At 48.6% G+C, this 57,671-nt stretch carries 48 protein-coding genes, 1 pseudogene and 1 riboswitch (1 of these 50 running past the window's edge); of the genes and pseudogenes, 35 read left to right on the forward strand and 14 right to left on the reverse strand.

The genetic code is table 11. From position 1 onward, the window contains the following. Both DESLBE_RS00005 and DESLBE_RS00010 read left to right on the forward strand, forming a co-directional pair. Positions 1 to 490: pseudogene (locus DESLBE_RS00005) on the forward strand (acetyl-CoA C-acyltransferase); the annotation flags it as partial. A 60-nt stretch (positions 491 to 550) separates the two neighbouring features. Further along, positions 551 to 2,059: a carboxylesterase/lipase family protein gene (locus tag DESLBE_RS00010; protein ID WP_144674757.1), complete on the forward strand. Its 1,509-nt coding sequence runs from the start codon at positions 551 to 553 to the stop codon at positions 2,057 to 2,059. 217 nt (positions 2,060 to 2,276) lie between these two features. Here DESLBE_RS00010 and DESLBE_RS00015 read toward each other — a convergent pair whose 3' ends face one another. Next, complete coding sequence (locus tag DESLBE_RS00015; RefSeq protein WP_005808714.1) at positions 2,277 to 3,524, reverse strand: IS110-like element ISDha12 family transposase; 1,248 nt, start codon at positions 3,522 to 3,524, stop codon at positions 2,277 to 2,279. Between the two features lie 639 nt (positions 3,525 to 4,163). On the opposite strand from DESLBE_RS00015, the gene DESLBE_RS00025 reads away from it, so the two are divergent. After that, positions 4,164 to 5,651 carry a flotillin family protein gene (locus DESLBE_RS00025; RefSeq protein ID WP_011460095.1) on the forward strand — a complete coding sequence of 496 codons (1,488 nt, stop codon included), beginning with the start codon at positions 4,164 to 4,166 and terminating at the stop codon, positions 5,649 to 5,651. Between the two features lie 73 nt (positions 5,652 to 5,724). On the opposite strand, the gene abc-f is transcribed toward DESLBE_RS00025, so the two are convergent. Then, positions 5,725 to 7,635 (reverse strand): ribosomal protection-like ABC-F family protein, encoded by a 1,911-nt coding sequence (abc-f, locus tag DESLBE_RS00030; protein ID WP_144674758.1) that lies wholly within the window; start codon positions 7,633 to 7,635, stop codon positions 5,725 to 5,727. A gap of 635 nt (positions 7,636 to 8,270) precedes the next feature. Between abc-f and DESLBE_RS00035 the strand changes: the two genes are divergently transcribed. The 16 genes from DESLBE_RS00035 (at position 8,271) to DESLBE_RS00110 (ending at position 26,420) form a co-directional block, all read left to right on the forward strand. Continuing rightward, positions 8,271 to 10,271 carry a methyl-accepting chemotaxis protein gene (locus DESLBE_RS00035; RefSeq protein WP_243131194.1) on the forward strand — a complete coding sequence of 667 codons (2,001 nt, stop codon included), beginning with the start codon at positions 8,271 to 8,273 and terminating at the stop codon, positions 10,269 to 10,271. A 123-nt stretch (positions 10,272 to 10,394) separates the two neighbouring features. Then, a complete protein-coding gene (locus DESLBE_RS00040) occupies positions 10,395 to 12,221 on the forward strand; it encodes an ASKHA domain-containing protein (RefSeq protein WP_144674759.1) in 1,827 nt (608 codons plus the stop codon). 315 nt (positions 12,222 to 12,536) lie between these two features. After that, positions 12,537 to 14,207, forward strand: a complete 1,671-nt coding sequence (locus tag DESLBE_RS00045; protein WP_243131195.1) for an AAA family ATPase — start codon at positions 12,537 to 12,539, stop codon at positions 14,205 to 14,207. A 364-nt stretch (positions 14,208 to 14,571) separates the two neighbouring features. Beyond that, the gene (locus DESLBE_RS00050) at positions 14,572 to 15,753 is read left to right on the forward strand and encodes an MBL fold metallo-hydrolase (RefSeq protein WP_144674761.1); all 1,182 of its coding nucleotides are present in this window, start codon (positions 14,572 to 14,574) and stop codon (positions 15,751 to 15,753) included. Positions 15,754 to 15,765: 12 nt separating this feature from the next. Beyond that, complete coding sequence (locus tag DESLBE_RS00055; protein WP_144674762.1) at positions 15,766 to 18,555, forward strand: hypothetical protein; 2,790 nt, start codon at positions 15,766 to 15,768, stop codon at positions 18,553 to 18,555. A gap of 13 nt (positions 18,556 to 18,568) precedes the next feature. Next, positions 18,569 to 18,970 carry a hypothetical protein gene (locus DESLBE_RS00060; protein WP_015944522.1) on the forward strand — a complete coding sequence of 134 codons (402 nt, stop codon included), beginning with the start codon at positions 18,569 to 18,571 and terminating at the stop codon, positions 18,968 to 18,970. Beyond that, positions 18,967 to 19,383, forward strand: a complete 417-nt coding sequence (locus DESLBE_RS00065; RefSeq protein WP_015944521.1) for a hypothetical protein — start codon at positions 18,967 to 18,969, stop codon at positions 19,381 to 19,383. Before DESLBE_RS00060 ends, DESLBE_RS00065 begins: the two co-directional genes overlap by 4 nt. Further along, entirely contained in the window at positions 19,383 to 20,444 is a 1,062-nt protein-coding gene (locus DESLBE_RS00070) for a radical SAM protein (RefSeq protein ID WP_015944520.1), read from the forward strand. The genes DESLBE_RS00065 and DESLBE_RS00070 overlap by 1 nt, the downstream gene beginning before the upstream one ends. After that, entirely contained in the window at positions 20,441 to 21,364 is a 924-nt protein-coding gene (locus tag DESLBE_RS00075; RefSeq protein WP_144674763.1) for a hypothetical protein, read from the forward strand. Before DESLBE_RS00070 ends, DESLBE_RS00075 begins: the two co-directional genes overlap by 4 nt. Before the next feature lie 310 nt (positions 21,365 to 21,674). Next, positions 21,675 to 21,866 carry a hypothetical protein gene (locus DESLBE_RS00080; RefSeq protein ID WP_144674764.1) on the forward strand — a complete coding sequence of 64 codons (192 nt, stop codon included), beginning with the start codon at positions 21,675 to 21,677 and terminating at the stop codon, positions 21,864 to 21,866. A 332-nt stretch (positions 21,867 to 22,198) separates the two neighbouring features. After that, positions 22,199 to 22,447 (forward strand): type II toxin-antitoxin system prevent-host-death family antitoxin, encoded by a 249-nt coding sequence (locus tag DESLBE_RS00085; RefSeq protein ID WP_005812819.1) that lies wholly within the window; start codon positions 22,199 to 22,201, stop codon positions 22,445 to 22,447. A 2-nt stretch (positions 22,448 to 22,449) separates the two neighbouring features. Continuing rightward, the gene (locus DESLBE_RS00090; RefSeq protein WP_015944517.1) at positions 22,450 to 22,773 is read left to right on the forward strand and encodes a type II toxin-antitoxin system RelE/ParE family toxin; all 324 of its coding nucleotides are present in this window, start codon (positions 22,450 to 22,452) and stop codon (positions 22,771 to 22,773) included. A gap of 160 nt (positions 22,774 to 22,933) precedes the next feature. Continuing rightward, on the forward strand, positions 22,934 to 23,347 hold the full coding sequence (locus DESLBE_RS00095) for an immunoglobulin-like domain-containing protein (RefSeq protein ID WP_243131196.1): 414 nt from the start codon (positions 22,934 to 22,936) through the stop codon (positions 23,345 to 23,347). A 193-nt stretch (positions 23,348 to 23,540) separates the two neighbouring features. After that, the gene (istA, locus tag DESLBE_RS00100) at positions 23,541 to 25,070 is read left to right on the forward strand and encodes an IS21 family transposase (RefSeq protein ID WP_207706455.1); all 1,530 of its coding nucleotides are present in this window, start codon (positions 23,541 to 23,543) and stop codon (positions 25,068 to 25,070) included. 14 nt (positions 25,071 to 25,084) lie between these two features. Continuing rightward, the gene (istB, locus tag DESLBE_RS00105) at positions 25,085 to 25,837 is read left to right on the forward strand and encodes an IS21-like element helper ATPase IstB (RefSeq protein WP_144674766.1); all 753 of its coding nucleotides are present in this window, start codon (positions 25,085 to 25,087) and stop codon (positions 25,835 to 25,837) included. 160 nt (positions 25,838 to 25,997) lie between these two features. Beyond that, positions 25,998 to 26,420: an immunoglobulin-like domain-containing protein gene (locus DESLBE_RS00110; protein ID WP_243131197.1), complete on the forward strand. Its 423-nt coding sequence runs from the start codon at positions 25,998 to 26,000 to the stop codon at positions 26,418 to 26,420. A gap of 324 nt (positions 26,421 to 26,744) precedes the next feature. Here DESLBE_RS00110 and DESLBE_RS00115 read toward each other — a convergent pair whose 3' ends face one another. The 7 genes from DESLBE_RS00115 to DESLBE_RS00145 all read right to left on the reverse strand — a co-directional run bounded on the left by DESLBE_RS00115 (position 26,745) and on the right by DESLBE_RS00145 (position 36,151). Beyond that, positions 26,745 to 28,865, reverse strand: coding sequence for a cell wall-binding repeat-containing protein (locus tag DESLBE_RS00115; RefSeq protein WP_172625334.1), 2,121 nt, complete (start codon positions 28,863 to 28,865; stop codon positions 26,745 to 26,747). A 248-nt stretch (positions 28,866 to 29,113) separates the two neighbouring features. After that, complete coding sequence (locus tag DESLBE_RS00120) at positions 29,114 to 30,697, reverse strand: ABC transporter (protein WP_144674768.1); 1,584 nt, start codon at positions 30,695 to 30,697, stop codon at positions 29,114 to 29,116. Between the two features lie 2 nt (positions 30,698 to 30,699). After that, the gene (locus tag DESLBE_RS00125) at positions 30,700 to 31,443 is read right to left on the reverse strand and encodes an ABC transporter ATP-binding protein (protein WP_172625335.1); all 744 of its coding nucleotides are present in this window, start codon (positions 31,441 to 31,443) and stop codon (positions 30,700 to 30,702) included. Positions 31,444 to 31,454: 11 nt separating this feature from the next. After that, on the reverse strand, positions 31,455 to 32,081 hold the full coding sequence (locus DESLBE_RS00130) for a TetR/AcrR family transcriptional regulator (protein ID WP_144674770.1): 627 nt from the start codon (positions 32,079 to 32,081) through the stop codon (positions 31,455 to 31,457). Positions 32,082 to 32,189: 108 nt separating this feature from the next. After that, positions 32,190 to 34,703, reverse strand: a complete 2,514-nt coding sequence (locus DESLBE_RS00135; RefSeq protein WP_144674771.1) for a phosphoenolpyruvate synthase — start codon at positions 34,701 to 34,703, stop codon at positions 32,190 to 32,192. Beyond that, positions 34,700 to 35,299 (reverse strand): TetR/AcrR family transcriptional regulator, encoded by a 600-nt coding sequence (locus DESLBE_RS00140; RefSeq protein ID WP_018306846.1) that lies wholly within the window; start codon positions 35,297 to 35,299, stop codon positions 34,700 to 34,702. Before DESLBE_RS00140 ends, DESLBE_RS00135 begins: the two co-directional genes overlap by 4 nt. A 162-nt stretch (positions 35,300 to 35,461) precedes the next feature. Then, entirely contained in the window at positions 35,462 to 36,151 is a 690-nt protein-coding gene (locus DESLBE_RS00145; RefSeq protein ID WP_011460083.1) for a TerC family protein, read from the reverse strand. 388 nt (positions 36,152 to 36,539) lie between these two features. Between DESLBE_RS00145 and DESLBE_RS00150 the strand changes: the two genes are divergently transcribed. From DESLBE_RS00150 to DESLBE_RS00165, 4 genes are all read left to right on the forward strand, one after another. Further along, complete coding sequence (locus DESLBE_RS00150) at positions 36,540 to 37,682, forward strand: glycerate kinase (RefSeq protein WP_144674772.1); 1,143 nt, start codon at positions 36,540 to 36,542, stop codon at positions 37,680 to 37,682. Positions 37,683 to 37,901: 219 nt separating this feature from the next. Next, positions 37,902 to 39,341: a GGDEF domain-containing protein gene (locus tag DESLBE_RS00155; RefSeq protein ID WP_011460081.1), complete on the forward strand. Its 1,440-nt coding sequence runs from the start codon at positions 37,902 to 37,904 to the stop codon at positions 39,339 to 39,341. A gap of 114 nt (positions 39,342 to 39,455) precedes the next feature. Further along, positions 39,456 to 39,977 carry a signal peptidase I gene (gene lepB / locus DESLBE_RS00160; protein ID WP_011460080.1) on the forward strand — a complete coding sequence of 174 codons (522 nt, stop codon included), beginning with the start codon at positions 39,456 to 39,458 and terminating at the stop codon, positions 39,975 to 39,977. Between the two features lie 61 nt (positions 39,978 to 40,038). Further along, positions 40,039 to 41,199: a PLP-dependent aminotransferase family protein gene (locus DESLBE_RS00165; protein WP_011460079.1), complete on the forward strand. Its 1,161-nt coding sequence runs from the start codon at positions 40,039 to 40,041 to the stop codon at positions 41,197 to 41,199. A gap of 143 nt (positions 41,200 to 41,342) precedes the next feature. Here the strand turns inward: DESLBE_RS00165 and cobS are convergent, their stop codons facing one another. The 3 genes from cobS to cobT are packed head-to-tail and all read right to left on the reverse strand — an operon-like array spanning position 41,343 to position 43,873. Further along, positions 41,343 to 42,107, reverse strand: a complete 765-nt coding sequence (cobS, locus tag DESLBE_RS00170) for an adenosylcobinamide-GDP ribazoletransferase (RefSeq protein ID WP_172625336.1) — start codon at positions 42,105 to 42,107, stop codon at positions 41,343 to 41,345. Further along, a complete protein-coding gene (gene cobU, locus DESLBE_RS00175; protein WP_144674773.1) occupies positions 42,100 to 42,714 on the reverse strand; it encodes a bifunctional adenosylcobinamide kinase/adenosylcobinamide-phosphate guanylyltransferase in 615 nt (204 codons plus the stop codon). Before cobU ends, cobS begins: the two co-directional genes overlap by 8 nt. Before the next feature lie 19 nt (positions 42,715 to 42,733). Continuing rightward, positions 42,734 to 43,873: a nicotinate-nucleotide--dimethylbenzimidazole phosphoribosyltransferase gene (gene cobT / locus DESLBE_RS00180; protein WP_144674774.1), complete on the reverse strand. Its 1,140-nt coding sequence runs from the start codon at positions 43,871 to 43,873 to the stop codon at positions 42,734 to 42,736. Positions 43,874 to 43,969: 96 nt separating this feature from the next. Next, positions 43,970 to 44,143, reverse strand: a riboswitch (cobalamin riboswitch). A gap of 121 nt (positions 44,144 to 44,264) precedes the next feature. On the opposite strand from cobT, the gene DESLBE_RS00185 reads away from it, so the two are divergent. From DESLBE_RS00185 to DESLBE_RS00240, 12 genes are all read left to right on the forward strand, one after another. After that, a complete protein-coding gene (locus DESLBE_RS00185; protein ID WP_015944508.1) occupies positions 44,265 to 45,644 on the forward strand; it encodes an ATP-binding protein in 1,380 nt (459 codons plus the stop codon). Between the two features lie 131 nt (positions 45,645 to 45,775). Beyond that, positions 45,776 to 46,882 carry an endospore germination permease gene (locus tag DESLBE_RS00190; protein ID WP_011460074.1) on the forward strand — a complete coding sequence of 369 codons (1,107 nt, stop codon included), beginning with the start codon at positions 45,776 to 45,778 and terminating at the stop codon, positions 46,880 to 46,882. Continuing rightward, positions 46,872 to 48,371 (forward strand): spore germination protein, encoded by a 1,500-nt coding sequence (locus tag DESLBE_RS00195; protein ID WP_011460073.1) that lies wholly within the window; start codon positions 46,872 to 46,874, stop codon positions 48,369 to 48,371. The genes DESLBE_RS00190 and DESLBE_RS00195 overlap by 11 nt, the downstream gene beginning before the upstream one ends. Positions 48,372 to 48,377: 6 nt before the next feature. After that, positions 48,378 to 49,556 (forward strand): Ger(x)C family spore germination protein, encoded by a 1,179-nt coding sequence (locus DESLBE_RS00200; RefSeq protein ID WP_015944507.1) that lies wholly within the window; start codon positions 48,378 to 48,380, stop codon positions 49,554 to 49,556. 88 nt (positions 49,557 to 49,644) lie between these two features. Continuing rightward, positions 49,645 to 50,754 (forward strand): ParM/StbA family protein, encoded by a 1,110-nt coding sequence (locus DESLBE_RS00205; RefSeq protein WP_144674775.1) that lies wholly within the window; start codon positions 49,645 to 49,647, stop codon positions 50,752 to 50,754. Continuing rightward, positions 50,751 to 51,254: a hypothetical protein gene (locus DESLBE_RS00210; protein ID WP_144674776.1), complete on the forward strand. Its 504-nt coding sequence runs from the start codon at positions 50,751 to 50,753 to the stop codon at positions 51,252 to 51,254. The genes DESLBE_RS00205 and DESLBE_RS00210 overlap by 4 nt, the downstream gene beginning before the upstream one ends. A 139-nt stretch (positions 51,255 to 51,393) precedes the next feature. Then, positions 51,394 to 51,765: a hypothetical protein gene (locus DESLBE_RS00215; protein ID WP_144674777.1), complete on the forward strand. Its 372-nt coding sequence runs from the start codon at positions 51,394 to 51,396 to the stop codon at positions 51,763 to 51,765. Positions 51,766 to 51,847: 82 nt separating this feature from the next. Then, positions 51,848 to 53,161, forward strand: coding sequence for a hemolysin family protein (locus tag DESLBE_RS00220; protein WP_015944504.1), 1,314 nt, complete (start codon positions 51,848 to 51,850; stop codon positions 53,159 to 53,161). Between the two features lie 47 nt (positions 53,162 to 53,208). After that, positions 53,209 to 54,066, forward strand: coding sequence for a zinc metalloprotease HtpX (locus DESLBE_RS00225; RefSeq protein ID WP_011460068.1), 858 nt, complete (start codon positions 53,209 to 53,211; stop codon positions 54,064 to 54,066). Between the two features lie 208 nt (positions 54,067 to 54,274). Further along, a complete protein-coding gene (locus DESLBE_RS00230; protein ID WP_144674778.1) occupies positions 54,275 to 54,646 on the forward strand; it encodes a response regulator in 372 nt (123 codons plus the stop codon). Continuing rightward, positions 54,639 to 55,283 carry a chemotaxis protein CheC gene (locus tag DESLBE_RS00235; RefSeq protein ID WP_144678587.1) on the forward strand — a complete coding sequence of 215 codons (645 nt, stop codon included), beginning with the start codon at positions 54,639 to 54,641 and terminating at the stop codon, positions 55,281 to 55,283. The genes DESLBE_RS00230 and DESLBE_RS00235 overlap by 8 nt, the downstream gene beginning before the upstream one ends. Next, positions 55,276 to 56,196: a sensor domain-containing diguanylate cyclase gene (locus DESLBE_RS00240; RefSeq protein ID WP_144674779.1), complete on the forward strand. Its 921-nt coding sequence runs from the start codon at positions 55,276 to 55,278 to the stop codon at positions 56,194 to 56,196. Before DESLBE_RS00235 ends, DESLBE_RS00240 begins: the two co-directional genes overlap by 8 nt. A gap of 267 nt (positions 56,197 to 56,463) precedes the next feature. On the opposite strand, the gene DESLBE_RS00245 is transcribed toward DESLBE_RS00240, so the two are convergent. Both DESLBE_RS00245 and DESLBE_RS00250 read right to left on the reverse strand, forming a co-directional pair. Next, positions 56,464 to 57,621 (reverse strand): UxaA family hydrolase, encoded by a 1,158-nt coding sequence (locus DESLBE_RS00245; protein ID WP_018211354.1) that lies wholly within the window; start codon positions 57,619 to 57,621, stop codon positions 56,464 to 56,466. After that, positions 57,618 to 57,671 carry the final stretch of a UxaA family hydrolase gene (locus DESLBE_RS00250; RefSeq protein WP_005812779.1) on the reverse strand. It continues 261 nt past the right edge of the window, so only the last 54 of its 315 coding nucleotides appear in the window; the start codon falls outside the window, past its right edge; the stop codon is at positions 57,618 to 57,620. The genes DESLBE_RS00245 and DESLBE_RS00250 overlap by 4 nt, the downstream gene beginning before the upstream one ends.

Consider the following 57,671-nt stretch of genomic DNA (forward strand, 5'->3'; position numbering starts at 1 on the left):
CAAGTTAAAACCGGCCTTTAAAAAAGACGGCACGGTAACCGCCGGCAATGCTTCCGGTATCAATGATGCCGCCGCGGCCTGTGTGCTGATGAGTAAAGAAAAAGCCGCTGCCCTGGGGATTCCTTATCTGGCGGCCATTAAAGGCTACGGCATGGCAGGGGTGGACCCGGCGATTATGGGAGTCGGGCCGGTCAATGCCGTGAAAAAGGCTTTGCAGAAAGCAGGCATTGCCCTGGATGAGCTTGATCTGATCGAAGCCAATGAAGCCTTTGCCGCACAGGCTTTAGCTGTCACCAAAGAATTGGGCTTCCCCGGGGAGAAAGTGAACGTCAATGGCGGGGCCATTGCTCTGGGGCATCCCATCGGCGCCAGCGGCACCCGTATTCTCGTCACCTTAGTGCATGAAATGAAAAAACGCCGGAATAAGCTGGGTCTGGCCACCCTTTGCATCGGCGGCGGGCAGGGCATCGCCCTTGTTGTCGAAGGCTGATGCCGGGGAAGGTCCCCCTCATGCCATGTCTCCGGCACGGAGAAAGGGAGGATGCTTAATATGTCAGCGACCCTAGTAGAAACCCGCTTTGGTCTGGTGGAAGGGATTAGGGAAGGCGGGGTCAGCATTTGGAAAGGGATACCTTATGCGGCCCCGCCCCTTCACTCTCTCCGCTTCCGTCCGCCCCGGGAACCAGGGGCCTGGGCAGGGGTGAGGGAAGCCAAAGAATTTGGTCCGGCGGCACTCCAGGGGGAGAGCCCCTCCATGAAGTTTTTGGGTGACTCGCCGCTGCATAAGAGCGAGGATTGCTTATATCTCAACATCTGGTCCCCAGGCGCCGATCGGAAAAAACGGCCTGTACTGGTTTGGATACATGGGGGTTCCTTTATGTATGGCTCCGGTTCAAGCCATTTGTATGACGGGAAATCCTTTGCCGAACAAGGGGATGTGGTGGTCGTCACATTTAACTATCGCCTGGGTGTGTTTGGCTTTCTCCATTTAAGCGATATGGGAGGTGAAGCTTACCGGGGTTCAGGAAATTGCGGGCTTCTGGATCAAGTGGCCGCCCTAACATGGGTCAGGGAAAATATCGAAGCCTTCGGCGGTGATCCCCATAATGTGACGATTTTTGGTGAATCGGCAGGAGCTGTCAGTGTGGGTAATCTGTTGGCCATGCCCCTGGCCCGGGGGCTTTTTCACAAAGCCATCCTGCAGAGCGGGACGGCCCGCTGTAAAGTAACCCTGGAAGCAGCGGTGAAAATGACGGAACAGCTCCTTGCTCAGCTCCAGATTGATCGGCAAAATTTATCCGAATTGGCAGACCTTCCTGCAGAAAAGATTATCGAGGCCAGCGGGATTTTGCCGCGCCGGGCCTTTGGTCCGGTCGGCGACGGCATTGTTATCGCCGAACATCCGGAAAAAGTGCTGTATGCAGGGTTGGCCAAGGATATTCCGGTATTGGTGGGTACCAACGCCCATGAAAACAAGCTGTTTACATATTTCGATCCGGCGTGGAAAGACATGGATGAAAATGAAATCAAGGTTTTTTTGGAACGGACATTTGGCTCAAGCTGGGCGGCTGGTTCTCACAGTGCTGCCCAAGAGAACGCTTTGAACCAAGCCCTGAGCCAGGCCTTGAATCAGGCAGGCTATGAAGATGCGATGACTCATTATGTCTTTACCTATCCGGCTATTTATTTCAGTGAAGGCCAGGCAAAGCATGGTGCGCCTGTCTGGATGTATCGGTTTGACTATGCAAGCGAGGCCTTAGGAGGAGAGGCCAAGGCTTTTCATGGCCTGGAGATTCCTTTTGTCTGGAATACCTTGCTTGCTCAGGAAACGGAAGAGCTGACAGGAAAAGAGCCCTGCCGCTTCCAACTGGCCGGACTGATGCATCGAGCCTGGATTGCTTTCGCCCGCCATGGCGATCCGAACAACCCGGGATTGCCTGATTGGCCCCCCTACGATGAGGAAAACCGGGCCACCATGCTTTTCAATACTCATAATGAGGTCGTCAATGACCCTGACGGCCGCAAACGCTTGAGCTGGGAACAAGTCTTTAAAATTTAAACGAAGGAGGAATGCCTGCTGCAACCATGAATTGGGAACAAGTCTTTGCCAATATATCTTTGCAAATATAAAGTCCTTCGGTAATATGTCAAGACTCTAAGCGAGTCAAATTTTCAGTTAGCTAATAATCAGTGGGCAAAAAAGGCAACAAGAAACCATCTCATTCCCAAACTATCGTGGGAAAAAGTTACAAAAATGGAGTATCGGTTAGCGCAATTCATGCTTGGTTAGCATTCCCCCTATTGCCATGTGGCCTATAGATTTGGTTGCTGCGTAGCAGAGCATCAACCATACGGACGAGTTTGCGTGCAGTAAGCACGAGAGCACGGCGATGATGATGAGTCTTACTTTCCGAAAATTTACGTTGGTAGAAGACCTTGTACTCTGGTTCCTTTTGGCGTACTAAGTTAGCAGCCTGGATGATATAACTGCGCAAGTAGGTGTTGCCAGTTCGAGTTAAGGGTGTGTCATCGGCTGTAAAATCACCTGACTGGTGGGTACGCCAGGTTAACCCAATAAACTTTGCTAAGGCTCCTTCATTCGGAAAACGACGGATGTCTCCGATCTCAGCAATAATACCCGCTGAAAGCACAGGGCCAATACCGGGAATGGTAATGAGCGTATTCGGGAAATGCCTGATTTCTGCTTCGATTGCCTTATCGATTTTCTTTACCTGCTTCTCCAAGGTGTGGATGGTTTCAATGCTCGTGGCCAGGATAAGGTTAATGGGTTGCAATAGGCTTCCACGCAGTCGATGGGCCTTGCGGGCAGCTTCCTTCAACTCTCTGGCTTTGGTTTCCGGATCCTCGAAATGACGTTTTCCTTTCTCCATGAGGAAATCAATCAGTTCATCAAGCGGTCGAGCCGCAACCTCTTCTGGAGAAAAAAACTCAAGTGTCAAGGATTCAGAAGTAGCGCCGAAAGTGTTACTAAAAACCGCACCTTGGGCAAGCGTGCTAAACTTCAAGAACAAGTTCGTGAGAAAATAATTCTTCTCTCTGGAAATCATCTCAATCAAATGACACCGAAAGCGAGTGAGGCGCTGTAAGGGTAAGTAGCGGAAATCGACCTGAGAGCCCTCTGGGAGCCGACCGAAGCGTAGACGTTCGGCAATGACCCAGGCATCAATCCAATCGTTTTTCGGAAGGTCCACATAAGCCTTCTTGAAATTAGCAACGACCTTGGGGTTAAAGGAATAAATTTGGGGCTGCAAAGGGGCTAAAGAATGGTCTTCCGCTAAGAACATTTGTAACGGCCAACTGTATACGGAAGTGGCCTCTAAACCAATAACCAGCCGGTCCACATTCACTTGAGCACAGGCGTCAAAGAGATATCGGGCAACTTGCTCACAACCAGGCTGATCATTCAAAGCCCGTAGCCTTTTAACCGGTTCATTACCACGCTCATCTAAGATTCGCACTTTAAAATCACTGGAACTCACATCAATACCGACAAATAAACTCAATTAAAATCACCTCACTTTCTGAGCCAAACAATTTGTAAGATTAACGTTGGGACCAGGCACCACAACAGGTCAACAACCTCGCCGAATCAGCACTTGTCCTAAAAAGACCTCGGATCCAACCGATCTGCTACTATCGGAGGAGTTCCCTTTAAGCTGTGCAACCTTCGAGTTAAAAGTTCAAATTGTGGGCTGGCAGTCAGACTTAAAAAGAGGTCAGAGCCTCAAGGAGGAAAAGGCTTTGCCAGAACGAACCTCACGGTACCATTTTGCTTGAAATCCCAACAAATTTAAATACTTTTTTGTTGTCAAAGAACGATCTGAGGAATCTCAGGTATTCCTCATCCTGAGCCTGTGGACAGTGCCAGCCTGTGGAAAAGTCCTTTGGGGTCTGTCTTAAAAGAGCTTTCCCAACAGGCTTTGGACAAGTCGAATTTGAAGTATGCCTTGGGGTTGACTTGTCCACACTGCCCACAGGCACGACGGCTGCATGGGGTATGCGTTATCCTGTGTGCATCTTGTTGCTGTTGACCATATCTACTGAATTTCCAGTTTTCTATGGTCATTTAAATACCCCACGTTCCATTAGTTTTTGGGACTCGTGGGGCAGGAACTAAATCAATTATACGAGGAGGAAATATAATGTTGGATTTTTTAGCGATACCGATGATTGTGCTGGCGGTTATTATTGTGCTCGGGTTGGCCTTTTGGGCCAGGTATAAGACGGTAGGTCCGGATCAGGCCATGATCGTCACCGGTTCTTATCTGGGCACGAAAAATGTTTATACCGACGAATCGGGCCGCAAGATTAAAATCGTCCGCGGTGGCGGGGCCTTTATTCTGCCGGTTTTCCAGCAAGCGAAATTTATCTCTCTGCTTTCCCATAAGCTTGACGTTACCACTCCGGAGGTGTACACGGAGCAGGGGGTTCCGGTGATGGCGGATGGGGTGGCTATCATCAAAATCGGCGGTTCGGTGGAAGATGTGGCTACAGCGGCTGAGCAATTTCTCAGCAAGCCTGCTCAGGCTTTAAGTCAGGAAGCCCAGGAAGTTTTGGAAGGACACCTGCGGGCGATTTTGGGGATGATGACTGTTGAAGAAGTCTACCGTAACCGGGATAAGTTCGCTCAGGAGGTTCAGGGGTCGGCAGCCAAGGATTTACGGAAAATGGGTCTGCAAATCGTCTCCTTTACCATCAAAGATATCCGCGACAAAAACGGTTACCTGGAAGCCTTAGGTAAACCGAGGATCGCTATCGTCAAGAGGGATGCCGAAGTTGCGGAAGCGGAAGCAGTGCGTGATGCCCGGATTCAGAAAGCGAAAGCCGCCGAAGAAGGTCAGAAAGCGGAGCTGTTGAGAGATACCAGCATCGCTGAAGCAACGAAAGAAAAGGAACTCAAAGTCGCTTCCTTCAAAAAAGAACAGGATACGGCTATGGCTGAGGCTGACCAAGCCTATCATATTCAGGAAGCCCGTTCCCAACAACAGGTCACAGAAGAGCAGATGAAGGTTACTTTGGTCCAGAAAGAAAAAGAAATCGAAATTCAGGAAAAAGAAATATTGCGCCGCGAGAAGCAATATGATGCTGAAGTGAAGAAAAAGGCCGATGCTGACAGGTATGCAGTGGAACAGGCTGCGGAAGCGGATAAAGCCAAAAGAATGCGGGAAGCTGATGCCCTAAAATATAAGATCGAAGCGGAAGCCAAGGCCAATGCCGAGCAGAAACGCCTGGATGGTCTGGCTATAGCCGAGGCTGAAAGGGCGAAAGGAACGGCTGAAGCAGAAGTGGTCCGCCTGAAGGGATTAGCTGAAGCCGAGGCTAAGGAGAAACTGGCGGAAGCCTTTGAAAAATACGGTCAGGCTGCCGTTCTGGACATTATCGTCAAGATGCTGCCCGAGTTAGCCGGCAAGATCGCCGAGCCCTTGAAAGCCATTGATAAACTGACGGTTGTCGATACCGGAACGGGGCAGGGGGCGGCTAAGTTAAGCAACTATGTCACCACCCTGATGGCCACCGCCCCGGAAATGCTCAACAGCGTGTCGGGCATCGACTTGGACAAACTGGTCAAGCAGCTCACCGGTGAGATTGTGGATGCAGCTGAGCCTGAAGATAAAAATAGGCAGGGATAGTCAGGCCAACCAAAGGTGCGGAAAATTTTCCGCACCTTTATCAATGTGCACATGGCCGCCAGGGTGCCAGGGACTACTCCAGCAGCTCAAAGATCTCCAGCCAGCGCTTTTCCAATCCTTCCTTCTCAGCATAGACCTGTTGCAATTGGGCCAGGTCCACAATCTCCCGGAGTTGAAGATCCAGGGATGATATCTGCTCCTCCAAGTCCTTGAGCTCTGATTCCAGTTTTTCGAGGCGATAGTCCGGAGTTATTTTATCCCTGGTCGGGAGGGAGTCACTCCCGCCTTGTTTGACCGTCGGTTTCTCTCTCTTGAGTTGTACTTCCTCGTTATGAACCCTCTCATTTTGATGGTGGGCGGTTCCCATCTTCTCTTCCGCATAGCTGAAGTTTCCCTCAAAGCAGTGCACCGCTCCGGCTTCAAGCCAATACACCTTGTGAAAGAGCTTATTGAGAAAGTAACGGTCATGAGAGACAGCCAGCAGGGTTCCATCATAGTTTTCCAGGGCATCCTCCAGGACCTGCAGGGAGTCCATGTCCAGATGATTGGTGGGTTCATCAAGGATCAGGAGATTATTGTCCTGATACATAAGCTGGGCTAAGCGGAGCCGCATCCGCTCCCCGCCGCTCAGCTGAGATACCTTCTTATAAACCATAGGCCCGTAAAAGAGGAAGCGGGCGAGAGTATTTCTGGCCTCTCCTTCAGTCATGGGGATGTCTTCACGGAAAAGATCGATCACTGTTTTTTCTTTCGTGTCGGAGAAAACCTGCTGGGATAGATAGCCGATTTTGACATTGCTGCCGATGCGCACTTCTCCTTGGTCCGGGCTCAGTTCCCCTAAGATCAATTTAATTAAAGTGGATTTTCCCGTGCCGTTTTCACCGACGATGGCAGCCCGCTGCCCAAAAGCAAGGTGGAGGTTGACGTTGGTGAAAAGGGGGTGATTGCCGCCAAAGCCCTTGGCGACATCCTGGAGCAGAACCACATCTTTACCGCTGCGCTCGGAAGCCTCCATCTCCAGATTCATTTTCTTGCGGTTGAGCTGAGGGCGGCTGAGTTTTTCCATGCGCTCCAGGGCCCTTTCGATATTCTTGGCCTGCCGGTAGAGTCCTTCGCCGGAGGGATAAGCCCGGCTGGCCCAATCCCGCAAACGCTTGATAGCTTCCTTCATCTTCTTGATCTGCTTTTGCTGTTCTTCGTAATCGTGAAATTCTTTAAGAAGGCGTTCTTCCTTTTCTTTCACATAGCCTGTGTAATTGGTATGGTAGTGGTGCAGCTCACCGTCCGCTAAATCCAGGATCTTTGTTACGACTTCATCCAGAAAAAAGCGATCGTGAGAGATAACCAGGACTGTGCCCTTGTAAGTTTTCAGGAAACTGCCCAGCCACTTGACGGCAAACAGGTCGAGATGATTGGTGGGTTCATCCAATAATAAGAAATCCGGGTTTTTAAGAAGAGTGAGCGCCAGGCCTACTTTCGTTTTTTCCCCTCCGCTGAGAGTAGCAAAGAACCTGGGCAGCAAGTCTCCGATGTTGAGTCCCTGGGCTATTTTTTCAAGGTTAGCCTGGATTTCGTAGCCACCTTGGAGTGTGAACTGATTGAGGAGAAGGCCGTAATGTTCCATAAGTTTGTCCAGTCTGGGGTGTTCTTCTTCCAGAGACATGGCTGTTTCAAGTTCCCTCATCGTCTCTTCCATCTCTAAAAGTTCGCGATAAGCGGTCATCAGAACATCTCTGGCCGTTAATCCATCTTCAAAGTCCGGGATTTGCGTAAGATAGCCGGTTTTTGAACCTTTCTTCCAATGGACCTGCCCGGCATCGGGATCTTCTTGGCCGGCCAGCAGCTTGAATAAGGTGGTTTTGCCGCTGCCATTAGGCCCGACCAAGCCGACCCGCTCATTTTCTTGGATCTCCAGGGATATATTCGAAAAAATGGTATTGCCGCCGTACATTTTAGTCACTTTGTTAACACTGCATGCAATCATAATTTACCTCCGTTGTTCATTCAAGCGTTATTCATTCAAGATCTGTAAACACAAAAAAGCCATGGAAAGACATTACCCCCATAGCTAAAAAAGGATACGGTGGCACAAAAAAGAGGAGCTTTCAACTCCTCAATAACCACCACATAATATATAAATAGAAATGGGTAAGAGATGTTTTCGCCGTTTTAGATTTGCTATTCAATTGCTAAAAAAGGGTATAGTAATCCCCTTAAAAGCAAAAGTGGCAAATTTAGCACGGTTAATATATAAGAATTCCATTAAAAATCCGTGCCTAAAAACAGCTTGCATCCCTACTCACCTCCTCTGTAATCCCTGTGATTTTACTATTCTATTCTATCAGGAATAGCATAATTTTCAAGAGCCAGGAAGAATGATTATTAAAAAATAAAAAACGAAAAAACACTTGTTAAAACAATTATTAACAGGTTATAGTAGATTATCGGATAATATTACCTTTTAGCGATAGTATTAAATAAAAATAGGGAGGGGGGGAAGGGAAAGCAAGATACAATTTAGGGATAGTTACTTTGGCTGTGACGGTAAGAAGTAAGGGAGACCTCTTAAGTAAAAACAAAGAGGTTCCGGTGGAAAGGTTGAGGAGAATGAATTTTGGCTTGAGAAAGAAATTAGTAGTGAGTTTTATAATACTGATTTCTATTCCTGTGGTTGTCTTGGGGTTTATGTCCTATACTATGGCTGCCAATGCCTTGCAAGAAACGATAGAACAGCAGCTAAGCGATACTACCAAACAAACAGCTGAAGCGATTTCAGGGGATATGAAAGCAGCCCGGAATATTTTAAATGTAATGGCCACCAATGAAAATTTAGCAGAAGTTATTCTTGATCAAGACAATGGGGAACTAAGCTCCCGGGTGTTCACCTATCTGAGTACCCTTCAGAAAGAAAACAGTGATCTGTTTGAAAGCCTGATTCTGACAGATGCTCAAGGTCGGGGGGTAATGGATAATAGCAGCATTAATACGACGGCTGATTATGCCCAGCGAGAGTATGTGCAAGAGGCTTTGCTTGGCTCGGTCTCACTTAGTGATGTGATCATCTCTATGGTTACGGGAAATACTGTAGTCGCGGTAGGCCAACCGATTAAAGCGGATAATCAAGTTGTCGGGGTGCTTATTGGCACAATAAATTTCAATCAGATCGTCAAGCATGCGACAAAAATAAAGATCGGTGAAAGCGGTTATGCTTATATGGTGGATCGGGAGGGATTGCTGGTAAGCCATCCTGTTCAGGAAAAGATACTGACCGAAAATCTGTCCGATACAGCCAGCGGAGAGTTAAAACAGCTGGTCGAGCGCATGAAAGCGGGAGAGGCCGGGGAAGGATTCTATAGCTATGAAGGGGTATATAAATATACTTGTTTTGAGCCTGTAGAGAGCTGGGTAGTAGCTGTGACAGCCAATTATGATGAATATATGGCAGCGGCCTTATCGATCAGGAAACAAACCATTATCCTCATCTTCAGTGCTTTAACCATCGCGCTGCTCATTGCCGTGCTCATCTCCAATAATATTGTCAAGCCGATCAAGCAACTGCAAAGTCTTATGGAGAAGGCAGGACAAGGAGATTTGACCGTTCAGTCGGAGATCAATACCAAGGATGAAATCAAGACTCTGGGCGAATCCTTCAACCAAATGATCAATAGCCAGTCAACTATTGTCAAGCATGTGCGAAGAGGTGCCCAAGATCTTGCCGCATCCTCTGAAGAGCTGGCAGCCTCTTCAGAGCAGGTAAGCACCAGTAGTCAGGAAATCTCAGCCAGCATCCAACATGTGGCCAGGGAGGCGGAGGAGCAGAGCCATGCGGTTTTGGATGCTTCGCAAACTCTAGTGGAATTGTCAAGCATGGTTCAGCTGGCTCAAAACCGGGCTTTAAAAATCAATCAAAGTTCGGAAAATACCAAGCAAGCCGCTCAGGAAGGCCGAATTAAGGTTAATAATACAGTGGAAGCTATCGAAATGATCAATATAAAATCACAAGATACCATGACTGTCCTCCAGGAATTAAATCAATTGTCCACAAAAGTGGGTGAAATTATTACTACGATCAACGCCATTGCGACTCAAACCAATTTGTTGGCTTTGAATGCTGCGATTGAAGCTGCCAGAGCCGGTGAACATGGCAGGGGGTTTGCCGTTGTTGCTGATGAAGTGCGCAATTTAGCCGAGCAATCCAATCTTGGCTCCACTGAAATATCCACCCTGGTCACAGAGATGATTAAACAAACCGAGAAGGCGGTCCAATCGATGCAGCAGGAAAAAGAAGCCGTCGAGAAAGGGGTGGAAGTGGTCAGAGAAACGGATCACACCTTTGCGCAAATCATCAAAGTAGTAGAGGAAACGGTTGGCAATATTAAAGAGATCGTTGAGCTTACGAAGGAGGAGGTTGCTACTTCCGATCAAGTCATTAGTTTGATTGATAAGGTAGCGACGATTACCGAGAATACAACTGCAAACAGCCAACAAGTTGCCGCGGCGGCAGAAGAACAAACCGCTTCAACAGAGACGGTTGCGGCAAGTGCTGAAGAAATCAGTGCCTTAGCGGTTTCTCTTGATGACTTGGTACGGCAATTCCGCACCAAAGAAGCGGGGAAATAAACAAGGGGAGCTCTTGTTCTAAGAAGTTTTTTTCCTTATTGTAAGAATAGTGTTACAATAGAGCCAGAAGCTTAATCATCTGCACTGGATGAGGCATGGGCAGCATACAAGGAGGAGAAAACGATGGTCCAAGTTACGTTTTTACCAGGGAAGAGAGCAATTGAAGTATCGGAAGGCAGCACCGTTATGGAGGCAGCCATCGCGGCAGGGGTGCCCTTGGAAAGCACCTGCGGAGGCAGAGGAACATGCGGGAAATGTAAAGTTCAAGTCGATCCCACCCTGGTCGATCCTGCCCTTGATATGGGGAAATTTCTAAGTGACTCGGAACGAAAGGCCGGCTGGGTTTTAGCCTGCCGCTATAAAGTGGCGGAAGATTTAATCGTCAATCTCAGTGAATCCAAAGATGCTCACCAGCGCAAAACCAATTTAAGCCAGTTGGAGGATATCGACCTGGCGCCAAGCGTAAAAAAATATGAGCTTAAATTGGCTAAGCCGACGGTTCATGATCAGACGCCGGATTGGGACCGCCTCATGGCCGCTTTGCCTTCACCCAAGATTCATTTTAACCGTACTCTGGCGGCAGGACTTCCCCAAATCCTTCATCAGTCCAATTTCCATGTGACTGCGGTTGTGGACGGGAATGCCTTATTGGCTGTGGAGCCGGGAGATACCACTCAGAAAAGCCATGGCTTGGCCATCGATATTGGCACGACGACTACGGTGGTTTATCTGGTGGATCTGCTTCAGGGAAAGATTCTGGACAGCGACGCACTGACGAATCCTCAGCGTGTCTTTGGGGCTGATGTGATTTCCCGGATTACCCATGCGGCTAAGGGACCGGAGCAGTTGCAGCAGCTGCAGACGGTGGTGGTGGAAGGTCTGAATACGATCATCTCCAGATTATGCAAGAGAAATGACTTGAAGCAGGAGGACATCTATCAGGCCGTCGTGGTGGGAAACACCACTATGAGCCATTTATTCCTGGGGATCGACCCAACCTATCTGGCGCCGGCGCCTTTTATTCCCGTGTTCCGTCAGTCTGTTCAGGTGAAGGCTGCGGAGTTGGGACTAAATATTCTTAAGACAGGTCATGTGGTGGTGGTTCCCAATGTGGCGGGTTATGTGGGAGCGGACACGGTAGGAGTGATGATCGCCGCTAAAGTGGATCAGCTGCCCGGTTATACTCTGGCTGTGGATATCGGTACCAACGGAGAAATCATCCTAGCCGGCGGGAAGCGGATTCTTACCTGCTCGACAGCCGCAGGTCCGGCCTTTGAAGGAGCAGAGATTAAATACGGCATGAGGGCAGCGGACGGAGCCATCGAGCGGGTCAAAATCACCGATGATGTGGAACTGGCGGTGATCGGCAATGCCAAACCCATTGGTATCTGCGGTTCAGGCTTGATTGATGCTATTGCCCAAATGGCAGAAGCGGGAGTCATCCATGAAAGCGGACGGATTGTCAATACACCGGAGGATCTGGCCAAGCTCCCTCCCAAGCTCCAGGAGCGGATTCGTAATGCCGAAGGCGGATATGAATTCGTGCTGGCTTGGGAAAAAGACACCGGCTTAAAGGAAGATGTGGTTCTGACCCAAAAAGATGTCCGGGAATTGCAGCTGGCCAAGGGGGCTATTCTGGCCGGGATTAAGATTCTCATGAAAGAGATGGGAATCGGACTGGAGCAGCTGGACCGGGTACTGCTGGCCGGGGCCTTCGGCAACTACATCAGCAAGGAAGCGGCACTGCGGATTGGCCTGCTCCCGGATGTGCCCTTGGAGAAGATCAGAGCGATTGGCAACGCAGCCGGTGATGGGGCCAAAATGATCCTGTTATCCAAAGAGGAACGCAAAAGGGCTGCCCTGTTAGCCGAACTTGCCGAGCATTTGGAATTGTCTACCCGGAGTGATTTCCAGGAGGAGTTTATAGAGGCTTTATCATTTGAAAAGTAGCACACAGGGGACTGTCGCAGTGGCAGTCCCCTGTATTTTGGCAGGGGAAAGGAAAGAGGAAATGAAGGAAGGATGTGGAATAGTAAAAAGATTGTGAAATAGGCTCAAAAGGAAAGAAAAGAGGTCGCTGTGATGTGGAACTCGCTTAAAAAGATATTGTTTAGTGAATCAATACTCAATGATTCTGTTTTTGAGTGCAGACTTTGCCAGACCACATTCAATATCAAGGAAAGACCTTCGGAAGAGTATCAGATCTGCCGTGCATGTTTTAAAAAAGCAAATGATCATGTGGAATCAATGATAGAAAGCTTTGAAATGTTAAAAGAAAAAGCAAATAAGGCAGGGCAAGCGGGCAATTCTTATGTGCAAATGCACTATCTAAAGGAAATTCTGGCTAGGCTAACCGAATACAAAGAATCCTATTACAATAAGGGTGTCAACTTTATTGCTGAGGATATCAATCAATTAATAGAAGCGGCTCGTAAAGTACGTGCTGAAGCGGCGAAAGAAGCCAGAGAAAGCAGACGGCGCAGAGTTAAAATGGATGTATCAGAAATGGAAGCCCAGACCGGAGAACAGTGGAAGGAACTTCGTGCCGCTCAGACAAGTGCTCTGAAAAGTATATTAAATTTATGCGATACTATAGATAGCAAAGGATATGGATTAAAGGATGGCAGATCTCTGGCCAACGAAGTACTCCAAACCGCAGTACACTTCTTAGCTTATATAGCGATAGCGGATGGTGACTTAACAGAGCTCGAAAGCCAAGTCATCAAGGATTATCTAAGTGTAGGCAGAGCTTATGCCATAGATACGGAAGCCTCAAAAAAATATATAATAGAGAATCCCCAGTTTGCAGAAGAGATCCCATCTTTTATGGATATCACTAAAAAGTTCGATGAAGCCCTGATTGAAGCAGGTGAGCGCTCAGAAGGAACATATGATACTATGACTGGGATTGTCACGCTTTTTGGATATCTGGGTAGGCATTTCTTGTATGAAAGCTGCAATGACATTGATATTAACAAATCGACGGCGTTATACGAGTATTTATTGCATCTCAATGAGTACTTGGAAGATAACGGATGTGAAACAGAATACCTGGGAGAATTCCAAGAGATAGACTCGGAGGGCGTGGCTGTAACCGGCAGTTCTGAGCGCACAGGTTCTGACAAAAGTCTTGAGCAATTACTCCAGGAATTGAATGAACTGATCGGATTAGCCCGGGTTAAAAAGGATCTGAATAGTCTGGTTAATTTGATTAAAGTGCAGAAAATACGCGAGGAACGGGGCTTTAGTCAACCGGCGATGTCCTTGCATTTAGTGTTTTCGGGAAACCCTGGAACAGGAAAAACAACGGTGGCCAGGCTGCTGGCCGAAATATATAAAGCCTTAGGATTGGTTTCCAAGGGCCAGCTTATTGAAACGGACCGTTCAGGACTTGTTGCCGGGTATGTGGGACAAACCGCGCTAAAAACCCAGGAAGTGATCAGTAAAGCGAAAGGCGGTATATTATTTATTGATGAAGCCTATTCGCTTACAGAAAACCGGGGAGAAGCGGATTTCGGAACGGAAGCCATCGATACCCTTGTCAAAGCCATGGAGGATAACCGGGCCGATTTAGTCATCATAGTGGCAGGGTATCCTGAACCAATGGAGCGTTTTCTGGATTCCAACCCAGGCCTGCGGTCACGGTTTAATAAGTTTATTAGCTTTGATGACTATAGCGCGGAGGAATTGCTATTAATTTTAAAATCCATGTGTAAAAAAACGAATCTGAGTCTGTCAAGCCAGGCAGAAGCATATGCCTATTCATTCTTCCAAAAAAGATGTGATTCAGATACATTTGCCAATGCCAGGGATGTAAGAAACTTTTTTGAAAAAGCGCTTGTTAACCAGGCGGATCGGTTAGCACATATTGAAGATTTGAGTGATGAAATGCTGTTTGCCATAGAATATGATGATATAAAGGATATGACTTGTTGAACACAGGGGACTGTCGCAGTGGCAGTCCCCTGTATTTTGGGCTGGATTTGGCGGGGAGCGCTGGTATGGCGCGGGGCAAATTCGGAATCGATTACGAATTATGAGTGAGGTCTTAACGGTGATGGGGCAGAGCAGCCGGGGTGTTTGCCGAATTTAATCGGTCACAGGCTTGCTAGTGGGTATGAAGGAAGATTAGTCATGCTTCAGATGTTACCAGCTCTATCATGTTAGTCCAAAATATGGCATAATATAAGAAAATTCTTAATTTGTTTGGTATCATATGATGTTATTCAAAAGGTTAAATCGTAGAGGTAAAAATGTTGCATAAATAGCGGCGGTCAGCCGATAGAAGGAAGGAGCTGCTGTGGGCAATTGCATAGTACATTTTCTTCCCGCCAAAGCCGGAGACTGTTTTGTTGTGGAATTCGACAACGGGGAATGTATCCTGGTCGACTGTGGCTATAAGTCCACATACGAATCCGAGCTGAAGCCCTTATTGACTCAATTAAAGCATAAGGGCCGCCGTGTGATACTGATGTTGATTACGCACATAGATCAGGATCATCTAGAAGGAGCGATCGCATTTTTACGTGAGAACGGTCCCGCAAATGCGCCTCATATTATTGAGGTGGAAAATATTTGGTTCAACGGATTTTTTAACACGCTATTTATGCGGGATGAATTCCAGGAGAGAAAACGGGCGGCAATCGGGGAGCTGCAAAAGAAACGGATGAATATGATCTTGGGCCAGTTGTCCATGCAGAGCGATGGCAATGTCGGCCCTATATCAGCAGCACACAGCAGGAGTTTCGAGGAGCTATGCGCTCAGAACGGATATCGGTTAAACGCACAGTTTGCAGACCGAGTCGTTAAAAGAAATGCTGACAACAGGAATCAGCTGGTCGATCATTCCATTCAAATTGGAGAATGCAAACTGATCGTGTTGTCACCAAACGAATCGTCCTTGAACAGGCTTGCCCACAAATTGAATATTGAGATGATCCGGAATTTTGGCATCCACTATGAGCTTTCGGAAGATATGGAATTTGCAGCATTGTTTGAGCGATTAATGGAGTTGCAAATAGAACCGGGCTGTTTGGAGGAATATATTTCGGCTTCAGAGCCGCGGCTTGAGCGCTGGGTTGGTACATCTACACTGGCGCCGATGAACGAGGTAAATAATGCGTCCGTTGTAATCGAAATTGAATATAAGGGTACGAAGCTGTTGTTTACCGGAGACTCGGATAGCGACAGTTGGGCGGAGTTTTTGACGGATGAGTATGATCTGATTAAGATATCTCATCATGGTACGACCAAACCGAATATAAAGTTGCTGGAGAAAGCAAAGGGGAGAACGCTTCTCATATCGACGGACGGCGGAAAGCAAAACCGGCATCCGGAAAATGACCTGTTGGCTAGAGCTATTCTAGCCGGAAATAAAACCATATGTTTTAACTACGACATTAAACAGAAACAAGAGCTGATGGATATGCAGGAAAAATACGGATATTCAGCGATGTTTGGGTACCGGGAAATCAGATTGTAAAGGGAAATAGGTATGGAGAAATATATAGTCAAGGTACGTTCTTATCTTAGAGAAGAGTGTATTGAATACGGAACCGGGATCATGATCGGGAGAAATCTCGTGCTGACTCCCAGGCATGTGACCTGTGGAGAGCGCCATACGGTGTGGGTCGGTGGCAAAGAAGAAGAGTCCTGCGTCGTAAATGAGAATAATGTGGCAGTAGTGCTGGAGATCGGCAATTCCGATGATAGCTACTGTATAGCTGATATTTTTTCCGATGATGAGGTCTTGGATGAAGAATCCAGATGGTCGGTCAGTGGGTTTATTACATCCCAGCAATGTGAGCATCATGTGCGGGGGACCGGGATCATCATTTCACCGGTAAAGGATGAGGAATGGGATTATCATCTGGCAGCAATTACGGCTGGAATAGCGGACAATTATCAGGGATTGTCCGGCTCTCCCGTATTCTGCGATCACAGAATCGTCGGCATCCTGCAAATGCAGGCGTATAATAGCAGCGGCGCATTGGGCGTACGCATGTCATCGGTGGAGATGTTTCAGGACTTGCTGGCGAAGGAAAACTTCAAGCCTAATGCATATCACATGCTGCTGAAAGAGGCCTGTGTTCAATATACGAGAAGCCAGATTGATAAAAACGTAAAAAGCAAAAAGTATATTGCAGACATATTTGTGGAAGAAGGCGACTATAAAGAAAACCTCCGATATTTTGCAGACCCTATGTTGTTTTTGAAGAAGGCGATCCGTGATGCGAAGATGCTTGATTTTAAAAATGTTAATTTTTATCTTGGAAAGCAAGGTAAACAGGAAATTGATTTTTCCGATCTGACTGAAAACTTTTCAGTGACGGAATTGGAACCATTACATAGTTGCCTGGGGGACCGGGTTTCAGATGGGATTTCCTTGTTGGCGGAATTAGATAAATATTTCTACTCTGATACTTCCAGTCTGGAGGAGAGTTATGATCTCAGACAGAACAGTCTCAATAATTCCGTTAAATACTACTTATCTGACATAAAAGACAATATCGACTTTATAGAAAAGAAATATATTCTGCTAACCAAAGACGCCGGTCAGGGCAAAACCAACTTCGTATGTGACTTCACAGCGAATTTTCTGATGAGAAAAGGCTATTGTGCGTTATATTTTAATGCCTATGATTTCAGGGAAAATCCAATGGCGCTTCTCAAGCAAAAGCTGTCGCTGGACGGGGTGTATTCGTTCTCTTATGGGAATAAAATTCTCCGCCGGGAATGGAATCGTACCAAGAAGCCCCTCGTCGTCATCATCGATGGTTTAAACGAGAATTCGCTGGTGAAGAACTTTGGCCAGTGCATACGGGATTTTCTTGAGGAATGTCAGGCCTACCCATATATCAAAGTGATCATGACCACCCGGAACGAGTTCCTGAAGGAGCGGTTTGAGGTGATCGAGGAAGGAACGTATTCAAGGGCATATAAACATATCGATATGTGGCAGAGGAGCGACGACTTCAAGGGGCGGATCTTCCGAGGGTACCTGAACTTTTTCGGGATCACGATCAGAGAGAATACATTAACAAATCGATTCTATGATGCCTTAACGAGTGATGTGCTGCTGCTGCGATTTTTCTGCGAAGCAAATGAGGGCAAGAAGCAAATCTACGTCTATGATGTTTACAAATATGATGTATTCCGGCAGTATTTGAATCTAAAATCACAGGAATATCAAAAGGATCAGCCGGTCTTAAATCCTCAGGATTCTTTGTATACCTTGCTTGATAAAATTTCGGAATATATGATTCGTAAAAAAACGTTCTTTAATGTCCCCTCCGGAATTTTCAACAAATCTGAGCAAGAGCTGCTCTATCAAATGCTGGATAACGAGGTGATATTCAAGGACGAGCAGATATTGAAAACAGGTATGTTGATGAAAAATACTATAGTGATCAGTTTTACATTTGATGAATTCCGGGACTTCTGTATTACAAACTATATTTTGACCCATCTTGCGGAGCAGGATGCCTTTCTATCGTTCTGGGATCAGATGAATGAAGAAAATCTGACAATCAGGGAAGGCGTTCAAAAATACATTTTCTATTTGGCGCGAACTGAATCGCAGGAGGATTTATTGCCGATCATCGAAGCTCTTCCTGAATACGAAAATCTCTACTGGCTCTATATATGGGGGCTGGAGGATCGTCATTTTACCGCTCATGATAAGGAAGCCTGGAGGATGCAACTTGTGGCGAATGGGCCTCATGCGGAAAAAGTTGTTCATGATCTGCTTGGCAAATATGATTGTGAGTTTTTTGGTAAGATTAATATCCGTTTGCTGTTCGAGGCGCTGGATGTGCTTGCCGAAAAAATAGACTTGTATGATGCTTTTATTAAAAGGATGTTTGGTGTCTACCGTGAGAAGAAAGGTGCTTATAACAATCCTCGGCCAGAGTCTGTATGGCCTTTTAACAGGATGATCCAGCGCATTGCGGAAGACGTAAATGATGATGCTTGGAATGTGCGCCATTCTGAGTGGTATCGACTGAGCATTTATTTACTTGAACTGGAGAACCGGGGCGCGTTGGATTTATGGTGCAAGCTCTATGAAGTGTCACCGGAAGTGGCTGTGCGCATTCTGGAAGAAATGAACCGACACCAAAGCAGCTTGATTTTAGGCAATGTTAAGGAGATTCTGCAACATCTTGAAAAATTCAGGAAAGGTGAGCCATGGGATCAGAGAATAGAACGGCTGGCTCAGGAAAACAGCTTTTGCCGGGATATACCTGGTGGTAGGGAGCTGTTTTCAAAATTGCTGTTCGATTAATCCGGAGGATAACATGCGGATACTTAAATTAGCAGGTGAATATTATTGCATAGCTGACGATAGCTTCGCTTATGCTGAACTTGAAAAAAGGATATCCTCTGCATTACACCTGCAAAAGGGTTCCTTTGCCGAATTCTATACCAAGAGGATCTTTCAGTCTTTTTTTCAATATGCCAGAGACTTGAAAAAGGAATATCTGACCTACTATGGACAGGAATATGATAGCTTTGCCGATTACTTATACAAAAAAGAACTATTGGATTGGGCCCATATGGAGTTTATAGATTTGAACGAACAGCAAACCTTGTTTAAGCTGAACATAGATCTGTCCAACTATAATACCCGCTCTTTGATCGAATATGAAGATAAGGGTATCGATATCCTGAATCAGGCATTGGAGGAAATTGAATTATGAAGATCAGGCAGGGCTTTGTAACGAACAGTTCCTCTACCTCTTTTATTATTTCCATGAAGGATGACTTAGATAAAGAGGGTTTCATCAAAGGCATCGGGGTCGAAGGACCGTCTCCGATGAGTCGGATTTTTGAAGAACTTTACGAAGCGGTAGAGGAGAACAAACAGGATATTATGAAATACATGAAAGAGTCCCGAACAGCATATGGCAGCGTAGCGGAATTTCTGCAAGAAGAATCTTACGATGAAGAGACAATCCGAATCGTCGAAAAGCTGCTGGCCGAAAACAGAAAGGTGTATTATGGAAAACTTCACTCCGATGGATATTCGGCTGCGGAAGTCTATTTTTGTATGGAAAGCTTTCTGATTTGTGAAGATGACTTGTATTTTAACGGCAAGATCGGTGGCTGGTGATGGGAAGCTGCTTGATTCGGAATTGCAGGGAAAGCGGGTATATTCTGGGCTTTGATCGGGATGAGGGCACGTTTATCCGCTATGGCAAAAACGGCAGCGACCCATTTTCTAATGCAATAGGGCCTGAGCTGCTGGATATCGCAATTACAAATTATTGCGAACGGGAATGTGATTTCTGCTATCGCGCTTCAAACAGACAAGGGAGTTTTATCCATCTGGAAGATTACGAATTTATTATGGAGCAGGCGGAAAAGGCGGGCGTTTTACAGGTTGCCTTAGGCGGGGGAAACCCGAACCAGCATCCTCAATTTGTGCAGATTTTGCAGAAAACCCGCAGTCATAAGATTGTTCCATCCTATACAACAAACGGACAAGGCATGACAGACGAGATCTATGGGGCGACGAAACAATTCTGCGGCGCAATGGCTGTCAGCTGGTATGAACCCTATGCTGATGCACAGGAAGTGATTAAACGGGCCGGCGCATACGGAATTAAGGTAAACATCCATTTTATGCTAAATAAACTAAGCCTCCCCCAGGCGATGGAATTGCTGGAAAAACACGCCGATTTGCTGGAAAGCGTCAATGCCATCGTTTTTCTGAATTATAAACCTGTCCATTCTTCTGACGCCTTGTGCCTGAGGGATGGATACGAAATAAAAGACTTCTTTGAAATGGTGAAGAAGGTCAAGAATTGTAAAATCGGCTTTGACAGCTGTATGATTTCGTTTTTGCCGCTGATGGGAGACGGTCTGCTGAAGGAGACTGTGGATTTTTGTGAGGCGGCAAGGTTTTCTGCTTATATCTCAGAAAATCTGCTCCTGTATCCGTGCTCATTCATGAATGATATCTCCGGGAAGGGAATTGATTTAAGAAGGCATTCGCTGCAGGATGGATGGAGATTCGGGGAAGAATTTATTAAAATGCGGGAGAGATTGAGCAGGCCCGGAGCACAGAGGCATGCCATTTTGGCGTGCCAAACCTGCGAAAACTATGGGATGTGCCATGGTGGCTGCCCGTTTTTTAATATTAATAGGTGCAGGGGGGAGTTAACGCCATGACAGGGGAAGAACTAATGTCGGTATCGGAAACAACTGCAAGGCGAAGGAACTTATTAGTTTCCATTGTACGTGGAATTCTTAAAGAGAAGTATGAAGTGACACGTGAGTTTACAGTGGCGGAGATTGAGACTGTCTTTCATTTTCGGAAAAGGGATATTGCCTATAATTTAGACTTTTTCTTTGAACAAAGAAGTGGAAAGTTTATCCTCAAGACAGAAAAGCTGGATGAAGCTCAAAAAATAATTCGGAATCATCACCAGGCACTCGGACAATTGGAAACTGCCAAGGTCTTATTTATAAAGTCTTTTGGAAGATTTTACGACGACTATGAAACTAGCGAAGGCTTTTCGTTTGATCATGAAAGGCTGCGCCGCATTTTTTCTGACTTACATCCGGTGATTCCGATTCTTCATTGGGGTATGTTGCCAATTCTGTCAAAATGGCTGATGATCAATAGCGGTAGGCTCCCGGAGAATGACATAATCGATTTCTACGATCATTACGATATGCTTACGGCCTTGTTGAAGGAGATAAGAGGGCGGGGAGAGACGATGGAAACCAAGGGAGACGATACGCTAAACAAAGAAATGACCTTCTCCGTATATACGAGAAGGTGGGGGCATCCGAATGTTTATCGAATCGAACGGACGGTCGACGGATGGGAGGTTCGCCATATCGCTATCAATGGTAAGTGCGCTAAGGACGGCGAAGGGGCTCTTATGAGAAATTTACATCATGATAGTATATTTTTTCCGGAAGAGGGAGTGAAATACGCACTCAGCAATCTGTGGGACGATGCGGAAGACGGGGAGATCGGGCTAGAGGAATTGCAGATAAGGCTCCAACAGGTCGCGGACTGGATCAGCAGTGTGGAAAAGGCGGTTGGAGAAAATCAGCCGGATTGGGTCCAATATTGCTGAACAAGAAAACCCTATGATTCACTGGAACAGATGAATGAATAACAGGTCACTGCGCTAGGAGGAGCTGCGTACCGGCTTGCAAAATTGAAGAAGGATTTCAGTTGCTTACAAATTATAAGCAACTGAGATTGAAAGCCACAGATAGAAAATTGGCCTGTGTGTAGGCGGCCGTTTCAGACCCTGCTGCCAAGAGGACACCAGTAATAAACAAAGTTAGTTTAAACTGAGGTGGTACATATGTATAAAAATATATTGACTCCAAAATTCTTCAAAGACAATCCGGTAAGATTATGCAAAGACGCTGTTGGAAATGTTTGATGAAATAAGGTCCCCATACGCATCATCGCTTGTTTGTATTGCACTTGGGTTTATTGCTGATGAAGATGCGATTCCGGTATTGATGAAAAAATATAACGAATTTAAAAGCCTTTATCCCCAAGAAAATTACGAACAAGGCCCTCTTTTAGGTTTAATCAAGCTGAATGAAAGGTTTTATACTTAAGCAATGGAATATGAAGAGCTTTACTATTGGCGTGAGGCTTTGTCATTTGAAAAGTAATACACAGGGGACTGCCACAGTGACAGTCTCCTGTGTATATTGGGCTGGGATTTTGTGGGGTATTTGTTGGTATGGTGCGGGGCAAATTCGGAATCGATTACGAATTATGAGCCGGGCCTTAACGGGGATGGGGGCAGAGAAGAATGATTATTTGTTCCAATTGAACATACATAAAAGCGGGATGAATTGAGAATTTGCTGCTAAATATAACATTGAATTTTACGAAGTATTTGCATATAATAATTACAACACAAAAAACTGTGGAGGTGTAAAGAATGCCCAATATTAAACCGGTTTCAGACTTGAGAAATTATAACGAAGTTCTTCGTTCCTGCCAGGTTGGGGAGCCTGTTTTTTTGACTAAAAACGGCAGAGGCCGTTACGTGCTTATGGATATACAGGAATATGAAAGGCAACAGGCTGTAGTTAAACTTTTATCAAAGCTTGCTGAAGCGGAGGATATCATTGAAACTGGAAAGGAATGGAGGACCCTTGATGACCTCAAGAAAGCATTGGAGGTCTGAGGGTGAAATACAAAATTAGAATCAATCCTATGGCCATTGCTGATGTGCAGGAAATAAAAACCTACATCGCCGAGGATAATCCAGAAGCAGCTATACAGATGGGAGCTGTCATTTATTCCAAAATAGAGAATTTGGCTGATTTTCCCGAAATGGGAGTCTCGCTTGGTGCAAAGATTAATTTAAAAACGGATTATCGTTTTCTTGTTTGTGGAGCTTATCTGGTATTTTACAAGATCGAGGGAGAATTCGTTTCAGTTTATCGTATATTGAATGGGGCCAGGGATTACCTGACAGTTCTTTTTTCAGAGGAGCCGTCCGAGAACTAAAATCAAGGATTGTTTAGCCGTCACAGGAGTGGCGGCTTATTCGATATAGAGTGTTAGTGACGGTTATTTAGCAATGGAATATGAAGATTTGATTCAGAGAGGGATGGTGGAGCAAGATCAGACCACTAACCAGCGTCTAACAAGTTGAGGTGATTTTAATATGAAAAAGCATTCTTGTTTGTTATTATGCACAGTGGCCATAGGCTTAATCTTTTTGTCAGGATGCGCAAGTGCCGACGGCAGCTCAACTGCAGGGACCAATACCATAATCAAAGCTGATTCAGGTCAATCTCCTGAAACAACGGACTGGGAGTCTACCACCTATGAAATCGTCAACAGCTTTGAGGGTGTAACCATGGGAGTTAAGGAAGGGACTGTGTCTTTAACCGGCTTGACTTTAAACTTTACCAATAGTTCAGACAAGCAGTGTATCTACGGTGATTATTTCCTGCTGGAGAAGAAAGTCGAGGGAAAATGGTATCAGGTTCCGACCATTATTGATAATTACGCATTTAATGATATTGGTTATGATTTGGCTGCAGATGGGAATGGGGAATGGAGAGTTGATTGGTGAGTATTCTTCTAACATTCGGCCAAAGATTCTCACGACATTCGGCCACTTAATCCGGTGACATTCGGTCGGAAGTTCCGATGAGATTCGGCCAGTCAACGCGCGGCATTCGGGCAGACCAGACACCTCAGAATAAACCCGGTACAATGAGAAAAAAGGCATTGTGCGGGGGAAACAAATGAGGTGTGAAGAACCAGTGAAAATCATCGAAATCATACGGCTGTGGGAGCAAGGCTATTCTCAAAGGGAAATTGCAGCCAGCGTGAAATGCGCAAAATCTACTGTAGGCGAAGTCCAACGGCGATGCAGGGAGCACTCGTTGACCTACTCTCAAGCATCAAACATGACCGACGACACCATCAAAGCAACACTCTATCCGGACAGCTTTGCCAAACGATACGTCAAGGATGAACCGAATTGGGAATCCATACACGCCCGGCTTGTCGCCCATAAACGGCAAAATCTTCAGTTTCTTTGGGAAGATTACCGGGCTGGCAACCCCGATGGACTGGGTTACAGCCAGTTTTGCAAGCGCTATACCCTATGGCGAAATGAAACGGGAAAAGACGTGATCATGGTTCAAACCCACGAGCCGGGCAAAGAACTCTTCGTCGATTGGATGGGAGACACATTAAGTTGTGTCGTCGATCCTGAGACAGGTGAGATGCTCACCGCCCACTTTTTTGTGGCCACCCTGGGCGACAGTGGTTATCCCTATGTGGAGGCCTTTGCGGATGAAAAACTGGAGAATTGGCTGAGCGCCCATGTCCACACCCTGGAATGGCTTCAAGGCGTACCCCGGGTTATTGTCCCGGATAACTGCAAGACAGCGGTGAGTAAGCCGGGATATTATGATCCTCAGCTTAACCCCGCTTACTGGGATCTGGCTCGTCATTACGATGTGGCCGTGATTCCGGCAAGAATCCGGTCTCCACGGGACAAAGGCCAAGTGGAAAGCAGTGTGGGATGGCTGGAAACCTGGCTGTTAGAATGGTTAAGGCCACAGAGGTTCTTTACCTTTGAGGAATTGAACCGTGCCATTGTAAAGCGCTTAAAAGAGCTGGTCAAGCGGCCGTTTCGCAAACGGGCCGGCAGCCGTGAAAGCGTCTTTCAGGCCGTGGATCGACCAGCGCTGCGCCCTCTGCCGAGCACTCGCTATGAGTATACTCACTACATCGTCCGGCGGGTTCCCGACAACTACCATGTGGAATTCGAAGGGTTCTACTACTCCGTACCTCACCGCCTGTTCAAACATCAGGTCACGCTGCGGATCACAGCGACTTTGGTCGAGATCCTCAGCGAGAACCGAGAACGCGTGGCGCTTCATCATCGGCAGTATCGGGGGTCAAGGTATGTGACCACCACCGAACACATGCCGGACGCTCATCGGCATCAGCAGGAAGCCAATCGGTATAAAGGAGACGACTACCGCCAATGGGCGCAGCTCGTAGGAGAACATACCGAGTTTGTCATCGACACCTTGTTGCGTGCTCAGCATGTGGAGGAAACCGCTTACCGGGCGTGTATGGGTCTACTCCAAATGGGAAAGCGATACGGTCAGGACCGTTTAGAAGCCGCTTGCAAACGGTCCTGGGAACTGGGAAGCTGTACCTACAGCACCGTGAAAACCATCTTGAAAAATGGGCAGGATAAAGGCCAGTCTCCATCCCCCGTCAAGCCCACCCCAGTCCATAGCAATCTACGTGGCGCAGCCGCGTTTCGATGAGGAGGTGACATAAGATGATCTATCCTACCCTGGAAAAGCTCGCCACACTACGGCTATCCGCTATGGAGCAAGAATACCGGAGGCAGTTGGAATTGCCGGCCATGTCGGAGCTATCCTTTGATGATCGGATGGCGATGTTGGTCGATGCCGAGTGGCTCGCCCGATTCAACAAAAAGCTAAAACGGCTGATCAAGGCAGCCCATCTGCGAGAACCCAAAGCCTGCCTGGAAGATCTTGATTTTCACCCGGCTCGGCAGCTGGACAAAGGGAAGGTCGCCCGGCTCTCCGATGGAAAGTGGATTCGTGAAGGCCGGAACCTGCTCATCACGGGATCCTGCGGAACTGGCAAAACCTACCTTGCCAGTGCCTTAGGCAACGCGGCCTGCCGGCAAGGACTCAAGGTGCGCAGCTTCCGGGTCACCCGGCTTCTCACCGATCTCCAGATCGGGCGTGGGGACGGGTCCTGGAACCGGCTGATGGCTGAAATGAAGAAGCCGGATCTGCTGATACTGGATGACTTCGGGATTTCCCCTTTAGGAGCGCTCCATTGCCGGGATTTCCTTGAAGTGATTGATGACCGATATGGAAGCAAATCTACCCTGATCACGGCGCAGGTTCCGGTTTCTGAATGGCATGGCCTCTTTGAGGACGCAACCATTGCGGATGCTGTACTGGATAGACTGGTGCATAATGCGTACCGGTTTGAGCTGCAGGGTCCCTCCAAGCGGCGGGCCTTGCCGGAGGGGGTAGCCGCCGAGACGCTGTAAAGCTGCGGTCGCCTACGGCTCCCTTCGCTTTACAGCGTTCAGTCCCGATTCCCAGTTGACAGACATAATGGACTGATTATACTTGAACTCAAGAGGTTGTCGGGCTTCGCCCGAATCATAGCGTAACAGGTGGCCGAATGCGGTCGGAATGCCCGCCCGAATGAGAACGGATTGCCGGTCGGAATCGACCGGAATAAGCATTGATTGGGGCTGGCTCTATGGGGAGCTGGAGTCTGGTGACTATCGTATCGTGAAGGATATATCGGATTTTCGGGGTACAGGAGATTATGAAAAATACTATTTAACAGCGGAATTTTCAGTTGATGAGCGGACGAAATCAGCTGACTTAGCCCCCATGGTCATGATTAAAGGGAAGCTATATCAAGATACCGGCAAAGAAAGTGATATCAAAGCAAGATGCGGAGTCATGGATGGAGAAGTAACGTCAACAGTAGGGCCTTTTGAAAAACCTACTCAAGATAATCAATCTAATTTTGGCAGTGAGTATGGATACCAGTTTGTTGATGAACGCAGTGTCGATATCTTTATGAATGAAAAATGGCTTAGATTTGAGCTTTTGTAATCAGTGTTGTTTGCTGATTCTTGCAATATACTAAAACCAGTATATTGATGGTAAGGATTAACCTTTAGGCGGTGTGAGGCGTGGATTATCTGACCGTAAAGGAAGCCGGGGAAAAATGGGGACTTAAAGCTCCATAAGCTGTATATACTGGGTGGGGAAGGTGCGGTTTCCGATAAGGTGAAAGAAACGATTTACTAGAAATTTTAAGAATCTAATCTTATTGAAAGGGCGTGTCGCCCTACGTTTACACATAAACGTAGGGCGACACGCCCTTTAGAATGTCATTATTATTTTTATATCCTCAAGGCATAAGGCAGCAAAAACTTAATAGCCGATTCGACTATAAATGCTTTCTATAACAGAATCCGGAACGGCACCTGAACCCCCTAGTACATAGGACTGCTTTATATCCCTGCTGTTCCACCAAAACCATTGTGCTGCTGCTTCCGCACCTGAACTTGAATTAACTAAGATAATAGGACTGTTGCTTCTGGCCGCAAGAACTGAACCGGCAAGTGCATCCGGAAAGTTAGTTCCTGTAGCTAAATAGACGAGATAGGGATCGGTGCCCATACCGTTGGCAATAGCAATAGCTGTTGCATAACGGTCATTTCCTGAGTACCGTGTAGGCAGCGGAAGACTGCTCTCTACTGCTGTCCCCACGACCCCGGTACCACCGACAATGAATGTCTCGTTTATACCAAGGCGCTTTAACGCTTCACCGGCAGCATCAGCTAATACATCTTTTTTGGTTAATAATATCGGCATATGGGCATGGGCCGCTACCGAAGATACCGCCAAAGCATCCGGGAAATTTTCGCCATAAGCTATGACGGCTTTATTTCCTAAAATCAAATGATGATCGTGCATATACTGGGCAATGGCCGCAGCTGTTTCATAGCGATCCTGGCCGCCCACTCGGGTTACCTTGTAATGCTTCTGAAGGTCTTTTTCAATGGAAGATGAGATAGCCCCTTCCTGGCCTAAGATAATGATGTTTTGCGGAGCTAAGCGATCTAATTCATCTTTGGTATCATTTGACAATCTTGCCGAATCCGTTAGTAATATTGGCGCGTTTAATCCATAGGCTAATGGAGTCCCGGCGAGAGCATCCGGAAAATTATCCGCCCTGGCCAGAACGACAGTTGCTGCGCCATAATCCCATCCCTCAATGGAAATAGCAATAGCCGTTTTGAAACGATTGGCCCCGGAAATCCGAAAAAATACAGGTTGGCGATTCGTTCCGGAATAGGGTGTTGTCGGATTCAGGACATGCTCAGTCAAACCATTGCCTGTTTGCCCAAATTGGTTATATCCCCAACTCCAGTTATCAACGCCGTTATCATTGCCGAGAAAGCCGCGGGATACGGTGTGTCCCCATCCTGGAGAGATAAAGGAGGCTTTGATGTTGAGCAGTGTTGGTGAGGATAAGTTCTCAACCGCCGAACTATTAATCTGGTTGGCTGAGTTGTCACCAAATCCATAAGTCGCATTTTGCTGGGCAATAATAAAGCTGGAATTATATCCGGCCGCGATCCGAAAAGCGGCCTTAACTCCTTGAACCTTGATCGGTACATTGCTATAATCGGAAATTTTGGGGTCTCCCAGTTGCCCCAACGAGTTATCTCCCCATGCATAGACACTTCCATCAGCCCCCAAGGCCAGGCTATGCCTTAACCCGGCTGAGATGGCAGTAATATTGCTTAATGAAGCTATCTTTACAGGTTGATAACCGGACGCTGATCCACCATCGCCAAGTTCACCCCGCTCATTGCTGCCCCAAGCATACACACTGCCATCCATGTGCAAAGCTAAGGCATGGGTACCCCCGGCAGCGATGGCAACAATACTGTCTAAGCCTGGAATCTGTGCCGGGGTATTCCGACTCCCGACAGAGCTGTCACCTAATTGGTTAAACTCATTGCTCCCGAAAGAGTAAACGGTTCCATCATTTTTGAGGGCAAGACTAAAATCGAAACCTGAGGAAATGGCGATAATTTCGCTTAGACCAGGTACCTCCACGGGAATAAGACTATTGATATCAGAGCCAATGCCAAGCTGCCCTTTTTGATTATTTCCCCATGCCCGCACTGTCTGGTCATCAATAAGGGCAAGATTATGAGTACCGCCTGCCGAAATATCCGCAACACGGGAATAGAGATTATTAATGGTGACAGGCAAGGAGCGTGATATAGTTGTACCATCACCAAGTTGTCCATAATCATTGTTGCCTGAAGCTGTCACATCACCACCATGAGAGGTGTCAAACCAAACGGTATGAAGCCCTCCTGCGCTGAAGCCAAATTGCCTCTCCTCCTGATATTTGGGAACGACAGCATTCAAAGGATTCGTATCGGCTGAAACGGGCACATTGGGAAGACTCGAAAACATAACCAGTAAAGCTAAAACAATTGAGATTTTTTTAGAAAAGTATTTGACTTTCACGTTTTCCTCCTGCTTCGCTAGATTACGATAAAAGCGTAAACGAAACATGAACATCGATAAGAATAGAAAAACATAAAAAGACTCTTTTCTCTACCTGTAATTAATTCCAAGCCAACTCGCTTGATTCTATCAAGGACTTCGAAGGAAAAAACGTGAACCTAACATAAAGGCGCTCAACTGCCGGTCCCATAGTAACCGGCAGTTGAGCGGGCATAATCAACGATTGAAGATATTGGAAATGTATACTATCAATGCATGGCGGCATCTCTGCGCTCAAACAAGATGATCCCCAAAACGGCCAACAGCGCTGACAAGGCGCATAGCAGCACAAGCACCGACGGCGGCTGGGCGACTTTGAGCGGGGTCACCCAGGAGAAGGGGGAGAGGGCATATACGGCATCGCTCACCGACTGCTGTTCCCAGAGGATCTCCAATAACACAAACAGCACCATGAGTCCATAGCTGAGCCCGGACATCCAACGGGGCAGTGCGCCAAACAGCAGCATCGAAATCCCGCCGAAAGCCCAAATCGCCGGTATCTTTCCTGCCGTCTCGAAAAACAAGCGGACAAGAGCGCTTTGATCCCCGGTGCCGATCATCGCTCCCAGTCCCGCACAAAGGCCGGCAACCAGAGCGAGAGCAGCGGAGCCGCCGAAGATATACACCAGATGCCCGGAGGCAAAGCGGCTGCGCCGGACAGGCAGGGAGAGCAGCAGTTCACCTTTGGCCGTCTCCTCCCGGCGCAGGATACCCGCCGACATCAGCACGTAGACTGAAATGAGCATGGAAACAATATACAGGATCAGTGACATGAAGGCACGGTCCACGCCGCCCAGGCGCGCGATCAGCTCAGCCAGCGTCTCGGCTGAACTGACTGCGCTTACCATCAGGTAGCTGGCACAGCCCAGAGCGAAGGAGAACACCGCGTAAAAAATCAGCCAGGAGAGGAAGAGTCCCTTTTGGGTACGCCATGCCAAAGCGGGCAGCGAGCAGAAGCCAGGCTTGGCGAAGGCGCGTCCTTCCCGCTGGGGGATAAGCCCCGCTCCCACGTCCCGTTTGTGGGTCATCCACAGGGAGAGGGCCGCCGGCAGGATCATGATGGTCAGGGAAATCAGCAGGAGGCTGAATCGTTCCCCGGCAAAGGGCCGGATCAGAAGCGGCCATTCCAGAGGGTTAAGATAGGCGGCGGGATGGTTTCCCCCGCTCACGTTCCAGAGGATATGCAGGGCAAACAGCAGCCCCAAACACCCGAAGGAGGTTCCCCGCGCCGCCGAGGCCCCCACAAAGAACTGGGCGACCAGGCCCGCCATCAGGCCCAACGCGGAGGCGGCGGCCAAAAAGCCAAGACAGTGGGCCAGCGATCCTGTGAAACCAAGCCCCAGAGCCGTCATCCCAAGCAGGGCAAGGAGGGCCGCTGCTGTGTTGATCAGCAGCATGTTCAGCAGCGCTGCCGCCAAGGCCGCAAGACTGCCGGCCACATTGGCCTCAAGCAGTTCCCGCTTGCCCTGCTCCTCGGCCAGCCGGGTGTGCCGCACCACGTAGATCATGCTGAAGATCCCGCTTGCCAGAACCAGAAAGACCTTGGTGCGCCAAGTGACAAATCCAGCCACCGAGACGTCCAGCAGCGGGCCGTGTATAGCCACGGTGAGCGGGTCGATCAGCGTGGCGCCCATCTCGGCGAGGGCCTCCTGGGTGGGGAAGAGCACCAATGAAGAGAGGGTGTTGATGGCGACCCACAGCCCCGGCAGCAGCAGCCAGACCAGCGTGAAAACCCGGTTCTGCCGCATAGACAGTGTCATGATGGCCGCCGTACCCTGAAAGTAACGTTTCATGCTCAGCGCCCCCTTTCCTCGCCCTTGCCGTCCTTCCGGTAGTAATTCATGAACAGGGTTTCCAGGGTAGGGGGGTCCTGTTGGCTGATAAGGGCCTTCAGATCCTCCATACTGCCTTGCTCAATCATCCTGCCCGCCCGGATAACGCCGATGGTGTCGCAAACCGCCTCCACCTCCGAGAGAATGTGGCTGGACAGAAACACCGTCTTACCGGCATCCTTGGCCTCGCGGAGGCACTGCTGGAAGACCGTTTTCATCAGCGGGTCCAGACCGGTGGTGGGTTCGTCGAGGATGTGCAGCTCCACATCCGACACAAAGGCGGAGATCAGCAGCACTTTCTGCCGGTTGCCTTTGGAGTAGGTTCTGCACTTCTTTGTCGGGTCCAGATCAAAGCGTTCAATCAGTTCGGCCCGGCGCTCTTTTGTATAGCTTCCCCGCAGCCGGCCCAGAAAGTCGATCACCTCGCCGCCGGTCATGTTGTCCCAGAGCTGTACGTCGCTGGGGACATAGGCCAGCCGCTTATGCAGCTCCACCGCATCCCGCCGGGGATCGCCGTTCAGCAGGCGCACCTCGCCCTCATCCTTGTTCAGGAGCCCCAGCACCATACGGATGGTGGTGGATTTCCCCGCGCCGTTGGGCCCGATGAAACCATAGATTCCCCCTCCGGGTACGGACAGATCCAAACCGTCCAGGGCCATGGTCCTGCCAAAGCGTTTTTTCAGGCCGCGAATTTCTATGGCAGACATATATTTCCCTCCTATTGTTGATAGAAGCATTTGCGCAGGACATCGAGATACTCGTCAAAGTCCGCGTTAAGCGCTTCCATGTCGATCTCTGCCAGGGATTGGTCTTGAACCAGCTCCATCGTGCGATATCCGTAGTTTTCCAGCGCCCAGATGATCAGATCCCGGAGCTTGCCCATGGGCACATCCTGCCGGAAGAGGGATTCATCCAAGTTCCCCAGCAAATGGCTGTAACCTGCCTCCGTGATGCGGGAAAGCTTTTGGGCAAGCTCCCCGGCAATCTCGGCAGATTTCTCCTGGGCCAGTCTCTTGACAAATTCAAACAGCGGGGGATAGCGCAGGTAGACGGATCCCTTGAGCCGCGCCGCCCTGGCGTACCGGGTCAGCAGATCCCCCTGGCAATGACCGATTTGTTCGTAAAACTCCCGGTTGACCACCTCGTACACATAATCGCAGAGAAAGAAAAACAGCTCCCTTTTGCTGGCAAAATAGTGGAACAGCGCCCCCTTGGAAATGCCGGCCGCCCGGACCATCTCATTGGTGGAGGCGAGGTCGTATCCCTTGGCGGCAAATTCCGCCAGCGCTGCGTTGATGATGGCATCCCGCTTTTCCGCTTTGAGACCGACAAAGTTTTCATGCATAAGGATCACATCCTAATCGAAATTGACCATGTTGGTCGGTAATTGCATTGTAGCATAACCGACCAACATGGTCAATATTTGAACGGGAATATTTGGTTGCATTGATAATCAAAGGATTTCCACATAACCCTCGTCGCCGTTTACGCGAATGCGCTCACCGTCCCGGATGAGTCTGGTTGCGCCGACCACGCCGACCACAGCAGGCAGACCGTATTCCCGGGTGATGACCGCGCCGTGGGTCATCATACCGCCCACTTCGGTGACCAGCCCCGCGATGGAGACGAACACCGGCGTCCAGCTGGGATCGGTAAAGGAGGTCACCAGAATATCCCCTTTTTCCATGACCGCGTCCTCAATGGACTGGATGACACGGGCCCGGCCTTCGACCACGCCGGAGGACACCCCCAGACCGGGCAGTGCTCCGCTGGGGATATTCTTTTGGTAAGCCATCTCCGGCACCTCGCCGTCCGAAAAAATGACACGAGGCGGGGTGAGATTAGCAAAGTGGCTGTAGTCTTTTTTACGGCGGGCGATATTGGTGTAATCCACACAGCCGGTTTGGATGGCTTCCCGCAGCTCTTCCAGGTACAGGTAGAAGATGTCGCCGGGCTCCTGGAGGATGCCTTGCTCCGCCAGGCGGTTTGCCTCCCGCATAATCGTTCGTTTGTAGACGTCGTAACGGCAGATCCAGAAGTACTTGGGATACTCTCGTGTGCCCAAATAATTGCGGAAAAAGGAGATATAGCGGCGCAGCTTTTTGGCTTGGCGGGAACCCAGTTTTTGTTCCGCCAGGGCCGCCAGTTCTTCCGTGAGCCTTGTCATCTCCAGGCGGCCCTGTTCAAAGGACGACTTGCCGTGTCCCTTGGGTAAGGTGTGGATGTTGGTGAGCATGGCGCCCACCAGTTCGGCGGGATTTTCCCGGAAGCGGGTCTTGGCGATGTCGATCTCGCCGGTGGCCCGCATGCCGTAGTGCCCCAGGAAATTCTCAAAAGCGTCCGCCACCGCGCCGCCGCCCTCCACTTGGCGCAAATCATCCAGGCGAAAAGCTTCGCCGGCTGCTTCGAGATACTTCACCACGGGGGGATGCTCCCGGGCCAGATCCGCGACTTCGCTGAGGCTAAGCCCCATCTCGGAGGTGGGATTGTGCTCCACCGATTTGGAGAGGCGGTTGCTGATGTTCTCTTCACCTGTGAGTGTTTTGCCCATGGCATCGATTTTTTGGATGATAAACTGGGTGGCCAGCACCATACCAAAGCCGGAGGCGTCGTAAATGATTGCGGAAAGCTGCTTTTGATCCTCCAGAATGGCCTCGATGGCCGCTGTTCCCGCAAGAGGCTCCAGCTGCTCCTCCAGCCGGGCAATGAGGCGTTCCATCCGCTGGATATAGAGATCGATGTCGGCGGGGTCGTTGCGCCGGTAGAGCCGGATGCCCTCCCGGACGATGGGCAGCCAGCCGCTGAAAGAGGAGAAGCTGCCGGGGCCTTTGGGGATGCCGCGGATATAGTCTTGACGCGCCAGCACTTGCTCGATGGCTTGGTGAGTGAGCGGGTCGGTGGCGGCAAGCTTGGTGCGGATCATCTTTTTGCCGTAAGCGGTCTTCAGGTCGTGGGTGATATCGATAAACAGCCGCCCGCCCACCTCCACCATCCGGAAAAGGGCGATCAGTTTCATGAAGGACATGCCCAGAGGCAGCATTACATCCGTCATCATCTGCATGTGTCCCGCCGAGACAAAGACGCGTTTGAGACCGTCCCTGCTCTCCGGAAGAGGATACAGGGTAGTGATCGCCCGGGACTGCACGATGGAAAATCCTCCGTTCACCCAGCACCATTCGATGTCCTGGGGCGCGCCGAAAGCAGCCTCGATCCCCTTGCCGATGGCGGCAAGTTCCTCCAATTGACTGTCTGAGAGGGGCGGAGGGGTCTTGCTGCCCGCGTTGATTTTTCCGCCTCGCAGCCGCCAGGTGAAGGGTGTTTTGCGCCCGGATACCAGCTCCTCCCCCAGTCCCACCACGGCCTCGATGACACAGGTGAGCCGGTCGGAGGTCATGGGATCGGCGGTAAACAGCACGCCGGAGACCTGGGAGGGAACCATCTCCTGCACCACCACGGCAATGGCCACATCCTCGTGGCGGTAACCGTTTTTGCGGCGGTAGGCCACCGCCCGGTCGTTATACAGGGAGGCGCAACAATCCAGCACAGCGCGGGGGACATCGGCGGCCCCTACGTTCAGGTAGCTGTCCTGCTGCCCCGCAAAGGAGGCGTCGGGCAGATCCTCCGCTGTGGCCGAGGAACGCACGGCAAAGAGGATGTCCGGGGGATAGGACGCCAGCGCCGTCTCAAGCTCCCGCAAAAATTCCTCCGGAATGGGGATATCCCGGATGGCCTGCCGGATATCGGCCCCTGCCCGGGCAAGTTCCGCCGGGGAGGAGGCCTCCAGGGCTTCCCCCCGGGACGCAACCACACCGGCGCAAAGCTCCCGGAAGGCGTCGGTGGTGACGACAAAGCCGCCGGGCACCTGGATACCGTCCAGGGCGGACAGCCTGTGGAGATTCGCACCCTTGCCGCCGGTCAGGGAGATATCCCCGGCAGCACTGTCACTGAGATTCAACAGCCTCTTCATTGGTACTCCTCCTTGTAAAATGCTTTGCGCATCAGATTAAGGTATTCATCCATTTCCGCAAAAATATCCTCCAGCACGAAGTCGTCCTTGTGCTCGGACAGAAGCCCGTCGGTGGTCCAGGAAATAATTTTGGTCACTTTCTCCAGATCGATGCCTTCCCGCAATTTGGATGTGTCAAGCCCCGGCTGAAAGGTTTCCTGCCACGGCGGAAAGCTCTCCACTTTAATTCGGGAAAGTTCCTCTCGCAAGGATTCGTCGGTTTCCCTGCGGACCGAGAGGAGAAAGTCCAACACATAAGGGTATTCGTTGACCACAGCCAGTTTGATCCGCTCCGATTCGCGGATGCGCTCAAACAGGTCTTTCTGCTCGAAGGACTTGACGATGCGGTCATAGACAAGGCCGTAGACAAATTCATAGAGATAGAGGTACAGCTTTTTCTTGTTGCCAAAATAGTGGAAAATCAGGCCCTTGGAGATATCCGCCGCGGCGACGATTTCGTCCATAGTTGTTTTTTTGTAGCCGTTTTTGGCGAAGTGCTCCAGGGCTGCGCGGATGATCCGCTGCTTTTTATCTTCGGGAATATGAACCTCCGGCATCATTATCACCTCGTTGACTGTTTTAGTCAATTTCTATTGTAGTGTCATTGACTGATTTAGTCAATAAAAGAATGCAATGTGCTTTATATATTGCCGTAGAAGAAATAATATAAGGAGCATCACCCCTGCTTAGATAAAGCAGTATGCGATGCTCCCCTGATGTTAAGCGGCGTTTTTTGCCGCTTCAAGAACTTTTTTCTTATTGGTCCGATGACCCAGATAGAGAACACCGGCGATGAGAACTGCGCTTAATCCCCATTCGATGAGGGCGCTTTCTCCAATGATATTGACAACAAATTTTTCATGCACAAGCATGGTCACGGCGGTATGGGTAATGACGGCGGAGCCGATAGGGATGATCACCGGGAAACGGTTAATCGCCTTAATGACCAGGGTACTTCCCCAAACCACAATGGGGATACTGATAAGCAAGCCGAAGACAACAAGGATGGGGTGGCCATGGGCGGCACCGGCAACGGCCAGAACATTATCCAGTCCCATAACGGCATCGGCGATGATGATTGTTTTTATAGCACCCCAAAAGCTCGCGGCACTATCGACCTGTTCATCGTGTTTCTCATCGGTCAGGAGCTTATAGGCCATCCAAACCAGGAGAAGGCCGCCGGCAAACATCAGCCCAGGAATTTTTAGCAGGTAGACAGCCACTAAGGTAGCTAAGGTCCGGATTAAGATTGCGCCTCCTGTGCCAAAGAGGATCACTTTCTTCTGCTGCTGTTTGGGCAGATTGCGGGCAGCCATGCCGATGACAATAGCATTATCGCCGCCCAGGACCAAATCCATAATCACGATAGCGAACAATGCTTGAAAAAATTCGGGGCTAAATAACTCCATCTTGTTCTTCCTTTCATTCTTTAAGATAACCCATAATCCTTATTATGTGTTTCAAGAGGTAGTATTATTGCAGCAAAAAAGACCTTCACCCCCTTGTGGGCAAAGGTCTTGCTTACAACAGTGTTGTCAACAAAGCCGGGATGTTAATCCGTAATGACGACTTTGCTGTCCAGCTACTCCCCTTTGTATTATTACCTTTTTAGTATAGCTTATAGGTGCTTTCAGCGTCAACGATAATTTTGTAAAGTTAAGCAACCTCAGGAGGCCAATTCCTGACCATTCACCTGTCGATTCATTGTGTTTTGCAGCTATTTAGGATAAAATGCGAAATAAATACTCAAGGTGATATAGACTAGCATTCTATCTGAACTAGAGGAGAGCGATAAAAATGCATGTACTTATAGCCGTTGATTCATTCAAAGGAAGTTTAAGCAGCCAAAAGGCAGGGGAAGCCATTACCCTGGGCATTCAGCGGGTTTTTCCTGAAGCGACTGCGGAGATTATCAGTATGGCAGACGGCGGGGAAGGAACCGTTGAGGCCATTGTCCATGCCGGTCAAGGGGAGGTGTTAAAAACCAGAGTCACCTCACCTTTGGGGGAAGAGGCCGAGGCCATCATGGGCCGGCTTCCCGATGGCACTATCGTGCTGGAAATGGCTTCGGCTTCAGGCTTACCTATGGTCCCCCGCCATAAGAGGAATCCTTTGCTGACCACCACCAAGGGTACAGGGGATCTGATTCGGGCTGCCCTGGATCTGCAGCCCCGGGAAATTCTCATCGGTATTGGCGGCAGTGCAACCAATGATGGGGGAGCGGGAATGGCTCAGGCCCTTGGGGCAAGACTCCTTGATGGGGAAGGACAGGAGCTGAGTCCCGGCGGAGGTTGCCTGGATCAGCTTGCCAGGATCGACTGTTCAGAACTTGATCCCCGTTTAAAAGAGACGAAGATCACGGTGATGTGCGATGTGGATAATCCCTTGTGCGGCCCGCGGGGAGCTTCGGCAGTTTATGGACCGCAAAAAGGCGCCACACCGGAGATGGTGGAGATTTTGGATGGGAATCTTGCCCATTTTGCCCGGAAAATCCGGGAAAATTTAGGAGTGGATCTAAAAGACGTGCCAGGGGCAGGGGCCGCCGGAGGCCTGGGGATGGGACTGCTGGCCTTTACAGGAGCTCAGCTGAAGACCGGTGTGGAGGCTGTGCTTGATACAGTAAACTTTGATGGTAAACTGCAAAAAGCGGATATTGTCATCACCGGTGAAGGGCGCATCGACGGTCAGTCGGTTTATGGCAAGGTGCCCATGGGTGTGGCCAAACGAGCCCTTCAGTATGGCAAACCCACCCTGGCTATCGTCGGTTCCATCGGTGCCGGATCTGAAGCCCTTTATGAACATGGCATAAGCTCTATCCTTTCTATTGTTAATGGTCCCATGACCTTGGAGGAATCTATGGAAAGAGCCTTTGATTTGACGGTGGACGCTGCGGAGCGAGGATTCCGCATCTTAAAAATGGCCTATTCCGACAAAAGATGATGAATCCTTTTGTAGCTTAGAAATAGTTCGATTTTCTGAGAACCAACATATATTAATGGTGTAGCAGTACATTGCTCATAAGGGGGCAGAGCCTTTCAACTTAAATCGTTAACTAATTTAAAATTAATTTGTTAAAAGAATCATGGAAATCAAACCATTTTATTAATATAATGTGGTAAAATATTTACAGTATGAACTTAGCATTCAAATTGCTCTTAAATGAAGGGTGAGGAGTCAGTGCAATTACAGAGTATTGAAAAGAGGGTATCTTCCGGTCATAGCCCTTCCTGTGCAGAGATATTGCTGTCTACCATTCAAGAGATGAATCGTGAGGAGAATCTCTTGAAAGCATTAGATCTCTTTACTCAGCGAAGCTTGGTGTTGTTTGACTGTGATGTAGCTGCAATCTACCTTTTGGAGCAAGGGAAATACAAGCCTTTCTCTGTCAGCTTTCGTGATGATAAGGACAGGGAAACGCTGATGTTAAGGGAATTTCCTCAGGATTTCCGGGAAATTGGTACTGAAGTCGTCGAAACGGATGAGGAATGGGTTTTGGCATTAAGCCATTTTGGCAAAACCTTAGGTGCTTATGTTCTCAAAGGCAGGCGATCTCAGTGCAGGGATGAGGGGTCAGCAGTCTTTGTAAAGCAAGTCATTTCGATTATATCTTCTTTTATATTCGAGAGAATATTAAAAATCGACTCTCTGAGCAGGGAACAAGCCTTAACCTTATTATTGCGGGGAACGGAGATTCTTGTTCGTGCTGACTCTGAGGAGCAGCTTTTATCGGAAGCCGGAGAAATGGCCATGGAAATTCTGTTTTTGCCCGGGGGATTTTTTCTCCTGGAGGGGGCCGGAGGGACTTGGGAAATCCGTTCACCCTTTGGGCGGCTGAAACAGGAGATGGAGTGGGATTGGCGAACTTGGGTCAGGCAATACATCTCTAAAGAAGAATGTTGTCTGAGAAGTGCTAAGGTTCACTTTTTTGATATTGAGAATAATCCTTTTAAATGGGAACGTGTGTGGATACATCCTCTTCAGACCCATAGCGGGGTGGTCGGCGAGCTGTGGCTGATGAATGCCGGTAAGTACCTTAATGATCAGGAGCAGGAGATACTGACTGCCTTTATCCGGGTGGTTGGGGTTGCTTTAGAGACCATTCGCCAGCGTGAGGAGCTGGCCCGCTTGGCCAATACGGATCGATTGACAGGAATACTGAACCGCCAGGGGTTCGAGCAGCGTGTTCGGGAAGAAATAGCCAGCACCTTAAGGAGAGACTCACGGTTTTTGTTCCTGGTTCTTGATTTGGATCGATTTAAACAGCTCAATGATACTCTGGGCCATCCCATGGGTGACCGGGCCCTGAAAGAAATTGCTCAGAACCTGCGCTGCGCGGTACGGGAGCAGGATATTGTGGCCCGGACCGGTGGTGATGAATTTACAGTGGTGCTGACGGACATCGCCCTGAATGAAGAGTCCCTGACTGTGATTGAACGGATGAGAAAGAGCATGCATCTGGAAGAATATAATTTAGGAGTCAGTATTGGAGTCGCAGAATTTCCAACAGAAGGCCGTACCTATGATGAATTGTACCGTTTAGCAGACCAAAGGCTTTATAGAGGCAAGAATTCAGGGAAAGGAAATATCATAGCGGACTAACCCTCCAAACGGGGGGGTCTTTTATTTGATAGGGATTTCGTGGTATCCTGAAACAGGCAGCGAAACCTTGGATCTTCCTCACAGAGGATAACTATTGCAGAGGGTGTGACATGAATGAAGAAATATTTACGCACAATTTTGGAATGGGGAATTTTGATTGTAGTCGCCTGGGTGTTGTCCTTTGGCATCAGGACCTATCTTATTGACACCCGCATCGTCCCGACCGGTTCCATGCTCCCTACTATCCAACTTCAGGATCGCTTAATCTTCGATAAGGTGTTTTACAAAAATAAACCTCTCCAGCGTGGGGATATCATTATGTTTACCGCTCCGGAGGGTTCGGGAGAGCATGATGATTTGGTGAAGCGGATCATCGGTTTGCCTGGGGACACTTTAGAGGTCAGAGAAGGCAAGGTCTGGATCAATGGTGAAGCCATCGAGGAACCATATCTGAAAGAGGCCCCTGAATATGAATATGGACCTATCCAGATTCCTGAGGGAGCGTATCTTGTGTTTGGGGATAATCGCAACAACAGCAAGGACAGTCATGTCTGGGGGTTTGTTCCTGAAGAGAATATCGAAGGCAAAGTTCTGCTGCGTTATTGGCCTCTGGAACGCTGGGGCGCCCTTAAGTAAGAAATACTGATTCAGGTATATTACCTATTAAATTTAATCGTGGAGTGGAAAGGAGAAGCCAATGAAATACGCCAAATGGATGAAGAATGTAGGGGAAGGATTTATCGGGGAAATGCTCAGAGCAGCCCAAAACCCCGCGATGATATCTTTTGCCGGAGGATTGCCTGCCTTGGATCTTTTTCCTACCCAGGATTTACAGGCCGCCTTTCAAAAGGTTTTTGAAGAACAGGGGAATGCGGCCCTGCAATACGCACAGACCGCGGGATATCCGGAATTAAGGTCATGGGTTGCCTCTCAGCACCAACGCAGCCAAAGGCCGGCCCGAACTGCCGAGGTTATCATCACTACCGGAAGCCAGCAGGGATTGAGCTTATTGGCCCAAACTTTTTTGGATCCGGGAGATACGGTATTCCTGGAGACGCCCACCTATTTGGGGGCTATTCAGGCTTTTGAAGGATTTCGGGCTGATTTTCAGATGATTCCCTGTGATGAAGAAGGGATTCTTCCCGATGAGCTGGAGAAAGCTTTGGCTTTCACCACCCCTAAATTTCTTTACTTAATACCAAATTATCAAAACCCTTCAGGGAGAGTTATGGGGCTGGAGCGGAGAAAAGAGCTCCTTAAAGTGTCCCAGAAATACGGCCTGCTTCTTGTCGAGGATAATCCCTATGGAGAATTGCGCTATGAAGGAGAGCCCATCCCCCATCTGGCGGAATTAGGGGAAAATGTCATCTATCTGGGGACTTTTTCCAAGGTTTTGGCGCCGGGGCTGCGCATCGGCTATGTGCTTGCCGACGAAGATATTATTATGCATCTGGAGCAGACCAAGGAAGGTGTGGATCTTCATAGCAATAACCTGACTCAGAGAGCCATCTATGAATATTTGCAAAAGGATCTTTTGCCGGATCATATCCTGAAGCTGCGGGAAGTCTACAATGTTCGCCGTAAGGCCATGGTGGAGTCCATCCAGACCTATCTGGGAGACAGGGTGGAGATGAAGGTGCCGGCAGGCGGCCTGTTCCTTTGGGCCAAACTCATGGGGGTGAACAATAGTTTTGACTATGTGCAAGATATGATTCGCCAAAATGTTCTTTATGTTCCCGGCGCTCTTTTCTACGCCGATGGCCGGGTGTCCAATGAAATGCGTCTCAACTATTCCTGTTCCACACCGGAGATTATCGAAGAGGGAATGAGGCGCTTGGCCCGGGGCTTGAATCAATAGGGCTGCAAAGAGGCCGTTGCACGAACTTTACAGTTCCTTGGGCAACGGCCTCTTTGTCGTCAGAGCAGATTGTCTGCTGTCCGGCTGCCTGGCTGCCTGGCTCCCTGGGCGGCACAGCTCAAATTCGTAAGCGATTCCGAATTTCAGGGGTAAAGCAATGGGAAGGCCCCTAAAAGAAAGAGCAGTTCGGAAAGTTCAATGCTGGCACCATAGAGATCTCCGGTTAACCCTCCGAGGAGGCGGGAGACCTTGCGGGTGAACAAGAGGATGAAGAGGGTGGCCAGCATAAAGCCGGCAATCCCCGGCCATTGCAGCACCCAATAGGTGAGGAAAAGGAGCAGCAGCCCCTCCCCCAGGAATAGCCACCGGGTTTGGCGGGAGGTTTCATGAAATCCCTGGCCAAATCCCTGGGCCCGGGCATAGGGGAAATAATGAACCCCAATCAGAAAAATCCAGCGGGACAGGATGGGCATGAAAAGAACCAGGTAAGGAACTAAAGGGGAAGAGAGGGCGAGGAGCCCGGCCAAAAGACTGAATTTGAGCAGCAGGTATACCATGGCGCTCACCGCACCGAAAGCTCCCACATGGCTGTCTTTCATAATCTCCAGCATGCGTTCAGGTGTCCGCGCTGAAAGCAAACCGTCCATACTATCCATCAAACCATCAAGGTGAATTCCCCCGGTGAGAATAAGTTCCAGGGCAAGCAGCAAGGCAGCCGTAACCAGGGGCGGGTAGTGAGGAAGAAGCAGGGTTAAGGCCAACCATAAGGCTCCGCCCAGAATCAGGCCTACCAAAGGATAATAATGCTGACTTTGGGTGAATTCTTCCGAGGTCACCTGCTCCGGCTGAGGGAGTGGTATTCGGGTCAGGAAGGTCAGGGCGATCCATAATTTGCGCATGCTAGGCATCCTCTCGCCGCAAGGAATCCAGTAAGGCCTGACCGGCAGCTTTGATCTCCGTCGGATAGCCGGCGACCACGGAATAGACCTGCTGGGCGCCCTGTCCCAGGATCTGGTTGGCCCTGCCGGCCAGATCCCGATAAATCCTGGAAAGGGGATTATCCGGGACGATACCATCTCCCACTTCATTGGTGACCATAATCACCTGAGGGGTAATATCCCGGGCTATACGGGCGACAATGCGGACCTGTTCGAGAATCTTCTGCTCCAGCCTATGGAGGGCCTGGGTATACTCCTGCTCAGTCAGATGATCTTCTGCTGGATAGTGGGCAAGGAGGAGATTGGTCAGCCACAGGGTTACACAATCCACCAAAAGGACCCCTTTGTTCTGAGCATGGCGTTCCAACACAGAGGAAAGGGCAAGGGGTTCTTCCACTAAGCCCCAATGGGCAGGGCGCTGGTCCTGATGTTTTTTGACACGCAAAGCCATTTCTTCATCATAGACCTGGGCCGTGGCGATGTAGGTGACAGGCAGGCCGGGATGAGCGGCCAGGAGCTCGGCAAAGCGGCTTTTGCCACTGCGGGCTCCACCGGTTATGAGCACAAAATCTGACATAATTACCTCCGGTGATTGCTTAGTTTTTACCGCTGACTCCTGCGGATTCAAAAGTAGCCATTTCGTTGAGAATGTGGATGGAGGCATCCAGAAGATGGAAAGCGATAGCGGCTCCTGTTCCCTCTCCCAAGCGGAAATCCAGATGCATGATGGGTTTTAGCTCCAGTTGTTCCAGGGCGGCTCGATGGCCGATCTCCACAGAAGAATGGGAGGGAATCAGGAAGAAGCGGGCCGTAGGGCAGATGCGGACAGCGATGAGAGCAGCGGCAGTGGAGATGACCCCATCTAAAAGGATGGGGACACGGGAATAGGCTGCGGTCAGAATTGCCCCGGCCAGAGCACCGATCTCCAAGCCCCCTATTTTGCTGAGGATATCCACTCCATCCTTAGGATCGGGCTGATTGATGGCGATAGAACGGGCGATGACGTTTTGCTTGCGGATGAGTCCTTCATCATCCAGACCTGTGCCCCGCCCGGTAACCTCCTGGGGCGGCAAACCTGTCAAGAGAGAAATAATGGCTGTACTGGGGGTGGTATTGCCAATTCCCACTTCCCCTGTGGCCAGGACATTCACTCCGGAATCGATAGCCTGGCGGGCGATTTTAGCTCCGGTCAGCAGGGAGAGCAGAGCTTCTTTACGGCTCATAGCCGGTCCCTGGGCCATGTTATGGGTTCCGTTCATGATGCGGTGAGCCATAAGCTCGGGCGGATCCAGCGGGAAAGCCATGCCCACATCGGTGCAGATCACTTCGGCGCCGGCATGACGGGCCAGGACATTGATCCCTGCCCCGCCGCCCAGGAAATTATAGAACATTTGCGGGGTTACTTCCTGAGGGAAGGCACTGACCCCTTCCGCCACCACGCCGTGGTCTCCGGCCATGACGAGAATGGCCTTTTTTTGTACTTCCGGCCAAGGCTGACCTTGAATCCCGCCCAATTGTTTGGCGAGGGCTTCCAGGACTCCTAAACTGCCTTGGGGTTTGGTTAAGGAATCTAAACGGGTTTGTACAGCGGCCATGACCTGTTCGTCAAGACCGTGTATTCCCTGGATAAGATGGTCTAAGGCGGTTTCACATTCCTCCAGGGAAGCGTCACTCAGGTTTTCCTGTCTTAAGAAGTCATCCACTAGCTTGTCCTGTTCTAATTCGGTTTTACTCATCTGTATTCCTCTCCTTTAAAAAAAATAAAGTCCCGCCACTTCATAAGTGGTCGGGACTTTGCCTTCGTCGCCGCTGCTTTCCATAGCACCCATGGAAAGGCTTTCTTCATTCCTGGCAGGTCTCCTGGCTTGGATTCAAACGCCGCTACCCCTTCCCGGTCTGGCCGGTGGTTATGGTTCAGGCTCATCCTACACAGTGGTGGGTCCGCACCGGAATCGCACCGGTTTCCCTATTCTCCCCTTGGGGGCACCAAAGAATGGACTTTTTTTAACTAATTATAGAATAGCAAAGAAGAAGATTTTGTCAACCCTTTACTTAAAGAATTGCAGGATTTAAGATAGTACTAAGAATTGTACTAGAACACAAGAAGAAAACAAGGATGTGCATAATGTGAATAGGACGAAAATTACCCGGTTATCCCTTCTTTTTGACGGAATGGTTGTTTTCCGAGGCATCATAGGGGATCCGGTGGCAGTTTCTTTCCAAAAACTGCTCCAGGGGATAGGGAGCAGGGAGTTTGATCTGATGGCAATTTATAAAGATTATCATCATTTCTGCTCCTTGGCGACTCAGGCTCATTGGCCTGATTATCTTTGGGAGCGTATGCTTCAGGATGACAATGAGCTGGCCAGGCAAACGGCTCAACAGGGAAAGGACCGGGTTCCCGCCGGGCTGCGCCGACTGGCCGGGCGGGAGCTGCTCTATTTGCGGGAGCTTGCCGGGCTGAAGGCGGAAGATATTAAAGGGGCTGTCAAGGCACGGTGTGCAGAGCAAGGGGCGGAAGAACCGGGCCTCTGGCTGGAGGAACCATTGAGCCCGGAAAGCTGGCCTGGTTGGCTGAGTCTTCCGGATATGGATAGGGAAAAAGAAACTTATGCAAAAGAAGAGAATCGGGCTGAAAACTATCTCCTTTCCTCTCAGAAAAAGTTGAAGCAGAGTCTGCTTCGGGGAAGGTCAGAGGAAATGGTGGATGCGCTGCTTGCTTATTATCAAACCATGGGTACCGGATTGTTCGGCCGGTGCATGGCTCTCAAATGGCGGGGCCGTGCGGAAAGGCTGGAAGGGGTACACCCTGAGCCCATGCGCATCAGCAAGTTGATTAATCAGGAACGGGAGCAGGGAATCATCCTCCAGAATACGGAATTTTTCCTGAAAGGCCTTCCGGCTAATAATGTGATTCTCTATGGCAACCGTGGGACTGGGAAATCTTCCTTGGTTAAAGCTTTAGTGCAGGAATATGGTGAACAGGGACTGCGCCTGGTGGAATTATCGAAAACAGACTTGCATGACTACCCCAAGATTATTCGGCTCCTGGCCAAGCAGCCTTTGAAGTTCATTCTGTTTATTGACGATCTTTCTTTTGAAGACACGGAAAGTGATTATAAGAATCTGAAGACCCTGCTGGAGGGAGGGCTGGAAGGGAAGCCCCAAAACGTGCTGATCTATGCCACCTCCAACCGGCGTCATTTGATCAGAGAAACCTTCGGCGAACGGCAAGTCGAGGAAGTCCACCGGCGGGACAACATGGAGGAAAAATTGTCCTTATCCGACCGCTTCGGCATTACGGTCACCTTCCCCACACCGGACCAGGAAGGCTATCTGAAGATTGTGGAGGAGTTAGCAACTCAGGAAGGGCTGACACTTCCCAAGGAGGAGTTAAGACAGCAGGCGCTGCGCTGGGTGATGAATCATAATGCCCGCTCAGGGAGAACCGCCCGTCAGTTTGTGGATTTTCTGGTGGCCAGGGAAGGGTTGGCCGCTCAGCAATAGTTTTGGATAGCCGGCTTAGGGGGCCGGCTTTTTTCTTGCGCCCAAGCCCCCGCCTCTTGGAAAATGTATAGTATAAGGCTGAGCGTTCATCCTAATACTAACTTATCCGTAATGATGAAAGTGTGAAATTCATGAATATAAAAATCTCAAGCCGTCAATCCTTTTGTACTTATTTCGTGATTGTTTCCCTATCTATAGGCATGCCCAATCTGATCATAAGAGATTTGGAGCAGGATTTTTGGCAGGCCCTCCTGGTGGCTATAGTTATAGAAACAATGCTGGGTTTTTTCTTATATAAAATGGGGAGGACCTATGCCAATCAGACGATTTTTCAATACAGTGAGAAAATCCTCGGCAAAATCTTAGGCAAGATAAGCGTTGGCATGTTCAGCCTTTACTTTATTAGTGTAGCCATCACCCTTACCCAAAGTCTTATGGAATTCTTTGGTTCGATGGCGATGCCGGAAACTCCGCGCTACGTTTTTGCCATTTTGCTCTTGCTGGTGAGCACCTATGCCTGCAGTGCCGGGCTGGAGGTGATTATGCGGCTTTCTGAGATTGTCGCCCCCTTTGTGCTGGGCTCCTTTCTCTTTATCATGCTGTTTAATATTGGGAATATGGAGTTTGATAATTTGCGGCCCATGTTCCAGCACAGCCTGGGGGAGATTCTGAGAGGAGCTATGCTTCCCACTGCTTGGTTCGGGATCTGTATTATTATGGGCGTTTTAATGGCTTACCATAATAATCCTAAAGTTATGTACAAGATAAAGCTTATGGGTGTGGGCCTGGGCATTCTGACGATCACCACCTCCATGTTTTTTGTCATTACGGTGATTGGCGTAGAAATGGGCTCCAGGCAATTGTATTCCGTCTATATTCTCGCCCGCCTGGTTGATGTAGGGGATTTTATCCAAAGAATGGAGGCGTTTCAGATCGTATCCTGGACGGCGGGATCTTTTTTGATTCTGGCTTTGTTTCACTATGCCGGCGTGGAAGGCTTAAAACATATTTTTCCGAAAAAATCCCGCATGTTTTTGGGGATCAGCATTGCCGTTATTGTATTTGTCGTTTCTGTCTTTGTTACGCCCACCGCCATTGATCGCTCGACATTTTTGAAAAACATCCTTGGCGTCTATGGTTTAGTTGTCGAAATATGTGGAGTTTCCCTCCTTTTTATCATTTACGTCATAAAACAAAAATTCAAGGCAGTAAAAAAGAGGTCTTCTAATGAGCAATAAGCACGGATCCAACATATCCCCCAACCTTGAAGAGAATCGAAGGCGTTTCATTAATAGTTTCAAAAATTCTGTGGATCTTTTGTTTCGTGAATTACGATTTGGCAAGACGAACAAAGGCTTTTTGGTCTATCTTGATGGATTGGTGGATCGGCAGTACATGAGTTCTTCGATCATCAGACCCCTCATGGCATGTCAAGGTTCCGAGCCAATTTTGTCGATGGACATTTTACAAAAAGATGTTTTGTGCAATAGCGCTATTGATATTGTGCAGGTTTTTGATCAAGCGGTGCAGGGGGTGTTATCCGGCCAGACGGCCCTTTTTTTGGAGGGAGTAGAGGAGGTCCTGCTGCTTGAGACCTTTGGTGGTGAGACCCGCAATGTTCAACAACCGGAAACTGAAGCCACCGTCCGGGGGCCCCGGGAAGGATTTGTGGAAAGAATTGAGGTAAATGCCTCTTTACTCCGCCGTAAAATAAAGGACCAGAAATTACGTCTGGAAACTATGAATCTGGGGGAAAGAACCCATACCAAAATCTATATGGCCTATATTGAAGGGATAGCTAACCCGAAGATTGTGGGTGAGGTGAAGAGACGCCTTCAGTCCATCGATATTGACGGGATTCTGGAGAGCGGCTATATTGAACAACTGATTGAAGATTCCCCCCAATCCATTTTCCCCACGGTGGGAACCACTGAAAAACCCGATAAATTGGCGGCAAAGCTGTTGGAAGGCCGGATAGGAATTCTGGTGGATGGGACTCCTTTTGTGATCACAGTGCCCTACCTGTTTGTGGAAGCCTTTCAGAATCCTGAAGATTACTATTCCCGGCCTTATTATGCCTCCCTGGTTCGGCTCATCCGCTACCTGGCTTTTTACTTCTCCACCACACTTCCGGCTTTTTATGTGGCTATCCAGTCCTATCACCAGGAGATGGTTCCCACCAGCCTCTTAATAAGTATGAGTGCAGGCCGCGAAGGCATACCTTTTCCGGTGATCGTCGAAGCTTTGGGGATGGGCATAGTCTACGAGATTCTTCGGGAAGCAGGTATACGCATGCCCCATACGGTGGGTCAGGCCGTCAGTATCGTCGGGGCCTTAGTCGTTGGTGAGGCGGCGGTCCAGGCCGGTTTAATCAACCAGGTTATGGTGATTGTGGTTGCTCTTACCGCTATTTCGGGGTTTCTGGTGCCACCTTTTACCGGACCAGCGTCTTTGCTGCGCTTATATTTTCTGGTGACCACCTCTTTTCTGGGCATGTTTGGCTGGCTGATGGCCTTGCTGGCCCTTGTCATTCAGTTGCTGTCCGTCCGCTCCTTTGGCATTCCCTATCTTTCCCCCATTGTTCCCACCAATATCGGGGATTTGAAAGACGGCATGGTCCGCTTTCCTCTTTGGTTTATGTTATCCCGCCCCTCTTTACTCAGCCCTTATCGGCGGCAAAGTACCAAAAATATGAAAAAAAGCTTGAGAAAAATAAAAGGAAGTTAAGCGAAGATGAGCAATGGATACATGAAAAGATCGGTGATCCTGGTATCGTTATTCAGTTTGCTCTTATTACCGGGGTGCTGGGACCACCGGGAACTGAATGAGCTGGGGGTCGTCAGTGCTTTGGGGTTGGATCTTAACGAGCGGGGGAAGATACAAATCACGGTTCAAGTCATTAATCCCCAGGCTTATATAACCAAAGGTCAGGAAGGTAAAGCACAAACGCGGATTTTGACCAGTGAAGGTGAGACTTTCTTTGATGCGGTGCGGGGTTTAATGACTAAATCTGGGGATCGGCTTTTCTATCCTCATAATCAGGTGATCGTGATTGGAGAGGATTTGGCCAGAGCCGGGGTTAAACCTATCCTGGATTTTTTGGAACGCGACCCGGAAATCCGTTTATTTACCTGGGTTCTGTTAACAGAAGGTAAGGCGGAAGAGGTGGTCAGAGCTCCTTCCGATGAGTCCCTGATTTCCGCGATGCATGTGATGCTTTTGGTTGACGATTATTATTCCGCTTCCAAAAGCATACCGAGAAATATTCTGGAGTTTGCCACTATGGTTTACTCGGAAGGAATCGAGCCTGTTTTAGGGAAGATCGAGTTCTATGAAGAAAAGGGAAACCCCACCTACCAGCTGATCGGGGGAGGAGCATTTAAGGGAGACAAGCTGATCGACTGGCTGGATGCCGGGGAAGCACGGGGATATCTCTGGGTTCACAATGATGTCAATGGGGGAATCATTACCGCCTATACTAAGGAAGGGGCCGAAAACCAGGCTCAGGCTGATGGTTCCTCCGGTCTTGGGGAGAGGATATCCTTCGAGATTATACGAACCAAGAGCAGAGTGAAACCGGTTCTGGAAGGTGAAAAGCTAAGCTTTGTGATTGATCTTGATGTTACCTGTAACCTGGGGGAGCGCACCGATAATAAGGAAACCATCACTAAGGAAGATTTCAAGGAGTTAGAGAAGATCTTAAGCCAGGCCGTGATCGGGGAAGTTCAAGGCATCGTGGACAAGGCCCAAAAAGAACTGAGATCTGATATTCTTGGCTTTGGCTTAACGACGAAGAGGAAGTACCCGGACTACTGGAATCAGCACAAGGAGCAGTGGGAGGAAATGTTTCCCGAGCTGGAGGTGGAGATACTGGTGAAAGCTGTGGTTGATGGTCAAGGAACCGTTCGATAAGGATAGACTCTAAGCAAAATGTGGTATACAATGGATAATAATAGGGTTTTACATTCGAAATTCCACGAATTGACGAGGAGGAACACCTGTGTTTGAAAACGATATTCTCGTAGCTGGAGGAGATCCGGGGTTTGGAGCCATTAAGCTGGATGCTGGAGATACTAAAGTGTTGTTTCCGGCGGTTATATGCAAAGGAAATGAGCGTATTTTTTCTGCTTTGGGTAATGGGAATGTAAGTCGGGGAACCGATGAAGAAATGCAGATTGGCTCCTTGGATGTCGTCGTTACCAATCACTCCACGGGAGTATCCCGTCATTATTTTATGGGAAGTCTTGCCGAGAGTTTGAACCCCAATGAAGCTCACTATTGTTGGGATGAGGATAAGTCCACTGATGAAGAAGCTACGGCGTTGCTCGTGGTAGCCTTGGCTGTTGCGCAAAAAGAACCCAAGGCTAATATATATCTGGGAACCGGCGTCCCGGTTAAATACTATGCAGCCTTAAAGGACAAGTATGAAGCTGAACTTAAAGGAACCTGGTCGGTGGCCTTTCGCTCAGGACCCTTTAAAGGCCAGACCCGTCAGCTGACCATCATTCGTTCCCGGGTCCTTCCCCAAAGCTATGGCGTCTTTATTAAAGAGACCTTGAATGAATACGGAATCCCCATCAGTCCTAAACTTTTTAATGGCTATGTGGTAGTGATCGACCCAGGCTTCAGGACTACGGATGTGGCGACTTTTTATGATGGCGTGATGCTTGATCCGCCCAATTCTTTCAGTATCGAAAAGGGGCTGAAATGGGCCTATACCGGTGTGGCTGAGCAATTAAAAGAAATGACGATTAATCATGCCAACCCTATCGAAACCGATGATAAGGAACTGGATAAGGTATTCCGCGTCAATGAAGGGATGTATCCCTGGAATAACGGCGCCATTAACCTCAACCCTGTGATGCAGGATATGCTGGGACAACTGGGAACGGATATTTCCCGTGAGGTCAAAAAGTCTCTGAAACCCATGCTGGGCAAGATTCATACGGTTCTTGTGGCAGGAAAAGTAGGAGAAATGATCTTTGAACACCTCCAATTTGAAAATAAAGTGCTGATCGAGAATCCCCAGTTTGGCAATGCCACCGGCTTTAGAATTATGGCTGCCAATTTGGTCAATAACATAACCAAGAAGGCCAATGCTGCCCCATGAGCAAGAGCCTTTCCTTCACTCTGAGCTTCAGTGAAGAAGATGAGCCCCTTTGGGGCTTTCTCCATTCCTTCCCCCGGGAACAATGGGAAGGTATCCTGAAAGAAGCTCTCCGCGCTTACAGTGCCAACCATCCCGTCACAGAAGATTTGCCGCCGGCGACGGTTGGTCGTTGGAGCCTTGAGGAACTGTATGCGGCGCCCTCTGGCAAGGATTCCCTGAGCACGGGCAATCCGCAGCCTTTAAAGCATCTTTGGGAGCTGATTGGGGAAGAGGAAGATGAAGATGTGTTGGAACTCCTTCTCCAGCCCCAGGCTCAAAATCCGGAAAAGTTCCCGGAGAGGGATGCTTTGCCGCCTAAGGCGGATAAGGAGCCGCAAAAATACCAGGACAGTCAATCGGTAAATGGTCTGGCCTTTCTGCTTCACCAGGTCATCGGGGAAGAAGAGGATCCTGATGTCTTAAGTTTTTTCGCCTCCTCTGAAAATCGCAAAGAGACTTAGCCCTGGTTATTTTGGTTAAGCTATTTAAAAGCAACGTCTCTTTATGGGGGAAGTTGTCACTTGACGACCTATTTAGTTATACTCTATAGTATATCTTAAGTAATTATAGATTAGAGAATGGATTAGAGGAGAGAACATCGTGGACGACGACCCATTACCTGCCCGTGCAGTTCCATATCATAATGTCTTGGCAAGAATAGAGCAAGGGAAGACCAAACAATTCGTTGCCATTGTTCTTTGTCTTTTTTTAGGCTTGGCTTTGGCTTTTTACCCCTGTGTGGCTTTTGAACAACCTCAAAAGGGACTCTGGATATTAAAATATAATTCAAGTATTAATCAGGCGCCAAGAGCTGTGATCTTCGGCGCCTTGGCTGTTTTACCCCAAAAAATCGATTTGGATAGTGTACAACTGCCTCAGATGTGGGAGATTAATAGAGGAACAACAGAGGATCCTGTCCAAAAACAGAAACACTGGATAGTCATGGTATGGTACGGGTCCACTTATGTCTGAGGTGGGGTAGAAATGTATAGAATAAAAGGAGGAGAATCCAATCGATAGCATAGTGTGGAGCATTGCCAAAGTAGTTGCTGCATTGTTCCTGGTCGCTCTCAATGCATTTTTTGTGGCCGCTGAATTTTCCTTGGTAAAAGTGAGAAAGACCCGTCTCGCCGAGCTTTCAGAGTCAGGATCCCGAAAAGCGACCCTTGCCCTTGCTGTGACCTCGCAACTGGACGCCTATCTCTCCGCCTGCCAACTGGGGATTACTTTAGCTTCCCTGGGGCTGGGTTGGTTGGGAGAGCCGGCCATTGCTACTTTGCTGGCTCCGCTTTTTAAGAACCTGGTGGCATGGGATGGAGTCTTAACCCATACAGTATCCGTGGTCATTGCGTTTCTGCTGATTACGTTCCTGCATATTGTCCTTGGGGAGTTGGTTCCTAAATCCATTGCCATTCAAAGAGCAGAAAGCGCAGCTCTGTGGACTGCCGGTCCTCTAAAGATGTTTTACAAGCTCTTTTATCCGGTGATCCGTTTCCTTAATGGGCTTGCCAACCTGATTCTGAAGCTTGGGGGTATATCCCCGGCCAATGAATCCGATCTTGCTCATACGGAGGAAGAATTGCGGATGCTTGTGGATGCCAGCCAACGTCATGGTATTTTGGATAAGATGGAAGGAAAACTCCTGGATAATGTCTTTGAGTTCTCGGATCGAGTGGTCAGCGAGGTGATGGTTCCTCGTCAGGATATGATGTGCCTCTATATACAGGATTCAATGGAAGAAGTTCTGGAAACCGTCAAAACATCCGGACATACCCGTTATCCCCTCTGTGACGATGATAAGGATAATGTGATCGGTCTGGTGCATATGCGGGATCTTTTGTCCCTTTCCGAATCGTCGGTAAAAAATATTGGGGAATTGAAGCGGGATATACTCATCGTTCCGGAAGGGATGCCCATCTCTCATCTGGTGCAGAAAATGCGTGTCCAGAGAACTCATCTGGCCGTTGTGGTGGATGAGTTTGGCGGGACAGCCGGTATGGTAACCATCGAGGATCTCATTGAGGAACTGGTCGGGGAAATCTATGACGAATTTGAAAGTGCCGAGCAAGCGGAGATTATCAAGAGTGGGGAGAGCGAATATCTGATCAATGGCCGGGTGCTCCTTGATGACTTAAGTGAGTTATTGGCTGTTGAATTCGAGGATGAGACCGTTTCCACCATCGGAGGCTTTGTCTTCAACCGGCTTGGCCGTAAACCGGTCAAAGGAGATCGGATTGATTTCATGGACTATACCTTTACGGTCATGGAAGTGGTTGGCTTTCGAATCACCCGGGTTAAAGCCAGTCGAAGACCGGCACCGGATAGTGCTGACATGTCTCCGGACACCCGGGAAGACAGTGGAAAGTAAGGATCGATCCTCTTGGCTTTTGTAGATTTGAAAGGAGTTGTTGAAATATGAATGGATTCGGAAATCAGCTCAAGACTGTTTTTCTGATGAGCTTATTAACTGTGCTTGTGATTCTGGCCGGGAATGCTATAGGAGGCTCCGGCGGTATGCAGATCGCCTTTATCTTTGCCATGGTGATGAACTTTGGCAGCTATTGGTTTAGTGATAAGATGGCTCTGGCGATGACGAAAGCCCAGCCTATCAGCCGTGAACAAAGCCCCGAGCTCTATGCTATGGTGGAGAAGCTGGCAGACAACGCCAATTTGCCCATGCCCAGGCTTTATATGACCCCGTCACCTCAGCCCAATGCTTTTGCAACCGGCCGCAATCCTAATCACGCGGCCATTGCCGTAACCCGGGGATTGATGCAAATGCTTAATCGTGAAGAGCTGGAAGGGGTATTAGCTCACGAGATGGCTCACATTAAGAATCGGGATATTCTCATCAGCACCCTGGCGGCAGTCATGGCCGGTGTGATTACGACCCTGGCCCATTGGGCTCAGTGGGCCCTGATGTTCGGAGGGGTAGGCGGAAATGACGAAGAAGGAGCTTCCGGACTGGCGGCCCTGCCCTTGATTATCCTGGGGCCCATTGCGGCCATGCTGGTTCAGATGGGAATTTCCCGCTCCCGGGAATATCTGGCCGATGCTACGGGGGCGGAGATTGCGGGGAACTCCTCTGGTCTGGCCAATGCTCTCCAGAAATTAGAGAGAAGTTCGGCAGCCATACCGATGAATGTTAACCCCTCCGCAAGTCATATGTTTATCGTCAATCCGTTGAACGCCCGCAGGGTAGCAAATCTGTTCAGTACCCACCCACCCATTGAAGAAAGGGTAAAACGGCTTTATACTATGGAACGCCGCTAACGTGAAAAAAGGGGACAGGTACCATATTCAGTATGAATAATGGTACCTGTCCCCGTTTTTCACGGCTGGCTATTTCTGCAAAGAAAGCCAGAATAATGTTGATTTTTCCTGAGGTTCCGTTTAGAATTTAATCAATGCTTAGAAGTATTGTTAATTATGATTGATTTAAAAACAAGAGATAACACTATTTGAGAGGTAAGGATGGATTGTGAAGATTTTAATTGTTGATGATTCGGTCTTCTCCCAAAAAATTAACGCCCAGTATATCAGAATGTTTCTGAGGGATGCCGAGATTGCTTTTGCCAATGATGGTCTGGAAGGACTTGAACGATATAAAGAGCTGCAGCCCGATTATGTGTTTTTAGACTTATTAATGCCCAAACTCCATGGTAAAGAGCTGCTTAACCTGATCAAGCAGCATGATCATAATGCCAGGATCGTTGTTATATCTGCGGATATTCAAAAAAACGTCCGGGAAGAAATAAGCCAATATGGTATATTGCAATTTATCAATAAACCTTTTAATGAGGAAAAAGCCAGGACAATCTGTGAATTAATAAGGGATGATTATGATGGGTGAGGATAGAGCATTAAAATTTGATATTTTAAACGAGCTGTTTAATATCAGCGTAGGGCAAGCCGCCAGCCTGCTGTCGGAAATGATTAATCGGACCTTAATGTTAAATGTTCCCAGTATCCAAATCATTGATATGCAGGGCAATCATGCTGATATGAATGCTTTTTTACCAATGGATGTTGATGGCACCTTAATGGTATCTTCAATCTGCTTTGAGAATAAACTAACAGGCAAGGCCAACCTTATCTTTCCCGCCGAGAAAATGAGACGATTCATCAACCTTTGCATCAATGAGGTCATAGTTGATGAAATTAATGATTTGAGCTTTTCAGACATTGATTTTGACATTATAAGAGAAATCGGCAATATCGTCTTGAATTGTATTGTGGGAGGTGTAAGCAACTATCTGCACATCAATTTGGATTACTCATTGCCCGAAGTAAAAATCTTTAACAAGAAGGATTTTGCCCGGGATATTAAAAGCAATGAGAACTATTCAAGGAATATGATTTTATTGTATATTACCTTTATTATTGATGAAACGGAGATCGATGGTGCTATTATGATTAATTTAACCCTGACTTCTCTGCAGGAGCTTATGAGTAAAATTGAAAAGATAGAAGTTGAATTAAATGAATAAGTGGATGAGTGTATTCAATAATCTGGATATCGGGATTTTAATTCTCGACGAAGAATTTAAAATCGTTTATGCCAATCAATACCTCCTGGGCTTTATACCCTTTAGCCGGGAAGAGGTTCATGAACAACCTCTTTATAAGGTCTTACCCAGATTTCATAATGCCTATATCGAAAAGGTCTTGCTCAATTGCTTGGAAAATGGCAGCAAAATGTTTCTGTCAGCTGCCCTGCATAAGACTATGCTTCATGGGGACCATAGCTTCAATATAAAGATAAGCCGTTTTGAGGAAGGGAGTTCCCAGCTTCTGCTTCTGGAATTCATCGATGTAACCAGTCAATTTATCCAGATTGCCCGCTTAAGGAATTATGTAATTGAGTTAAGCAAAGTCAATAAAGAACTCAAAGAGAAAAAGGAATTTATTGAGAATATGGCTTATTATGATTGCTTAACGGGAATTCACAACCGGACATTTTTTTATAAATTGGCTGAGAAGTATTTGGAAAGCGCCAAAAGAAGCGGCGGCATTTTAGGCATTATGTTTATCGATGTGGATAAGTTCAAGGCCATTAATGACACCTATGGCCATGAAGCCGGTGATCAAGCCTTGATTCAAGTGGCCAGGATCTTAACTCAAGTGATCAGAAAGAATGATACTGTTGCCCGCTACGGTGGCGATGAATTTCTCATCCTCCTGCCTCATCTTCTGGCCGGTCATAATTACGAGATTATTGCTTCCCGAATCCGCAGCCATCCGGACCGATTCATTACTTTGGCCGGCAAAGAAGTAGAAATCAGCCTGAGTATAGGCGTTAGTTTTTATCCTATGGATGGCGATAGTGTGGATCAACTGATAGCCAAGGCCGATCAAGCTATGTATGCTGCTAAATCGAAGATTAAAGCTGCCTCCAGATAAAGCTTCCTAAGTGTAAAAAATCACCGAAAACTAATCGTGCTTGTCACATCTATGGCCATAGGGACATATAGTATAGTGGGGCCGCGGTAATGGGCATTCACTATCTACCTCCTTTCTTTAATATAAAAAAGCAGAAATCCTGGTATAGGCTGGCCAGGGTTTCTGCTTTTTTATTAGGGACATCACTCATCTCAAGCGTATTGATTAAAAGCAATTCACACTAGGCCTAAAAGAAAAGCCCCTGAAAAATCAGAGGTTGAATGGATTCTAAAAAGTCGGCCCAATGCGGAAGATGCCGAATTCCTGGTGACCTAAGCTTTCTGATTTGGTTAATTTACCATTGGCTACTTCAATTATCTCCTTGAAAATCCGGCGGCCGCTATCTTCAATGGTTTCTGCGCCGGATAGGATGGGAGAGAGATCGAGGTCGATATTGTCTGCCATGTTCAGATACGTATCAGCATTGGCCGTGACTTTAATAACCGGGGCGATAGGTGAGCCGGTGGGGGTACCCCGTCCTGTGGTGAATACGATGATCTGTATGCCGCCGGCAAGCATTCCGACCATGGACTCCACATCCTGACCCGGAGTGTCCATAACATAAAGACCTTTGCCTTGGGGAGCTTCGCCATAGGCCAAAATATCCTGAATGGTGGAGTGACCGGCTTTATAAATACAGCCTAGAGACTTTTCTTCGATAGAACTGATGCCGCCGGCAATATTTCCGGGAGTGGGCTGGCCATCCCGTAAATCCACATGAAGCTGCCGGGCACGCAGCTCCGTTTCTTTGACGATTCCCAGGAGCTTGGCGGCGACTTCCGGTGATTTGGCCCGTTTGGCCAGTACATGTTCCGCACCGATGAATTCCGTGGTTTCGGATAACATAGCCGTGCCTCCGGCCTTGACCACCAGATCAGAAGCTGTGCCGGCGGCAGGATTGGCGGCTAAACCTGAAGTGAAATCAGAACCGCCGCATTCAACCCCCAGCGACAGCTCACTGAGGGGAGCTTCTTCCCTTTTCAGCATAGAAAGGGTGCGGGCCATTTGAGCAGCGATTTGGACTCCCAGGGCGGTGGTTTTTAGAGTGCCGCCATGTTCCTGAATGATCAGAGATTGCACCGGTTTCCCGGACTTGGCGATTTCTTCTGCAGTGTGCAGGATCGGTATGCCTTCACAACCCAAACCGACAACGAGGACTGCTCCCACATTGGGGTTTCTCCCGATGCCGATTAAAGTCCGTAAGGTTTGCTCGTAATCGGCACCTAACTGACAGCAGCCGTGTTGGTTGGCAATAGCGACAGCACCGGGGACTTGAGCGGCTATATTAGCGGCAACGGTAGTCGCACAGACTGAAGTAGGAAGGATTAAAAGATGGTTGCGTATGCCAAAGAGTCCGTCAGGACGCCGAAATCCCCATAGGTTCATCTTGAGCCCTCCTTATCGGTATCTAAATCCCCGCGACCCCGTTGTGACTC

Source organism: Desulfitobacterium sp. LBE, from assembly GCF_007830365.1.
GTDB lineage: Bacteria > Bacillota > Desulfitobacteriia > Desulfitobacteriales > Desulfitobacteriaceae > Desulfitobacterium > Desulfitobacterium hafniense.

Coding starts and splice junctions, on each gene's coding strand:
- DESLBE_RS00040 (WP_144674759.1), top strand. CDS start 10,395: ATGGTCCAAGTTACGTTTTTACCAGGGAAGAGAGCAATTGAAGTATCG.
- DESLBE_RS00065 (WP_015944521.1), top strand. CDS start 18,967: ATGAAGATCAGGCAGGGCTTTGTAACGAACAGTTCCTCTACCTCTTTT.
- DESLBE_RS00060 (WP_015944522.1), top strand. CDS start 18,569: ATGCGGATACTTAAATTAGCAGGTGAATATTATTGCATAGCTGACGAT.
- istB (WP_144674766.1), top strand. CDS start 25,085: ATGATCTATCCTACCCTGGAAAAGCTCGCCACACTACGGCTATCCGCT.
- DESLBE_RS00130 (WP_144674770.1), bottom strand. CDS start 32,081: ATGCATGAAAACTTTGTCGGTCTCAAAGCGGAAAAGCGGGATGCCATC.
- DESLBE_RS00070 (WP_015944520.1), top strand. CDS start 19,383: ATGGGAAGCTGCTTGATTCGGAATTGCAGGGAAAGCGGGTATATTCTG.
- DESLBE_RS00155 (WP_011460081.1), top strand. CDS start 37,902: ATGAAGGGTGAGGAGTCAGTGCAATTACAGAGTATTGAAAAGAGGGTA.
- DESLBE_RS00080 (WP_144674764.1), top strand. CDS start 21,675: ATGTTTGATGAAATAAGGTCCCCATACGCATCATCGCTTGTTTGTATT.
- DESLBE_RS00235 (WP_144678587.1), top strand. CDS start 54,639: ATGGGTGAGGATAGAGCATTAAAATTTGATATTTTAAACGAGCTGTTT.
- DESLBE_RS00025 (WP_011460095.1), top strand. CDS start 4,164: ATGTTGGATTTTTTAGCGATACCGATGATTGTGCTGGCGGTTATTATT.
- DESLBE_RS00010 (WP_144674757.1), top strand. CDS start 551: ATGTCAGCGACCCTAGTAGAAACCCGCTTTGGTCTGGTGGAAGGGATT.
- DESLBE_RS00095 (WP_243131196.1), top strand. CDS start 22,934: ATGAAAAAGCATTCTTGTTTGTTATTATGCACAGTGGCCATAGGCTTA.
- lepB (WP_011460080.1), top strand. CDS start 39,456: ATGAAGAAATATTTACGCACAATTTTGGAATGGGGAATTTTGATTGTA.
- DESLBE_RS00240 (WP_144674779.1), top strand. CDS start 55,276: ATGAATAAGTGGATGAGTGTATTCAATAATCTGGATATCGGGATTTTA.
- DESLBE_RS00225 (WP_011460068.1), top strand. CDS start 53,209: ATGAATGGATTCGGAAATCAGCTCAAGACTGTTTTTCTGATGAGCTTA.
- cobS (WP_172625336.1), bottom strand. CDS start 42,107: ATGCCTAGCATGCGCAAATTATGGATCGCCCTGACCTTCCTGACCCGA.
- DESLBE_RS00245 (WP_018211354.1), bottom strand. CDS start 57,621: ATGAACCTATGGGGATTTCGGCGTCCTGACGGACTCTTTGGCATACGC.
- DESLBE_RS00190 (WP_011460074.1), top strand. CDS start 45,776: ATGAATATAAAAATCTCAAGCCGTCAATCCTTTTGTACTTATTTCGTG.
- DESLBE_RS00150 (WP_144674772.1), top strand. CDS start 36,540: ATGCATGTACTTATAGCCGTTGATTCATTCAAAGGAAGTTTAAGCAGC.
- DESLBE_RS00125 (WP_172625335.1), bottom strand. CDS start 31,443: ATGTCTGCCATAGAAATTCGCGGCCTGAAAAAACGCTTTGGCAGGACC.
- DESLBE_RS00140 (WP_018306846.1), bottom strand. CDS start 35,299: ATGCCGGAGGTTCATATTCCCGAAGATAAAAAGCAGCGGATCATCCGC.
- DESLBE_RS00210 (WP_144674776.1), top strand. CDS start 50,751: ATGAGCAAGAGCCTTTCCTTCACTCTGAGCTTCAGTGAAGAAGATGAG.
- DESLBE_RS00195 (WP_011460073.1), top strand. CDS start 46,872: ATGAGCAATAAGCACGGATCCAACATATCCCCCAACCTTGAAGAGAAT.
- DESLBE_RS00055 (WP_144674762.1), top strand. CDS start 15,766: ATGGAGAAATATATAGTCAAGGTACGTTCTTATCTTAGAGAAGAGTGT.
- DESLBE_RS00200 (WP_015944507.1), top strand. CDS start 48,378: ATGAGCAATGGATACATGAAAAGATCGGTGATCCTGGTATCGTTATTC.
- DESLBE_RS00120 (WP_144674768.1), bottom strand. CDS start 30,697: ATGAAACGTTACTTTCAGGGTACGGCGGCCATCATGACACTGTCTATG.
- DESLBE_RS00135 (WP_144674771.1), bottom strand. CDS start 34,703: ATGAAGAGGCTGTTGAATCTCAGTGACAGTGCTGCCGGGGATATCTCC.
- DESLBE_RS00045 (WP_243131195.1), top strand. CDS start 12,537: ATGTTAAAAGAAAAAGCAAATAAGGCAGGGCAAGCGGGCAATTCTTAT.
- abc-f (WP_144674758.1), bottom strand. CDS start 7,635: ATGATTGCATGCAGTGTTAACAAAGTGACTAAAATGTACGGCGGCAAT.
- DESLBE_RS00110 (WP_243131197.1), top strand. CDS start 25,998: ATGAGAACGGATTGCCGGTCGGAATCGACCGGAATAAGCATTGATTGG.
- cobU (WP_144674773.1), bottom strand. CDS start 42,714: ATGTCAGATTTTGTGCTCATAACCGGTGGAGCCCGCAGTGGCAAAAGC.
- DESLBE_RS00145 (WP_011460083.1), bottom strand. CDS start 36,151: ATGGAGTTATTTAGCCCCGAATTTTTTCAAGCATTGTTCGCTATCGTG.
- DESLBE_RS00165 (WP_011460079.1), top strand. CDS start 40,039: ATGAAATACGCCAAATGGATGAAGAATGTAGGGGAAGGATTTATCGGG.
- DESLBE_RS00075 (WP_144674763.1), top strand. CDS start 20,441: ATGACAGGGGAAGAACTAATGTCGGTATCGGAAACAACTGCAAGGCGA.
- DESLBE_RS00085 (WP_005812819.1), top strand. CDS start 22,199: ATGCCCAATATTAAACCGGTTTCAGACTTGAGAAATTATAACGAAGTT.
- cobT (WP_144674774.1), bottom strand. CDS start 43,873: ATGAGTAAAACCGAATTAGAACAGGACAAGCTAGTGGATGACTTCTTA.